This is a genomic window from Allorhizobium sp. Av2, assembly GCF_021462805.2.
In the GTDB taxonomy this organism is placed as follows: domain Bacteria; phylum Pseudomonadota; class Alphaproteobacteria; order Rhizobiales; family Rhizobiaceae; genus Allorhizobium; species Allorhizobium vitis_G.
Map to the genome: position 1 here is coordinate 922,745 of NZ_CP192697.1, position 57,325 is coordinate 980,069.

General features: G+C 57.4%; 55 protein-coding genes (2 of these 55 cut by a window edge). 24 read left to right on the forward strand and 31 right to left on the reverse strand.

The window, feature by feature from the left end:
• Together glcF and FS819_RS21875 are read left to right on the forward strand one after the other, a co-directional pair.
• A protein-coding gene (gene glcF, locus FS819_RS21870) for a glycolate oxidase subunit GlcF (RefSeq protein ID WP_156550336.1) crosses the window boundary here: on the forward strand, positions 1-570 show its 3' portion. Its footprint begins 744 nt before the window's first position; the window shows 570 of its 1,314 coding nt (coding positions 745-1,314); its start codon lies beyond the left edge, outside the window; it ends in the stop codon at positions 568-570.
• Positions 571-634: 64 nt separating this feature from the next.
• Positions 635-1,120 carry a hypothetical protein gene (locus tag FS819_RS21875; protein ID WP_156550335.1) on the forward strand — a complete coding sequence of 162 codons (486 nt, stop codon included), beginning with the start codon at positions 635-637 and terminating at the stop codon, positions 1,118-1,120.
• A gap of 26 nt (positions 1,121-1,146) precedes the next feature.
• Here the strand turns inward: FS819_RS21875 and FS819_RS21880 are convergent, their stop codons facing one another.
• Positions 1,147-1,857 carry a glutathione binding-like protein gene (locus tag FS819_RS21880; RefSeq protein ID WP_156550334.1) on the reverse strand — a complete coding sequence of 237 codons (711 nt, stop codon included), beginning with the start codon at positions 1,855-1,857 and terminating at the stop codon, positions 1,147-1,149.
• A 166-nt stretch (positions 1,858-2,023) separates the two neighbouring features.
• On the opposite strand from FS819_RS21880, the gene FS819_RS21885 reads away from it, so the two are divergent.
• A complete protein-coding gene (locus FS819_RS21885; protein WP_156550333.1) occupies positions 2,024-2,470 on the forward strand; it encodes a DoxX family protein in 447 nt (148 codons plus the stop codon).
• An 840-nt stretch (positions 2,471-3,310) separates the two neighbouring features.
• On the opposite strand, the gene hisG is transcribed toward FS819_RS21885, so the two are convergent.
• From hisG to hisS, 5 genes are all read right to left on the reverse strand, one after another.
• Positions 3,311-4,003 carry an ATP phosphoribosyltransferase gene (gene hisG, locus FS819_RS21890; RefSeq protein WP_156550332.1) on the reverse strand — a complete coding sequence of 231 codons (693 nt, stop codon included), beginning with the start codon at positions 4,001-4,003 and terminating at the stop codon, positions 3,311-3,313.
• The gene (locus FS819_RS21895; RefSeq protein ID WP_156550331.1) at positions 4,003-5,121 is read right to left on the reverse strand and encodes an ATP phosphoribosyltransferase regulatory subunit; all 1,119 of its coding nucleotides are present in this window, start codon (positions 5,119-5,121) and stop codon (positions 4,003-4,005) included. The genes hisG and FS819_RS21895 overlap by 1 nt, the downstream gene beginning before the upstream one ends.
• Positions 5,122-5,289: 168 nt before the next feature.
• Complete coding sequence (locus FS819_RS21900) at positions 5,290-5,532, reverse strand: hypothetical protein (protein WP_060717554.1); 243 nt, start codon at positions 5,530-5,532, stop codon at positions 5,290-5,292.
• 76 nt (positions 5,533-5,608) lie between these two features.
• A complete protein-coding gene (locus FS819_RS21905) occupies positions 5,609-6,073 on the reverse strand; it encodes a protein kinase (RefSeq protein ID WP_156550330.1) in 465 nt (154 codons plus the stop codon).
• Between the two features lie 369 nt (positions 6,074-6,442).
• Complete coding sequence (hisS, locus tag FS819_RS21910; protein ID WP_156550329.1) at positions 6,443-7,957, reverse strand: histidine--tRNA ligase; 1,515 nt, start codon at positions 7,955-7,957, stop codon at positions 6,443-6,445.
• 112 nt (positions 7,958-8,069) lie between these two features.
• On the opposite strand from hisS, the gene FS819_RS21915 reads away from it, so the two are divergent.
• From FS819_RS21915 to FS819_RS21935, 5 genes are all read left to right on the forward strand, one after another.
• Positions 8,070-8,834 (forward strand): hypothetical protein, encoded by a 765-nt coding sequence (locus FS819_RS21915; protein WP_156550328.1) that lies wholly within the window; start codon positions 8,070-8,072, stop codon positions 8,832-8,834.
• 36 nt (positions 8,835-8,870) lie between these two features.
• Complete coding sequence (locus FS819_RS21920) at positions 8,871-9,980, forward strand: glycosyltransferase family 4 protein (protein WP_156550327.1); 1,110 nt, start codon at positions 8,871-8,873, stop codon at positions 9,978-9,980.
• A 44-nt stretch (positions 9,981-10,024) separates the two neighbouring features.
• Entirely contained in the window at positions 10,025-10,408 is a 384-nt protein-coding gene (locus FS819_RS21925) for a hypothetical protein (protein ID WP_156550326.1), read from the forward strand.
• A gap of 73 nt (positions 10,409-10,481) precedes the next feature.
• A complete protein-coding gene (gene copM / locus FS819_RS21930) occupies positions 10,482-10,847 on the forward strand; it encodes a CopM family metallochaperone (protein WP_156550325.1) in 366 nt (121 codons plus the stop codon).
• Positions 10,848-10,918: 71 nt separating this feature from the next.
• Complete coding sequence (locus tag FS819_RS21935; RefSeq protein ID WP_156550324.1) at positions 10,919-11,620, forward strand: HAD family hydrolase; 702 nt, start codon at positions 10,919-10,921, stop codon at positions 11,618-11,620.
• A gap of 3 nt (positions 11,621-11,623) precedes the next feature.
• Here the strand turns inward: FS819_RS21935 and FS819_RS21940 are convergent, their stop codons facing one another.
• Positions 11,624-12,256, reverse strand: coding sequence for a DNA-3-methyladenine glycosylase I (locus FS819_RS21940; protein ID WP_156550323.1), 633 nt, complete (start codon positions 12,254-12,256; stop codon positions 11,624-11,626).
• A 193-nt stretch (positions 12,257-12,449) separates the two neighbouring features.
• Here FS819_RS21940 and FS819_RS21945 point away from each other — a divergent pair, with 193 nt between their 5' ends.
• Together FS819_RS21945 and FS819_RS21950 are read left to right on the forward strand one after the other, a co-directional pair.
• Positions 12,450-13,250 (forward strand): L,D-transpeptidase, encoded by an 801-nt coding sequence (locus tag FS819_RS21945; protein ID WP_156550322.1) that lies wholly within the window; start codon positions 12,450-12,452, stop codon positions 13,248-13,250.
• A gap of 127 nt (positions 13,251-13,377) precedes the next feature.
• Positions 13,378-14,076, forward strand: coding sequence for a L,D-transpeptidase (locus FS819_RS21950; RefSeq protein WP_156550321.1), 699 nt, complete (start codon positions 13,378-13,380; stop codon positions 14,074-14,076).
• Positions 14,077-14,190: 114 nt separating this feature from the next.
• Here the strand turns inward: FS819_RS21950 and FS819_RS21955 are convergent, their stop codons facing one another.
• The 3 genes from FS819_RS21955 to recX all read right to left on the reverse strand — a co-directional run bounded on the left by FS819_RS21955 (position 14,191) and on the right by recX (position 18,420).
• A complete protein-coding gene (locus FS819_RS21955) occupies positions 14,191-16,875 on the reverse strand; it encodes a winged helix-turn-helix domain-containing protein (RefSeq protein WP_156550320.1) in 2,685 nt (894 codons plus the stop codon).
• A 141-nt stretch (positions 16,876-17,016) separates the two neighbouring features.
• Positions 17,017-17,751 carry a 4'-phosphopantetheinyl transferase family protein gene (locus FS819_RS21960; protein ID WP_156550319.1) on the reverse strand — a complete coding sequence of 245 codons (735 nt, stop codon included), beginning with the start codon at positions 17,749-17,751 and terminating at the stop codon, positions 17,017-17,019.
• Positions 17,752-17,814: 63 nt separating this feature from the next.
• Entirely contained in the window at positions 17,815-18,420 is a 606-nt protein-coding gene (gene recX, locus FS819_RS21965) for a recombination regulator RecX (RefSeq protein WP_234624838.1), read from the reverse strand.
• 110 nt (positions 18,421-18,530) lie between these two features.
• Between recX and curA the strand changes: the two genes are divergently transcribed.
• Positions 18,531-19,556 carry an NADPH-dependent curcumin/dihydrocurcumin reductase gene (curA, locus tag FS819_RS21970; RefSeq protein ID WP_156550318.1) on the forward strand — a complete coding sequence of 342 codons (1,026 nt, stop codon included), beginning with the start codon at positions 18,531-18,533 and terminating at the stop codon, positions 19,554-19,556.
• 12 nt (positions 19,557-19,568) lie between these two features.
• Here curA and FS819_RS21975 read toward each other — a convergent pair whose 3' ends face one another.
• From FS819_RS21975 to chrA, 12 genes are all read right to left on the reverse strand, one after another.
• Positions 19,569-20,051, reverse strand: a complete 483-nt coding sequence (locus FS819_RS21975) for a GNAT family N-acetyltransferase (RefSeq protein WP_156550317.1) — start codon at positions 20,049-20,051, stop codon at positions 19,569-19,571.
• A gap of 84 nt (positions 20,052-20,135) precedes the next feature.
• Positions 20,136-20,744 (reverse strand): hypothetical protein, encoded by a 609-nt coding sequence (locus tag FS819_RS21980; protein WP_070164521.1) that lies wholly within the window; start codon positions 20,742-20,744, stop codon positions 20,136-20,138.
• 303 nt (positions 20,745-21,047) lie between these two features.
• The gene (gene ileS / locus FS819_RS21985; RefSeq protein ID WP_156550316.1) at positions 21,048-24,101 is read right to left on the reverse strand and encodes an isoleucine--tRNA ligase; all 3,054 of its coding nucleotides are present in this window, start codon (positions 24,099-24,101) and stop codon (positions 21,048-21,050) included.
• A 285-nt stretch (positions 24,102-24,386) separates the two neighbouring features.
• A complete protein-coding gene (gene mctP / locus FS819_RS21990) occupies positions 24,387-25,862 on the reverse strand; it encodes a monocarboxylate uptake permease MctP (RefSeq protein ID WP_156550315.1) in 1,476 nt (491 codons plus the stop codon).
• Entirely contained in the window at positions 25,852-26,049 is a 198-nt protein-coding gene (locus FS819_RS21995; protein WP_156550314.1) for a DUF3311 domain-containing protein, read from the reverse strand. The genes mctP and FS819_RS21995 overlap by 11 nt, the downstream gene beginning before the upstream one ends.
• 131 nt (positions 26,050-26,180) lie before the next feature.
• Positions 26,181-26,441, reverse strand: coding sequence for a hypothetical protein (locus FS819_RS22000; protein ID WP_409050097.1), 261 nt, complete (start codon positions 26,439-26,441; stop codon positions 26,181-26,183).
• A 61-nt stretch (positions 26,442-26,502) separates the two neighbouring features.
• A complete protein-coding gene (gene dapA, locus FS819_RS22005) occupies positions 26,503-27,420 on the reverse strand; it encodes a 4-hydroxy-tetrahydrodipicolinate synthase (RefSeq protein WP_197434166.1) in 918 nt (305 codons plus the stop codon).
• A gap of 29 nt (positions 27,421-27,449) precedes the next feature.
• Complete coding sequence (locus FS819_RS22010; RefSeq protein WP_197434167.1) at positions 27,450-27,728, reverse strand: hypothetical protein; 279 nt, start codon at positions 27,726-27,728, stop codon at positions 27,450-27,452.
• Between the two features lie 163 nt (positions 27,729-27,891).
• A complete protein-coding gene (locus FS819_RS22015) occupies positions 27,892-28,206 on the reverse strand; it encodes a hypothetical protein (RefSeq protein ID WP_156550311.1) in 315 nt (104 codons plus the stop codon).
• Positions 28,207-28,339: 133 nt separating this feature from the next.
• A complete protein-coding gene (locus FS819_RS22020) occupies positions 28,340-29,320 on the reverse strand; it encodes a bifunctional riboflavin kinase/FAD synthetase (protein ID WP_156550310.1) in 981 nt (326 codons plus the stop codon).
• 10 nt (positions 29,321-29,330) lie between these two features.
• Positions 29,331-30,182 carry a TIGR01459 family HAD-type hydrolase gene (locus FS819_RS22025; protein WP_156550309.1) on the reverse strand — a complete coding sequence of 284 codons (852 nt, stop codon included), beginning with the start codon at positions 30,180-30,182 and terminating at the stop codon, positions 29,331-29,333.
• 107 nt (positions 30,183-30,289) lie between these two features.
• Positions 30,290-31,639: a chromate efflux transporter gene (gene chrA, locus FS819_RS22030; protein WP_234624837.1), complete on the reverse strand. Its 1,350-nt coding sequence runs from the start codon at positions 31,637-31,639 to the stop codon at positions 30,290-30,292.
• A gap of 165 nt (positions 31,640-31,804) precedes the next feature.
• On the opposite strand from chrA, the gene groES reads away from it, so the two are divergent.
• The 9 genes from groES to FS819_RS22075 all read left to right on the forward strand — a co-directional run bounded on the left by groES (position 31,805) and on the right by FS819_RS22075 (position 43,345).
• The gene (groES, locus tag FS819_RS22035; protein WP_060717088.1) at positions 31,805-32,101 is read left to right on the forward strand and encodes a co-chaperone GroES; all 297 of its coding nucleotides are present in this window, start codon (positions 31,805-31,807) and stop codon (positions 32,099-32,101) included.
• Positions 32,102-32,170: 69 nt separating this feature from the next.
• Positions 32,171-33,814, forward strand: coding sequence for a chaperonin GroEL (groL, locus tag FS819_RS22040; RefSeq protein WP_012654128.1), 1,644 nt, complete (start codon positions 32,171-32,173; stop codon positions 33,812-33,814).
• 711 nt (positions 33,815-34,525) lie between these two features.
• Positions 34,526-34,930, forward strand: coding sequence for a hypothetical protein (locus FS819_RS22045; RefSeq protein WP_234624836.1), 405 nt, complete (start codon positions 34,526-34,528; stop codon positions 34,928-34,930).
• A 296-nt stretch (positions 34,931-35,226) separates the two neighbouring features.
• The gene (locus tag FS819_RS22050; RefSeq protein ID WP_156550308.1) at positions 35,227-36,918 is read left to right on the forward strand and encodes a hydantoinase B/oxoprolinase family protein; all 1,692 of its coding nucleotides are present in this window, start codon (positions 35,227-35,229) and stop codon (positions 36,916-36,918) included.
• Positions 36,915-38,978: a hydantoinase/oxoprolinase family protein gene (locus tag FS819_RS22055; protein WP_156550307.1), complete on the forward strand. Its 2,064-nt coding sequence runs from the start codon at positions 36,915-36,917 to the stop codon at positions 38,976-38,978. The genes FS819_RS22050 and FS819_RS22055 overlap by 4 nt, the downstream gene beginning before the upstream one ends.
• A gap of 1 nt (position 38,979) precedes the next feature.
• Positions 38,980-40,077 (forward strand): ABC transporter ATP-binding protein, encoded by a 1,098-nt coding sequence (locus FS819_RS22060; RefSeq protein ID WP_156550306.1) that lies wholly within the window; start codon positions 38,980-38,982, stop codon positions 40,075-40,077.
• A 66-nt stretch (positions 40,078-40,143) separates the two neighbouring features.
• Complete coding sequence (locus FS819_RS22065) at positions 40,144-41,322, forward strand: ABC transporter substrate-binding protein (protein ID WP_156550305.1); 1,179 nt, start codon at positions 40,144-40,146, stop codon at positions 41,320-41,322.
• Between the two features lie 362 nt (positions 41,323-41,684).
• Positions 41,685-42,551 carry an ABC transporter permease gene (locus FS819_RS22070; RefSeq protein ID WP_156550304.1) on the forward strand — a complete coding sequence of 289 codons (867 nt, stop codon included), beginning with the start codon at positions 41,685-41,687 and terminating at the stop codon, positions 42,549-42,551.
• A complete protein-coding gene (locus tag FS819_RS22075) occupies positions 42,548-43,345 on the forward strand; it encodes an ABC transporter permease (RefSeq protein WP_156550303.1) in 798 nt (265 codons plus the stop codon). The genes FS819_RS22070 and FS819_RS22075 overlap by 4 nt, the downstream gene beginning before the upstream one ends.
• Before the next feature lie 6 nt (positions 43,346-43,351).
• Here the strand turns inward: FS819_RS22075 and FS819_RS22080 are convergent, their stop codons facing one another.
• Positions 43,352-44,242, reverse strand: a complete 891-nt coding sequence (locus FS819_RS22080; RefSeq protein ID WP_156550302.1) for a methylenetetrahydrofolate reductase — start codon at positions 44,240-44,242, stop codon at positions 43,352-43,354.
• A 263-nt stretch (positions 44,243-44,505) separates the two neighbouring features.
• Between FS819_RS22080 and nspC the strand changes: the two genes are divergently transcribed.
• Positions 44,506-45,603 (forward strand): carboxynorspermidine decarboxylase, encoded by a 1,098-nt coding sequence (gene nspC, locus FS819_RS22085; protein WP_234624835.1) that lies wholly within the window; start codon positions 44,506-44,508, stop codon positions 45,601-45,603.
• A gap of 38 nt (positions 45,604-45,641) precedes the next feature.
• Complete coding sequence (locus FS819_RS22090) at positions 45,642-46,883, forward strand: saccharopine dehydrogenase family protein (protein ID WP_156550301.1); 1,242 nt, start codon at positions 45,642-45,644, stop codon at positions 46,881-46,883.
• A 67-nt stretch (positions 46,884-46,950) separates the two neighbouring features.
• Here the strand turns inward: FS819_RS22090 and FS819_RS22095 are convergent, their stop codons facing one another.
• From FS819_RS22095 to FS819_RS22115, 5 genes are read right to left on the reverse strand one after another with little or no spacing between them, the layout of a single operon-like run.
• The gene (locus tag FS819_RS22095) at positions 46,951-48,687 is read right to left on the reverse strand and encodes an acetyl/propionyl/methylcrotonyl-CoA carboxylase subunit alpha (RefSeq protein ID WP_156550300.1); all 1,737 of its coding nucleotides are present in this window, start codon (positions 48,685-48,687) and stop codon (positions 46,951-46,953) included.
• 20 nt (positions 48,688-48,707) lie between these two features.
• On the reverse strand, positions 48,708-50,345 hold the full coding sequence (locus FS819_RS22100) for a 5-oxoprolinase subunit B/C family protein (RefSeq protein ID WP_156550299.1): 1,638 nt from the start codon (positions 50,343-50,345) through the stop codon (positions 48,708-48,710).
• Between the two features lie 7 nt (positions 50,346-50,352).
• On the reverse strand, positions 50,353-51,159 hold the full coding sequence (locus FS819_RS22105; protein WP_156550298.1) for a putative hydro-lyase: 807 nt from the start codon (positions 51,157-51,159) through the stop codon (positions 50,353-50,355).
• Positions 51,160-51,170: 11 nt separating this feature from the next.
• The gene (locus FS819_RS22110) at positions 51,171-51,935 is read right to left on the reverse strand and encodes a LamB/YcsF family protein (RefSeq protein WP_156550297.1); all 765 of its coding nucleotides are present in this window, start codon (positions 51,933-51,935) and stop codon (positions 51,171-51,173) included.
• Positions 51,936-51,967: 32 nt separating this feature from the next.
• On the reverse strand, positions 51,968-53,131 hold the full coding sequence (locus FS819_RS22115) for an NRAMP family divalent metal transporter (protein ID WP_234624850.1): 1,164 nt from the start codon (positions 53,129-53,131) through the stop codon (positions 51,968-51,970).
• A 400-nt stretch (positions 53,132-53,531) separates the two neighbouring features.
• Between FS819_RS22115 and FS819_RS22120 the strand changes: the two genes are divergently transcribed.
• On the forward strand, positions 53,532-54,197 hold the full coding sequence (locus FS819_RS22120) for a GntR family transcriptional regulator (protein WP_060717109.1): 666 nt from the start codon (positions 53,532-53,534) through the stop codon (positions 54,195-54,197).
• Here the strand turns inward: FS819_RS22120 and FS819_RS22125 are convergent, their stop codons facing one another.
• On the reverse strand, positions 54,198-54,662 hold the full coding sequence (locus FS819_RS22125; RefSeq protein ID WP_156550295.1) for an Lrp/AsnC family transcriptional regulator: 465 nt from the start codon (positions 54,660-54,662) through the stop codon (positions 54,198-54,200).
• A gap of 162 nt (positions 54,663-54,824) precedes the next feature.
• On the opposite strand from FS819_RS22125, the gene FS819_RS22130 reads away from it, so the two are divergent.
• Positions 54,825-55,838 (forward strand): 1-aminocyclopropane-1-carboxylate deaminase, encoded by a 1,014-nt coding sequence (locus FS819_RS22130; protein WP_156550294.1) that lies wholly within the window; start codon positions 54,825-54,827, stop codon positions 55,836-55,838.
• A gap of 48 nt (positions 55,839-55,886) precedes the next feature.
• Here FS819_RS22130 and FS819_RS22135 read toward each other — a convergent pair whose 3' ends face one another.
• A complete protein-coding gene (locus FS819_RS22135; RefSeq protein WP_156550293.1) occupies positions 55,887-56,360 on the reverse strand; it encodes a hypothetical protein in 474 nt (157 codons plus the stop codon).
• A 272-nt stretch (positions 56,361-56,632) separates the two neighbouring features.
• Positions 56,633-57,325: the 3' portion of a GNAT family N-acetyltransferase gene (locus tag FS819_RS22140; protein WP_180641075.1), read on the reverse strand. Its footprint extends 231 nt past the window's final position; 693 of the gene's 924 nt are visible here — the last part of the coding sequence; its start codon lies off the right edge, out of view; its stop codon occupies positions 56,633-56,635.

Genomic DNA, 57,325 nt, shown 5'->3' on the forward strand with positions numbered 1-57,325 from the left:
ATTGATGCCTGGATGGCGGAGATCGGGTCGGGTGAGACAAGCGCTCTGGATGCCATCGTTATCACCACATCCGGCTGCGGCACCACCATCAAGGATTACGGCCATATGCTGCGCCACGACCCGGTCTATAGCGCCAAGGCTGCACGGGTTTCGGCGCTTGCGAAGGACGTGAGCGAGTATGTCGCTGGTCTGGATCTGCCGCAGCAGCCGGATAAGGGCGTGACTGTTGCCTATCATTCCGCCTGTTCGCTGCAACATGGCCAGAAGATAACGGCGCTGCCGAAATTACTGCTGAAAACGGCGGGCTTTACGGTCCGCGATCCGGCGGAAGGGCATTTGTGTTGTGGCTCGGCCGGAACCTATAATATTCTCCAGTCGGAGATTTCGCAGCAATTGAAGGCCCGCAAACTGCGCAATATCCATGCCGTTAACCCTGATGTTGTCGCTGCTGGTAATATTGGCTGTATGACCCAGATCGGTTCGGGAACTGACATCCCTGTCGTCCACACTATCGAATTGCTCAACTGGGCGTTTGGAGGAGAAAAACCCCAGAAATTAAAGGATTTATAATCGCGGCATGCAAGGATCGGTTTTTTAGCAACCCTGTTGCTGGGTCCTGTCTGGAGGGCGGGCGATGATAAACCGATTTGTATTGATCCTGAATGAAGCCGTGGTGATTTTGGCGTGCCTGACACCAGGGGTTGAGGCCATGGATCGCTATTATTGTGCGGTAGATGATGGCCAACTGAAATTGTCGATAGAGGCCGCTTTCAAGGAAGAGCCAGGCTGGCCGCTGGGAAATCTTCGCGGCGTCATGGTGTTTAAGCCGGGGCAGGGCGTGTCGGGCGAGGACAGGACAGTGACCGGCGCGGTTCGGCTTGCCATGGCTGACATGGTGCAATCCAGGCGTGACGATCGGAGCTTTCAGCTCCGCACCTCCTCCACCTCGGGCGACGGTGGGGAAATCATGAGTGTCGACATCGTGTTGAATGCCAGCATGCAGGGAGAGGATATCAACCGTTTTGCTGGCAGCTATGCCGTGACGGTGCGCCCGCAAGGCAACACCAATCCCGCTGCCGCAGTGGAGCGGGATGGTGCGTTGAATTGCAAACGTTTCTGATCAGGCCAGCTCGATCAAGATCAGCCTCAGACTGGGCGCGGAGGAATATTCAGGCCCTTTTGGCTGGCAGGACGGGCTTCGCCGCGAGCGGCCCAATCCATGACGGCGGGATAATTGGAGAGACCAATGACCTCGGCGGCGTCATAACCAGCGGTAATGCACCGCACCCACGGCCAGGTGGCGATATCGGCAATGCTGTACTCGTCACCGGCAAGCCAGGGACGGTGCGCAAGTTCTGCCTCGAGCACGGACAGCAAGCGGCGGGTTTCGTCGCGGTAGCGTTCCATCGGGTATGCATTGTTGGCGACCTTATCGGCGGCATATTTGTGGAAATGGCCGAACTGGCCAAACATCGGCCCGACACCGCCCATCTGGAAGAACAGCCATTGCAAGACGCTGTAGCGGCTGGGGCCGTCCTTCGGCAAAAGCCGTCCGGTCTTTTCGGCCAGATAGACCAGAATAGCACCCGATTCGAACACGCCAGCCGGTTTGCCATCCGGCCCATGCGGATCGAGGATGGCCGGGATGCGGCCGTTCGGATTAAGCGAGACGAATTCCGGCGATTTCTGCGAATTGTCGGAAAACGTCACCAGATGTGCCTCATAGGGCAGTTCCAGTTCTTCGAGCGCAATCGATACTTTGACGCCATTTGGGGTTGGCAGCGAATAAAGCTGAATGATCTCTGGATTCTGGGCTGGCCAGCGCTTTGTGATCGGGAAGGAAGAAAGGTCTGTCATGACAATATCCTAATTAATGCCAGGGTATCGAAGATATCAACTGTTCTCAAATTGTGAACGATACGTCAATTATTGTCCACCTATCTGGAACAGTAGAGATGTGGGAAAACGGCTTTACAGTTTTCTAACCAATTTGCGTCCCGCAGTCATCACACTGGAGCCTTCCATGTCAAATACCAATAACGCGATCCTTCTGCTCGCCAGAATTCTTCTCTCCTTCATCTTCATCCTGTCTGGCTTTGGCAAGCTGACCGATCCGGCTGCGACTGCCGGTATGATCACTGGCGCCGGACTGCCTGCTGCAACAGCTCTGGCCTATCTGGCCGGTGCGTTCGAACTGATCACCGGTCTTTCCGTCCTCGTCGGCTTCCAGACGAAAATCATTGGTTGGGCCTTGGCGCTGTTTTGCGTCTTCACCGGCGCTGTCTTCCATAGCGGCACGGTTGCCGTTCCCGGCTGGCCAGATGCAGCACTGGGCTGGATCAACACGCTGAACGGCATCATGATGATGAAGAACTTCACCCTCGCTGGCGCTTATATCCTGCTGGCAACGGTTGGAGCTGGCGCCTACTCGCTGGACGCCCGTCGCGGTGGTAAGCTGGCGCTTGCCTGATATGCAGGGGGCTATTCAATATAGCCTATAAAAATTTCCTGTATCGACCGGCTCTTTCAAGCCGGGATAAATACAAAGGCCCGTCGGAGCGATCCGACGGGCTTTTTGCTTTGAACGGCATGCTGTGATGGATCACGCACATCGTCTGGGAATTTGTCAGGGAAAGGAACCCCCGTTTTCCCTGGGAAACTCTAAACAGCCTTAGCCGCCGTGAGGGCCGGAGCAAACCTTGGTGATCGGATTGCAGACCCCTGCGTTTGCTATGGTGAGTGTTTCACCAGTGCCCAAGAACAGCGAGACAATAATAAGTGCTTTCATGTGGTATTTCATCATTACCCCCAGATATGATTAGAATAATAATCACGGAAACAATATAAAACCACCATATATAGAATGATAGATGGTTATATTTATTTATATTTTTTGATAAAATATAAATTTATTTTTTATAGAGTATCCGTGCCAATAAATTAGGCGTCTGTTTTGCCATAAGTCAATTATTTATTTTGATAAGAAAATCATTAAATGATATTTTCTATATAAATACCTATTCAAAATGTCGTATAAATGATATTTTAAATCAATTTAAGTGCCAATATACGCCATAAAGAAATTTTAAATAAAAATGATAATAAATTATAAAAAAATAAATAGTTACCAAAATTACATTGTCTATGCGCCTTTTTTTCAAAAAAAGACTTATGTATAGAATTCTATTTATTGAGATGGAATGTTTCAGAAGAAAAAGCCCAGCGTCTATTCAGACCCCGGGCTTTTACGTCATTATTGATTTTGTGAAATGCGCGAAGCGGTCGACTACATTGCGTCTGCTTGGATCATTCAGAGCGCGTTTCTGACGGCGTCGACGATTCTGGCAATCTGAGCATTGCCTTCATGCTCCGCCTTGCGGGCGCGGACCAGGCAGGCCTGCGAGCGCAGGATGATGCCATCACTCAATACTTTCAGGTGGTTTGCCCGCAGGGTTGAACCGGTCGAGGTGATATCAACGATTATGTCGGCCTGACCAGCGGCGGGTGCGCCTTCGGTGGCTCCCAGGCTTTCAACAATCCGGTAGAGTTGAATACCGTGCTGGCGGGAAAAGAACTGCTGGGTCAGGCGCCAGTATTTGGTGGCTATCGCCAATCTTCGGCCATGGCGGGCGCGAAATTCCTGCGCCACATCCCCCAGATCAGCCATGCTGTCCACGTCCAGCCAGATATCCGGCACGGCGACCACCACATCGGCATGGCCAAAACCAAGCCGTGCGGCGATTTCCACGCGCTTGTCGGCATCTGCCAGTTCTTCACGGATCAGGTCCTCGCCAGTGACCCCGAAATCAACCGTGCCATTGCCGATCTCGCGGGAAATTTCCGAGGCGGAGAGATAGGCAATCTCGATATCCTCGCCTTCGACCCGACCGCGATAGGAGCGGTCATTGCCGACAGCGGTAATGGTCAGCCCGGCACGGGCAAAAATCGCCGAGGCGTCTTCCTTCATCCGGCCCTTGGAGGGCAATCCGATGGTAATGGTCATCAGCGCGCCCTCGCCAGTTCGATGCGGTCCAGCCAGAGTGAGAAGCCAACGGCGGGAATGGTGTGCTTTGCACCGAGCAGCGTCAGCAGCCGGTCGAACCGCCCGCCACCGGCCAAAACGGCGGGTTCGCCAGAAAGTGCCACTTCAAACACCAGACCGGTGTAATAATCCAGTGGTCTGCCAAAGGCGGCGCGATAGGTGATCCGGGTGAGATCGACGCCAAGGTTGGCAAGTGCAGCGATCCGTGCCTCAAACCCGTCAAGAGCCGCACCCAACGACAGGCCCGCCGCATCGGCAAAGCCCGCCAGTGCAGCGGCGGCTTCACTCAGCGGCAATTCCAGCGACAGGAACTCGCGCAACAGTAATAGGGCGGCGCCATCCAGCCGGGTTTCGGCCAGCGCCAGCTTTTCCTTCAGCCTCGCGGCAATTTCGCGGGGGCTGCGGCTGGCATTGGTGGAATAGCCGGTGTCTTCCATGGTCCGATCGAGGTGGGCGATCAGCCCGGCTTCGTCGCCCGACGAGAGCAGCGCTTCCACAGCGGGATCGAGACCATGCGCCGTTTGTGGGCTGGCCAGGGTTTTTAACAATTGATCGAGATGGGTGCTGTCGCCAAAAGCCTGGATCAGCCGCCTTTGCCAGCCGGAGGGCAGGCCAAGTGTCTTGACCACGGCTTCAAACACCGCTTGATCGCCGAGCATGACGGTCAGAGGCCGTCCGGGCAGCAGCTTGTGCAGAATGCCGATGGCGTCATTAATGGCGCGGGCATCGGCCCGGGCCGTCGCGGGCTCGCCAAGATCTTCGATACCGGCCTGATAGAATTCATTGCCGCCTTCGCGACGCTGGCGAAACACTTCGCCCAGATAGGCGTAGCGTTTCGGCGTGCCGGTGGCGTTTTCGATATGGCTGAGACAGACGGGAATGGTGAATTCCGGCCGCAGACACAGGCTTTCGCCGGTCTCGCTTTCGGTGAGGAAAATTCGGCGGCGCAGATCCTCGCCCGCCATATCCAGAAACGGCTCGGCGGGTTGGATAACCGGTGTATCGACCCTTGCTGCGCCACGCGCGGCAAAATCATCAAGAAGAGCGCCGGCGAAATCTGGCATATTGATCAGAGGCATTGACTATCCCGGTCAGTTACGCATGCATTCGGGATAATCCGAACACCACCCTTTGACTACTATGTCAATGATGGGTCTGGCTATGCTGCCATTTTTTATAGGCCAGCAGGCCCCCGGCCAGAACCAGCAGGCCAAGCGGCATGACAGTGTAGATCTGCTCAAAACTTGTCACTGTTTCATCTCCAGAATAGAGAACCTTGCCAGTATATGTAGCACGATTGCCAGAAAAATCCAGAAGACGAAGCCAAGCAGCGGTAATTTATGATCACCATTGGGCGAGAGACTGCTGGCGGCTATCGGTGCAGCCACGCCAACCGTAAGGCAAACGGTGGACAGCCGGTCGAACCATGAGGCTTCGAGCTTTTTCATCTCGTTCCATTGGGTGACCGGAATGGGGGCGCTGTCTTGCAAAACTGTCTCCGTGGTTGCGATTCCAGTCTATCTCAGCTTGAATGGGCCGTCACCTCGGATGCACACTTGCTCACAGTCAATCCTCAGTTTGGCGTCCGTCTTTCTGCTGAGGCTGGTGTTGTCTCAGGAATTGCCGCACGCGCTCAAGGGCGTCAGCCGGATCGGACCGGCGGTGGTATTCTTCGAGAATGATCTGTTCGATCTGCTGACGGATGGTCCGGCGTCCCAGTGCTTCGCTATCGGGCAGGGTACGGTTCTGCGGCAGCAGGGTGCGGCGGGCTTCCTCTAATCGGGTTTGAAGGTTGGTTGCCGCGTCGAGAATGGTGACGTCTATAATCTCCGCCGAGTCTTCCGGGCGCTGTGGTGGTTGGTAAATTGCGCCTTGGGGTGGGTTTCCCGGTCTCTCCCGCCTGTGGCGCAGCAGCAGGGCCAACACGCTGATTGCAAAAACCGGCGGTGTCACGATGACCAGCGTCTTGATCCAGTCGGATGAGGATTGCCACGTATCGAAAAGATCGGCCCAGAGGTTGTAATCGGCCATTGTCCATTGCCTCCCACGCTTGAAAACCAAGCGATCGCCAGAGAACGTCTCTGGCGATCGGGGAGGTAGAAAAGCCGCACAGAAACGACCGCCCTGGCCTTTAAGCCGAAGCTCTGGACATACGCCAAGGCCTCCCCGACCATAGAAGGATGGAGAGTGGACCGTATAGAGATAGTCCACCGCCTCAGCCACAAACCTATGGCTGAGGGGTGTCTTTATAACGACCGACACGGGCCGTTCTGCGCGGAGTTTCTACGCTCCGGGATCGGTGCGTTACAACCGATCCTGAACTGCTTCTAGCGTATAAAGAGTGGAGGGGGAAGGGGGCGTTAGAGGGCGTAATATTCTCCTTTGCCGACTTCAAAAACCCTACTTCGCCCGCGCCCGATCGTCCGCCTGGGCGGCCAGAATTTCCTTCACCTTGGCCACAAGCTCCGCTTCCGGCACGACAATCTGCGCCACGCGGGCTTCACGCCATTCGGTATTGTCGGTGATCTCGCCTGACAGACGCTTGCCTTCGATCAGGTCCTTGATCTGCACCACGCCCTGTTCGCGCTCATCGCCGCCCTGGATGATGGCGATGGGGGAGCCGCGACGGTCGGCATATTTCAGCTGATTGCCGAATTTCTTCCAATTGCCCTGATACATTTCAGCGCGAATGCCCTCATTGCGAAGCGCCTGGGTAAAACGCTGATAGCGCCCCATGCTCTCGACATCGCCGTCCATGACTGTGATCAGAACCGGCGCGATCACCTCGTCAGCGCCCAGCTTGCCCAGGTTCTTCAGCGCCGTCATCAGGCGCGAGACGCCAATGGAAAAGCCGGTGGCCGGAACGGGCTGGCCCATGAAGCGCGAGACGAGGCCATCGTAGCGGCCACCACCGCCAACTGAGCCGAACACGACCTTTTCGCCTTTTTCATTGGTGACGTCGAAGGTCAGTTCGGCTTCGTAGACGGGGCCTGTGTAGTATTCGAGGCCTCGGACGACGGAGGGGTCGATTTTGATGCGGGATGCATCGTAACCGGCGCTCGTCACAAGTGAGCCGATGGTGTTCAGTTCTTCCACGCCCTCAGCACCTTTGCTGGTGCCTGTCACAAGTTCGGCCAATTCGGCAGCGCTTTCAGCGTAGTCTTTGATGCTGACGAAAAAGAGAACTTTTTCGATCTGGTCTGCATTCAAGCCTGCACCCTTGGTGAAGTCGCCGCTTTCATCCTTGCGGCCTTCACCCAACAGCAGCTTCACGCCTTCTGGTCCAAACTTATCTAGCTTATCAATGGCGCGCAAAACATTGAGACGGCGACCACTATTCTCGTCACCACCCAGCCCGATGGCTTCCATCACGCCATCCAGAACCTTGCGGTTGTTCACTCGGATCACGTAATCGCCGCGCTTGATGCCAAGCGCTTCCAGCGTATCGGCCATCATCATGCACATTTCGGCATCGGCCTGCACGCCCGGCGCGCCGACGCTGTCGGCATCGAATTGCATGAACTGGCGGAATCGGCCTGGACCCGGCTTTTCATTGCGGAACACATAGCCGGCGCGGTAGGTGCGGTAGGGCAGCTGGATCTCGTTGAAATTTTCTGCGACATGCCGGGCGAGCGGTGCGGTCAGGTCGTAGCGCAGGCTCATCCATTGCTCATCGTCGTCCTGAAGCGAGAACACGCCTTCGTTGGGGCGGTCGCTGTCGGGCAGGAATTTGCCGAGCGCATCGGTATATTCAAACAGTGGCGTCTCAATGGGATCGAAGCCGTAGCGCTCATAGACTTCGCGGATTTTCGCGGTCATCTCGTTGACGGCGCGGATATCATGGGCTTCCCGATCCACAAAACCACGCGGCAGGCGGGCTCTCAGTTTCTGGGGCTTTTTGGTCTTTTCGCTCATGTTCGGCACCGAATGCTAGGGGAGTGTGTGTTGCGGCTGTCTTAGTGGATGACGCCTTGAGCGGCAAGGCCGAAGGCTGGTTTCGGCCCGACGCCGATGCTATAGGCCGGGAATGATCCTTGAAGCGCTGAATTACGCGGCAACATGGTGGGTGACGTCGAAAGCGCATCGGCCTTATATCCGCTATTCCATCAATCTCTGGTCGCGCGCCCGCCGCTGCGCCAGCGATTGGGCCGAGCATGAGCTCAATTGCAAGCGGGCGGTTCTGCATGCGGCACAGCCGATCGTGCCGCGCCGTACTGTTGTCGTGCTTGGCTCCGGCCTGCTGCGCGACGTGCCTATTTTGGAATTATCGAGGGCCTTCGATACGGTCGTGCTGGTGGATCTGGTGCATGTCGCCAGCGTCCGGGCCTGGGTGGCGATGAAGGGGCTGAAGAACGTCCGTTTCATTGAGCGTGATCTCTCCGGTTGCGACGCGCTGAAACAGGGAGAGGTGCCGGAGCCGCTGGATTTCCTGCGCCGCGTTCCCTGGCTCGATCTGGTGGTCTCGGCCAATCTTCTTTCCCAGATCGGCATGGGCGCAAAAAAGCGTTTGGCCGGGGAGGCGGTGGGGGCGATGCCTGGGGATAGCGTCGCCCGGCTGATCCGCGCTCATCTCGACGGGCTGGCGCACTTGCCTGCCCGCACCTGTCTGCTGACGGATATTTCCTTCTCCGTCATCGACCGAAATGGGGTTTTGCGTGAGGAAACCGATCTTCTGGCGGGTATCGCACCGCCTGAAGCTGAGCAGGGCTGGGATTGGCCAGTTGTGCCGCTGGGTGAAGAGAGCAAGGACTACCGGATTCTCCATAAGGTCATATATGCTTGCTCAGGTTGATTCGAATTGTGACTGACAGGGTCATCGGGGGGTGGCATGAATTTTCTGTTTCTGGATACGAGTGGCATCGATTACGATCCAGAAACGCCTATGCAAAAGCCACTCGGTGGCACGCAATCGGCCATTGCCTATCTTTCCGAGGAATTGGTCAAGGCTGGTGCCACGGTGACCTTGATGAACAATCCTAGCCGCGAGCGGGTGGTAAAGGGCGTTCGGCTGGTTGAAAGCAGCACTATCGGGCGTGAGGGCTTCGACCAGTTCGATATTGTCGTCGTGGTTTCGGTGGCGTTGGGCGTTAAATTTCGTCAGGTCGTTCCCAAGCATATTCCCATGGTGCTTTATTGCCATCACGCTGCCGATCAGGTGTCGGTTTCGACCCTGCGCAATGCGGAGGAGCGGGCCGTATGGGATGCCTTTGTCATGGTGAGCGATTGGCAGCTCAACGATTATGCCAAGGTCTTTGGCGTCGAGCCAACGCGGGCCGCGGTGATCGGCAATGCAGTGTCTCCAGCTTTTCTGGAACGTCCTTTGCAGCCTGCATGGTTTGAGATCGGTGCTCCGCCAGTCCTGACCTATACCAGTACAGCCTTTCGCGGATTGGAGATTCTGCTGTTAGCTTTTCCGTCCATTCGCGCCCGATTGTCGGGAGCAGAGCTTAAAATTTTCTCGGGCATAAATATTAATACAGCGGATGGTCTAAATGACCCCAATGCCTATCTCTATGAAGTTGCCCGCAGCCTAGCGGGTGTGACCCACCATGGTTCCGTTTCTCAGAAAAAACTGGCTGATGTCATGGGGAATGCTGCTGCTTTGACTTATCCATCGATATTCGCAGAAACCTTTTGCATAGCCGCTGTCGAAGCCTTGGCCAGCGGGGCGGAGGTGCTGACGACGCGACTTGGTGCGCTACCGGACGTTCTGAATGGACTCGGCCAATTCATGAATATGGCACCATCGCAACGGCAACTCGCGCAGAACTATATCGAATTTGCCAGTGAGGCCTTGGCAGCAATGAAGCGAGATCCGGCGGCAGCCGCAGCACGGCGACAAGAGCGGACGCAATATGTCCGTACTCACTTCACCTGGGCGCGGCGGGCGCAGCAATGGCTGGATCTGGCAGATCAGATCAAACGTAGGAAAGGGTGATCGAAAGCGCTTGCCTCGTGAGGCGATTGGCATACACTCTTTTTATGGCTCTCGTTCTTCGTCTTATGCTGGTTATTGCCGGTCTGGCCTATGGCGCCATGCCGGTCAGCGGCTTGGCTGCGACTGGCGGTATGGTTTCGCCGATGACGATGCAGGTTGCCGAAACACACCAAGGCCATGATGCGATGCCGACTGCATCGACATTTGACGCTGCAATTCCACTTGAGCATGTCCATAAGACCGACCGGAACTGTGCTGATCGGCATCAGGCGATGGGGTGTGGGCATTGCGCCGCCTGCGTGAGCCTGCTTGCGGAGTTTTCCGTTGTTTTGGGCAAGCCGATTGTAGGGGATGCGCCGTTGCCGGGATCGACGACCCGGTTGCTATCGCTGGCGCCTTTGCCCTTGGTGCCGCCGCCCCGTTTTTGATGAATGAAAGAGCCTATGGAAACCGGGAAAGGCCGGATTTCGACTGTCTTGTCATCATCAGAAAGGGACCATCATGGTCAAAACCATACTTCTTGCTGCAAGCCTGTTGCTTGCCACCACTGCCGCTTATGCCGACAACACCATGAAGGGCATGGATCATTCCATGCCCTCGACCACGTTGAACTCGCCATCCAGCAAGGCTTTTACCGCCGCCAATGCCAGGATGCACAAGGCCATGGTCATGCCAATGACCGGCAATGCCGATGTGGATTTCGTGCGCGGCATGATTGCTCACCACCAGGGCGCTATCGACATGGCGAAGGTAGAGTTGCAATATGGCAAGGACGAAAAGATCCGCACGCTGGCCGAAGAGATCATCAAGGCGCAGCAGGGGGAAATTGCCATGATGCAGCAATGGCTTGATATGCACGGCAAGTAAGCTATTCGCGGCTGTCTCAAGTATTGGATGCGCTTGAGGCAGCCGTGCATCTGCCTTGTTTGGAGGAGAACATGACACGGGCGCTGACCACCATTGGCCTCGATGCCGACGATACACTCTGGCAGAACGAGCAATTCTACCGGCTGACGGAGGAGCATTTTCGCTCGTTGCTGGCAGATTATGCTGAACCCTCCATGATTTCGGAGCGGCTTCTGGAGGCGGAAAAGCGCAATCTGGCCCATTACGGTTTCGGCATCAAAGGCTTCACACTGTCGATGATCGAGACGGCGCTGGATATTACCGAGGGACGGGCGCCCGGCACTGTGATCGGCGAGATCCTGGCGATTGGCCGCGATCTGCTCAGCCATCCGGTGGAAACATTGCCCGGTGTGCGCGAAGTGCTGGAAGCCTTGGCGGGACGATATTTTCTGGTGATGATTACCAAGGGTGACCTGTTCGACCAGGAGCGCAAACTGGCGCAATCCGGGCTTGGCGATTTTTTCGACGCGGTGGAAATTGTCTCCGACAAAAATGCCACCAGCTATCGTCGGCTTTTTTCAAAGCATGGTGATGAGCCGGAACGCGCGATGATGGTCGGCAATTCACTGAAATCCGACATCGTGCCAGCGCTGGCCGTTGGGGCATGGGGTGTGTTCGTACCGCATGAGCTGACCTGGGTTTTCGAACATGTAGAAAAACCGGTCGATGCGCCGCGTTTCCGCGAATTACCTGAGATCAGCGCCTTGCCGGAGCTGGTTGCTTCGATTGGCTGAGAATTAGGTGGGGCGAATAAACGTAGCCTTCAACTGCTCCACAGTCTCCCGGCAAATGCAGCCTTCCAGGTGGTCGTTCACCAGTCCCATCGCCTGCATGAAGGCATAGACGGTGGTGGGGCCGACAAAACTCCAGCCGCGCTTTTTCAATTCCTTCGACAACCGTATGGAGGTGGGGGACGTCGGGTTGGCGCGTAGCGTTGCATAATCCATCTTTGCCGGGCGCTCTTCGGGATCAGGCTCAAAACGCCAGAAATAAGCGGCGAGGGAGCCGAACTCTGCCTGCAATTCCAAGGCTCGCCGGGCATTGTTGATGGTGGAAACGATCTTGCCGCGATGGCGGACGATGCCGGTATCGGCAAGGCAACGGGCTATGTCCGCATCATCAAATAGCGCCACTTTTGCAAAGTCGAAACCGGCAAAGGCGGCACGAAAATTCTCCCGCTTACGCAGAATGGTCAGCCAGGACAGGCCGGATTGAAAGCCTTCAAGGCAGATTTTCTCAAACAGGCGGTGGTCGTCGGTAACAGGCCGTCCCCATTCCTCGTCATGATAGCGGCGGTAATCGACAAGTCCCCCATGCCAGAAACAGCGCAACGCGCCTTCTTCGTCGGCAATCAATCCTGCACTATCCATTCCCGCTCCCTCGTTTGATTTTTTGTTTACTCTTTGTTCACCGTTTTTTCAAACGAAATACTAACCCTGACAAAAGCTTTCCCGCATTGTGGCAAATCGAATGAATGCGCGTTTACCTTTTCCACAAGTGGCGGTGGCAGGTTGATCCCAACGGACTATGGGTCCTGATCGTTTCAAAAAATGGGTTTAGCCGATGCTGTCACCGCGTTTTCTCCTGAAAGCCTGTTTTGCCTTGTCAGTGACACTCACCTTGCCCGCTATAGTCGGGCAGGCTGCGGCGCAGGATCGCTATCAAACCCGGCCACCGGTTGTCGTCAGCCCGGACCTTGCAGCGCCATGGCTGTTGCAATTGGGCGTGCGGGTTGAGCCAACAACTGGTAATCCCGGCAGGCCCTCAGCCGCCCAGCCGGTTTACTATCGGCCAGTGAGCAAACCGGTACCCCAGCAATATCGCCAGCCTGCTGCTTCCGCCGCCCCGCTGCGGCCTGCGCTTCAACAAGCTTCGGCCATGCCCGCGCCCAGACAGATGTCGTCGACGCCCGCCCAATTCCTGCCGCAGGTTGTCGCTTACCAGACCAGGGAAAAGCCAGGCACGTTGGTGATCGATACCAATAATCGCTTTCTCTATCTGGTGATGGACGGAGGAATGGCCCGCCGCTATGGCGTTGGCGTCGGCAAGCCTGGTTTTGAATGGGCGGGCGAGCACAAGGTGACCCGCAAGACAGAATGGCCAGAATGGATTCCGCCGCAGGAAATGATCGCGCGCGAAGCTGCCAAGGGCCATTATCTGCCGGCCCGCATGCAGGGTGGGCCGGAAAATCCACTGGGAGCGCGGGCGCTTTATCTTGGCTCGACCCTCTACCGTATTCACGGGACCAATGCGCCATGGACGATCGGCTATGGCGTGTCTTCCGGCTGCATCCGCATGCGCAATCAGGATGTAACCGATCTGTATGGCCGCGTACCCGTGGGTACGAAAGTCATCGTGATGTGACCAGAGGCAGGCTGCTGATTTCAAGTCACACTATTGTCACTTTTTTGACAAAATCGACTGGAGACGGCTTGCAACATTGCTAAGCTTGGATAGTTTTGTTCGAACTGCTTGGAGAGGGAAATTGCCTATGCGGATGAGGGGAACGGGTGTGGCGATGGCCGCATTGATGATGGCAGCGCTGGTCTTGCCAACTTCAGGCTTGGCAGCTGCACCGAGAGCGGACGATCCGGCCAGTTCTACGGCCAGCAGCGTTGTAACACCGCAGATGATGAAGCGGGAAGTTCCCGACAAGTTCAAGCGGCGGCTGGTGCGGCTCAGAACCGATGAGGCTCCGGGTACTGTTATCATCGATACCAATAACAAGTTCCTCTATTTCGTCGAAGGCAATAACCGGGCGATCCGCTACGGCGTCGGTGTCGGGCGCGAAGGTTTCGGTTGGTCGGGTGTCGTCAATATCGGCCGCAAGGTGGAATGGCCAAGCTGGCGTCCGCCGGAAGAAATGCGTGTGCGTGAAGCGCGGCGCGGTCATGTCCTGCCGGTCGTGCAGGAAGGTGGGCCAGATAATCCGCTCGGTGCGCGCGCCATGTATCTCTACAAGGGTAATCGCGATACGATTTTCCGCATTCATGGCACCAATCAGCCCTGGTCGATCGGCCTGAACCTGTCCTCGGGTTGCATCCGTATGAACAACAAGGATGTCGAGGATCTCTACGCCCGCGCCGAAATCGGCAGCAAGGTTATCGTGGTCGGTCCCGGCAATAAGCAGGGCGAAGTGAGTTTCGATGACCGTGGTATCGACCTGCTGCGGACGATCTTCGGCGGCTGATGCCGGATTCTCACCCTCGAGAAATTTCGAATATCTCAAATGCATCAAAGGCTTGAGATATTCGAAAGCGAAATAAGAAGAGTCGTGTTCAATGACTCTTCTTATAATATGCAATTACAGTGAAATACCGGCGCGGCGAGCGGCACCGACTGCGGCGGTGCGGGTAGTGACCTTGAGCTTTGCGAAAATATTGCGCAGATGAAATTTGATCGTGTTGTCGCTCAAGGCCAGTTTACGACCGATTTCCTTATTGCTGAAGCCTTGGCTGAGCAGCGCCATCACAGCAAGTTCCCTGTCTGTCAGCGCGGATGACGAGAGACCGTGAAGCGGCACGTCTTCGCTGGTCTCCGGCGCCACCTTTCCTTCCGGCAACAGGGCTTGCAGCCTTTGACGCAGAACTGCCGACATCGGGCTTTCCTCGGCAATTGCCCTGAGATCGCCCAGGAAATCGTCGCCTTCAATCCAGATCATGGCTCGGAAATCTTCCATCGGAAAGGTCAACAGCAGATCTTCCAGGCGGGCCGCAACGATCTCGCGTTTTTCTTCGGCGATCAACAGACGCATGTCGAGAAGCGCCAGTTCCACGCTGCGGAGATCGTGGATTTTCGTTGGTTGCTGGCTGATCAGGATGGAAAGCGCTTGTCTGGCGCGCTCGAGATCGCCGCGAACCAGATGGATGCGTGCCCAAAGCAGAGCCGGCGTCAATCCACGCAAATGGATCGCCAGATTATTATCCGGCACCGAGGTGATATCCTCCATGCCGAAGCCATGGGCCTTTGCGTAGCGAATCGCCTGCTCGACATCACCGCTTTCCAACAGGAGCAACACCCTGGCGCCGTCGATCAGCCGGATCAACCGATGAAAGCCGCGCCGCTTGGCCGCCGACCGTGTCCGGTCCGCCAGCGCATGGGCTGCAGTCATGTCGCCTTCTAGGCGGAAGATCATCTGCTGGGCTGTAAACCCAGCAGCCAGAAGATCGAACCAGGCATCATGGCGCTCCAGATGCGGCAAGGCCCAGCGCAGACAAGGCCCGGCGGCCTCCAGATCGCCACGCATGACCAGCAATTCTGCCTTCAGCACCTGCCCCAAGGCATCGAGATCGGTTCCCTTGCCAATGCAGGCCTGCACTTCATCGATCAACTGCTGATAATACTCCTCAGCGCCGGAGCAATCGCCACTGAAAAAAGCGGCTTGGCCGATATGGGTGTAAAGATGCACCGCGCCGAAATCGGCACCGCCGTCACGGAAGGTCTGAACCGCGAGATGGCCGTAATGCAAGGCCCGATCCATGTCGCTGCGGTCGAGAAAATTATAAGACAGCATATTCAACACCATGGCGCGGTGGACGAGTTCGGTGCTGGCAATGTCTGTCAGATCGGTTTCCAATGCGGCCAAGTCTTCGGCGCAGGCAGGGCGGTCGAAATAAAGCCCCAGCAGGACACGGACCACCCGCAGATCACTGGTAAACGTATCCGGAGCAGCAGTGTCGGCCCTCTCGGCAATGCCAAGATAATGATTGGCGGCATCAAGATGTCCGGCTTTGGCACTGACCACCGACAGGCCAAGCGTGGTCAGCGGAAAACAGGTGAGATCAATGGCCGAGACATTGGCCATGATGGAGTTGAACACGCTGGCACCACCTCGGCTGGTGGTATAGACCCGCCGCCAGCCGCCGCTGGTCTCGACGATTTCCGCGGCCAGATTGGCATTGCCGCTCATCAGCGCGTGGCGCACCGCAGCATCGAAATCACCGGTCGATTGGAACCAGCGCGCCGCCCGTTCGAGAACATCCTGAACTTGATAGCCACGTCGAGCGGCCTCTTCCTTCAGGAAGGCATTGAAAACGGGGTGATAGCGGATCCAGCCTCCACCGCCAGCCAGGAGGGCAACCGGCAGGGCGTGGTCTCCAAGCTTGCCAAGCAAGTCGGCGCTATGGGCATCGCCGAAGACGGCCTCGACGAGATCGCGGTTGACGGTGGGGAAAGGCGCAGTCTTTAACAGCAGTTCCTGAACATCTTCAGGCAGATTGGCAAACACCTGCTCCGACAAATAGCTACCCATTTCGGCATTGCCGCCGTCGAAGGTGGTGAACAGCGCGCCGCCATCGACATTTTCGGCAATCAGCAACCGGATCATCTGCAGGGCAACTGCCCAGCCTTCCGTCCTTTTGTTGAGCCCAGCCACTTGCTCCCGGCTCAAGCTGGCAGTCTGTCCGGCAAAAAACTCTTCGGCCTCCTGGTCGGAAAAGCCCAGTTCGGCAATATTGACCTGGCGAAATTCGCCTTTCAACCGCAGGGCCGACACCGGAAAGCGGGGTGGCGTGCGCGAAATCAGCACCAGTTTCAGGTGATTCAACGTCTGGTCGCCCAACAGACGTGCGACGATTGCTTCGGTCGCATCGGTCTGGGCGAAGTGATAGTCATCCAGAAACAGGATGACCGGCTCGGTGATCTTGCGCAACCGGGTGGATAACAAGGCGAGAAGCGAGGCGACGGTCATGCTGGAATCAACACCGGTGCCTTCTTCCAGACGCAGGGCATTGACGGCTTCCAGCAGCAGCAGCAGGAACTGTGTCTGGTCGCTATATTCCTGATCCAGCGCAAGCCAGGACAGGCTGTACCCTTCGGCGCGCAGGGTATCGAACCATTGCGCGGCCAGGGATGTCTTGCCATAGCCCGCCGGCGCAATGATGGTCGTCACCCGTTTCAATCCGCCAGCGGAAAGATGCGACAGGATTGCCCTGCGCTTGATCGCGCTCTGGGTACTGATCGGGGGCTGAAATCGCAGAGTGAAGTTCATGAAGAAAACGTGCTATGTCGCATCCGCTTTGGCAAGCCTGTTCTGATGTAATCGAAAGATTACAAACATATCAACTGGTAAAAAATTATATTAACCAAGCAAAACCCATGTAATTTTTAGGGTATTATTGCAAGAGCTAAATTATAACGCAGCCTCATCTTTCGCAAGGCTGATGCCGGTATGAACCAGACCCGGCGTCAGGCAGAAGCGTCCTTCGATCACTGTTCCCGCCGGAAATTCCATATGGAGGCGTGACAGCAATTCGGCGGTAAACAGACCACCCCGATCCGGATCGATCCGGATCAGCGCGTCTTCGAACCAGAACATTTTTTCAACCAATGGATAAAGACATTTGAACAAGCTCTCCTTGGCAGAGAACACCAGGGTGGTATGAAGTTCCGGCAAAAAAGAGCTACCGGCCCCAAACCTGTCTTCCGGTCCGCAGATCCGCTCTCGGACATTGCCCATGACCTGCGCTGTCATGACCTGTTCTGTATCCATGCCAAGGCTGCGAAATCGGGCCGCATCGGCAACGGCTGCCGCAGCAAACCCATTTGTATGGGTGATCGATCCGACCAGCCCAGGCGGCCAAACCGGTTCGCCACGTGGTCCTGCTGTAACGGGTGCCGCAGGCTGGCCGGTCTGCGCCGCAATCGCCTGCATGGCGCAGAACCGTCCGCCCACATATTCCGCCTTTCGCTTGGCGACCGCCTTTCCCATGCTGTCAGGCAAAGGCACGCCTAGATCGGCGGCCACTTCCGGCGTAAAATCATCATGGCGGAAGCGAACGGCGCGATGAGAGATGAAAGCCTCGAAAAGCGGAGGCACAGGGCATGAGGAGTATATTTCCACCTGATTATTGGCCCGCTGGCTCATGAAAAACCCTTGAATACGTCTTGAATTGAAAGAAATGCAGATCAACCCACCGGCAAGCCTCGCTTACAGCGGTTGTTGCAACAAATACTCTTCGGCCTCTTCGCGTGACATGGCAAGCACGCGTTGCACCAGATCGAAGCCAAAGCCATTGCGTGCCATGCCCGCCATTTCCTTCATTCTCTGCCGTTCATCGCCGTCGCTGCGGCGAAAGGGGCCATAGCCGCGCTTTCTGGCAAATCGAATGGCGGCGGGCAGGTCGTCCATATCCTCTAGCGCTGCCCTCACCACGTCCTTCTCGATACCCTTGCGCGCCAGGGTCTGGGCGATAGCACGTCTGGATTTGCCGCTGCGCGCCGCCGATTGCGACTTGATCTGCGCATAGGCATCATCGTCCAGCGCCAGCATCTGGTGGCCAAAGCGCACGGCTTCTGCCGCCAGCGCATCCACCGTCTCCGGCTCAATGCCTTCATATTTCTGTCGTGCCTTGCGGGCAACGGCATCCCGCAATTCCCGCTCACTCATCATTCGTCGGCCAAGGCGATAGGCGGCAGAATTGCGCGCCCAGGCCAGCATCCGCGGTTTCGGCTGCAAAGGGTCCGGTTGCGTCTCGCTGTCGAACAGGATTTGTGCCTCGCCTGTCATGTCGCTCGTCGTTCCAATGCCGGCCATGCCTCTATTGTTGGTTTCATCATGGACGCTATATCACTTTGTCATGGAAGACGACAGGACCGCCGAGAGCGTGTCCTCAAGCCAATGTGAATTCTGAAATGAAAGACATCATGACACCTCAAAAGAACCTTCAAATTCAGCTTGCATCCCGTCCAACTGGCGCTCCCGCCACCGATAATTTTCGGCTGGAAACGGGCACGGTGAGTGAGCCTGGGGACGGCGAGGTCCTGCTGCAAATCCTTTATCTGTCTCTCGATCCCTATATGCGCGGACGCATGAGCGCTGCAAAATCCTATGCCAAGCCGGTTGAGATTGGCGCGGTGATGGAGGGCGGCACAGTCGCGCGCGTGCTTCGGTCAAGACACAGTAATTTTCAAGAGGGGGATGTTGTTCTCTCCCATTCCGGCTGGCAAAGCTATGCGCTTGCCAAGGGTGAAACGCTGCGCAAGATCGATCCGTCGGCAGCCCCGATCAGCACTGCGCTCGGCGTGCTGGGCATGCCCGGCTTTACCGCCTATGCGGGATTGCTGACCATTGGCAAGCCAAAGCCCGACCAAACGGTGGTGGTGGCCGCCGCCAGCGGCGCGGTCGGCTCTGCCGTCGGCCAGATCGCCCGTCTCAAAGGTGCGCGCGCGGTCGGCATTGCCGGTGGTGCAGACAAATGCGCTTTTATCAAAAACGAACTCGGGTTCGACGCGGTTGTCGATCACCGCTCGCCTGATTTTGCTCGGGAACTCGCACAGGCCTGCCCTGATGGCATCGACGTTTACTTCGAAAATGTCGGTGGTGATGTCTGGAAAGCGGTGTTTCCGCTACTCAATAGCTTTGCGCGTGTGCCGGTCTGCGGGCTGATCGCCCAGTATAACCAGTCCGTGGAGGATGCGCCTGGCCCAGACCGTCTGCCGATGACCATGCGCGATATTCTGACCAAGAGCCTGACCGTGCGTGGCTTTATCCAACGCGAATTTGCCGATCAATTTCCGCAATTCCAGCGCGAGGCGGCAGGCTGGATTGCCGATGGATCGCTACGCTACCGGGAAGACATCGTTGACGGGCTGGAAAACGCCCCTCAAGCCTTTATCGGTCTGTTGGAAGGTAAGAATTTCGGCAAGTTGGTGGTGCGCGTTTCACAGTAAAGTATCACACGATCATCGTCCGGCGGCAAACTCCGCAAGCTTGTTGCCGGAAAGTCGGTAGCGTATCCATTCGGTCTGCGGCTCTGCACCTACAGCATCATAGACCCGGATGGCTGGCGCGTTCCAATCCAACACACTCCATTCGAACCGGCCGCAGCCGGTATCGACAGCAAGTTTTGCCAGATAGCGCAGCATGGTACGCCCGGCACCGCCGCCGCGATGGGCCGGATCGATGTAGAGATCTTCGAGATAAAGCCCCTTGCGGGCCTGCCAGGTGGAGTAATTATAGAACCAGATCGCATGGCCAACAGGGTTCCCCTGCTTTTCCAAGACTACGGCAAACGCAATGGCTCCGTCACCAAACAACGATTGATGCAAGCTTTCGACGGTGGCCTTCACCTCATGCTCGGCTTTTTCGAAAATCGCCAGATCGGTGATGAAGCGAAGGATAACCGGCACGTCCTCTGGACGCGCCTCGCGGATGGAGAAATCCATGCAGAAACCTCAAAAGAAAAGCAGGCCATTTCGGGCCTGCCTGATATTTTTGCTGAAAACACCAATTTTTGGAGACACCAGACCTTATTGGAAAGGCATCCACCAGGATTTGTTGGAATTGGACATTTCCGCTTCCTTCTGGCGACGTTTTTCCTTCTTGGCTTCTGGTTCGCCCAGATCGTCCAGCTTGGCCTGATCTACTTCACGGTAGGAAGCCGGTGGATCGGACAGAACCCGGCGCTGGTCGATATAGGCGCCCTTCTGGATCTTGCGGGCGTCGCGGAAGGCCTGCCATTTCTGGGTTTCGGTCATCGTGCCATTGGTGCCGTTGCCATCAAGAAGCGGCGAACGATAGCTTTGGTTGCCACGGTTGGCATCGGCTTCGGCCACGAGCCTTGTGCGGGTATCCTCAGGGCTTTCGACCCAATCGGGATTATCCTTGCTGGCCAGGGACTGCTGCGGCTGTACCAGCTGCGCGGTCTCACCCTTGGGCGGCAGGACAAGGTCCGGGCGCGGGTTATATGCCGTGTCTGTCGTCTTCTTCTTGCTGCCGATGGAGGCGGCCGAGCCAACATCGTCCACCAATTGTTCCATAGACGTCTTATCAGTGCCATAGGTCGGGCCGCTGGTGCAGCTGCTCAAGGCAGAGCAGGCAGCAAACATGCCAACAAGAACCATCCGTGCCTTAACCATCAATACCTTCCAGCCTTTTTCATGTCCCGGATCCAAAGCTCCGTCAGTCGTAGCAAACATCTTTCCATCCAGCCTCATGCTGAACCGACGGATATCCGCACCGCTGTCGCGTATGGTTTCAGATCGGAACCTCCCGGGCGCCTTATACAGCAAGCTCAGGAGAACATCAAATCGACCATACCGGCACCATCCCGAATAGTTATCGGCGGTATCTTTCCGCCTGATAGAAAATTCCGGCCAATTTCAGGCAGCTTCTACCGGATGATCCTAAAAAGCGCAAATCATCCGGTAAATATTCATCTGTCAGTCAAGTGTCAGTTCGCGCAGGGCCGCCGCATCCCGTGCGGAAACATCGGGATAGTCAGGGTCGGAGCCGACATCGTAGGTGATCCGCCAGGAGCGGGCGCATTTGCGGCCTTCCGCCAGTTTCGGCTCAACTGAGACCGCACCCACATCTGACAACCGGAAGGACTCGGACGGACCTTCACCCTTAACCACCGAAATGGCCGAGGTGATGCAGATTTCGGCAAAATCCTGACCCTCAAGGGCGGCCATGAGATCCGCATCAGCAATATGCACGACGGGAGCCGCTTCCAGCGAGGAGCCGATGCGCTTGTCCTTGCGCTCCACTTCCAGCGCGCCGGTGACGACGCTGCGCACCTTGCGGATCTTTGCCCATTTGCCATCCAGCGGCTGGTTCAGCCACTGCGCCGGGATCATCGGGAACTGTTCCAGATGGACAGAGACCGCGTCCGGGCTGCGCGATAGCCAGGCTTCTTCGGTCGTGAAGGGCAGCATTGGCGCCAGCCACAGCACCATGCAATCAAACAGCTTGCGGATCACGAACAGCGACGCATGGCGGCGCGGCGAAGACGGCGCGTCGCAATAGAGCGCATCCTTGCGGATATCAAAGTAGAAGGCCGACAGCTCGACATTGGCGAAATCGGTCAGCGCCCGGGTGATCTTCTTGAACTCGAAAGCATCATAGCTATCGCGCACCAGCTGATCCAACTCGGCCAGCCGATGCAGCATCAGCTTTTCCAGCTCTGGCAGCGCGTCATAGGCAATGTCTTCGCCATGGTCATGGGCAAGCGTACCGAGCATCCAGCGAACCGTATTGCGGATCTTGCGATAGGCATCGACATTGGTCTGGATGATGGTTTTACCCAGACGCTGATCTTCCCAGTAATCGGTGTTCATCACCCACAGACGCAGGATATCGGCACCGGACTGGGCCATAACATCCTGAGGCGAAATGGTATTGCCGATCGATTTCGACATCTTGCGGCCATCTTCCGCCATGGTGAAGCCATGGGTGATGACAGCGTTGTAAGGCGCACGGCCACGGGTGGCGCAGGATTCCAGCAAGGATGAGTGGAACCAGCCGCGATGCTGATCCGAGCCTTCGAGATAGACATCGGCAGGCCATTTCAGGTCCGGGCGGTCTTCCAGCGTGAAGGTGTGGGTGCAGCCCGAATCGAACCACACATCGAGAATGTCACGCACCTGCGTCCAACGCTCTTGGTTTGGCACACCTTCGAGGAAGCGTTCCTTGGCACCGTCAGCAAACCATGCATCAGCGCCTTCAACCTCAAAAGCTTCCAGAATGCGGGCATTGACAGTCTCGTCTTGCAAGACCTCACCAGCCTCATCGGCAAACACGCAGATCGGAACGCCCCATGCGCGCTGGCGCGACAGTACCCAATCGGGACGGCCTTCGATCATGGCGCGCAGACGGTTCTGACCAGCAGCGGGCACGAAACGGGTGTCATCAATGGCGCCAAGGGCGCGTGAGCGCAGCGTGGTGCCATCACCCAATTCCTTGTCCATGTAGACAAACCATTGCGGCGTATTGCGGAAAATTACCGGCTTCTTGGAACGCCATGAATGCGGATAATCATGCTTGATCCGGCCACGGGCAAACAGGTTGTTGGCGGAGATCAAGGCCTTGATGACACGCTCGTTGGCATCACCCTTCTTGCCGTTGTCGTCCATCACGCGGGCCGCGCCGCCTTCAGCCGAGGGGCCAAAGCCGGGAGCGTCTTCCGTGTAGAAGCCCGCGTCATCGACGGTGAAGGGGATTTTGGACGAGATGCCACGGGCTTCCAAGGAGCGGGCAGCCGACATCCATGCGTCAAAGTCTTCGCGACCATGGCTGGGAGCGGTGTGGACGAAGCCGGTACCGGCGTCATCGGTGACGTGATCGCCGTCGATGAGGGGAACGGGGAAAGAATATGGCGGACGCAGATCATACTCTATGCTTTCGCCAGAACCTCCGGCTCTATCGTAGCGGATGTGGTTCGCCAAATTCGCGTAGAGTGGCTTCAACTCTTCTTTAAAGCTTTCGAAACCGCCGCCAAAGCCGCTCCCCTCTTCAATGATTATTCCATCAAGTGGACTTAGCGGATGGGCGCAGGAGATGGCACAAAGTTCTTCCGCCGTAACCTGACGAACGCGTTTGAACTCCAGCTTGGCCTTGGCAAACGCATCTGCCGCCAGCTTATCGGCAAAGATCAGCTTTTCGCCGGACTGCGGGCCGAAATCATTGGCAGCCTCGGTGACTTCATAAAGACCGTATTCGATCTTGGACGAGAACGAGATCGCACGGTTCCCGGGTATAGTCCAAGGCGTGGTGGTCCAGATTACGACGAAAGAACCATCTAGATCACCTGAAGCATTAACCACCGGAAACTTCACCCAGATCGTATCACTTTCAACCTCGTGATATTCCACCTCGGCCTCGGCCAAGGCGGTGCGTTCCACCACCGACCACATGATCGGCTTGGAGCCACGATAGAGCTGGCCGGATTTGGCGATTTTCAGCAACTCGCCAGCGATGCGGGCTTCCGCGTGGAAATTCATCGTGGTGTAGGGGTTTTCAAAATCACCTTCGATGCCGAGGCGTTTGAACTCTTCCGACTGTTTCTCAATCCAACCAGCCGCAAAATCACGGCATTCCTGACGGAATTCGTTGATCGGAACCTCGTTCTTGTCCTTGCCCTTTTCGCGGTATTTTTCCTCGATCTTCCACTCGATCGGAAGGCCGTGGCAATCCCAGCCGGGAACATAGTTCGAGTCAAAGCCGCGCATCTGGAACGAGCGGGTGATGACATCCTTCAGGATCTTGTTCAGCGCATGGCCGATGTGGATATTGCCGTTGGCGTATGGAGGGCCATCGTGCAGCACGAATTTTTCGCGGCCAGCGGCAGAGGCGCGGAGCTTTTTATAAAGACCCATCTGCTGCCAGCGGGCAACGATTTCCGGCTCTTTTTGCGGCAGGCCTGCGCGCATGGGAAACTCCGTCTGCGGCAGGGCCAGCGTGGCGGAATAGTCTTTTTTATCGGTGGTATCAGTCATGATCTAGCCATAGATGAGAGGCGGCAATGTTTGCGCCTGAAAGAAGAGAAAGTCGGTGACGGGGCGTGGCAGAGCACACGCCGAAAACCCGGACCCTCCGGCTGCTCCTAGAGCGCGCGGAAGGCCGGGCCAATAATTCGCCCGATACTACGGAAAGCTATGGTCAACCCGACTGTTCTCATGATGGCGTTTGTTTAAGCGGTTTCACACCGAAAGAGAAGAGGGAAAGAGAAGCGGCAAAACAACAAGGCGGCCAAGACCGCCTTGCCGAAATTCAATACCTGATCACGCCCGCGCCGGTACCTTGGCAGGGGTGATCAGGTTGACCACAACCGCCACGACAATATTGGCCACGAGCGCCAGAATGCCGGTATAGACGGTGAAATGCGTGTCACCGAAGCTCAGCGTATGCAGCGGCTTTAAGCCATTCAGCCAGACCAGCCATGTGCCGCCGACAAAGCCGACCACCCAGCCCGCCAGCAGGCCCGGAACCCGGAACCAGTTGGAAAACAGCCCGAAAATCAGCGCTGGCAAGGTCTGCAAGATCCAGACACCGCCAAGAAGCTGAAGATCCAGCGCAAATTGAGTCGGTAGGAAGACGATGACCAGCAGCGCCCCGACCTTGACCACCAGCGAGGTGATCTTTGCCACCTGCGCTTCACCGGCATGGGAAACATCCGGGTTGACATAGGCCTTCCAGAAATTGCGGGTGAACAGATTGGCCGCACCAATGCTCATCACCGCCGCTGGCACCAGTGCGCCAATGGCGATGGCGGCAAAGGCAAAGCCCGCAAACCAGCTTGGGAATAGCGACTGGAACAGCATCGGTACGATGTCATTGGGCGTTGCTGGCTTCAGGCCTGCCGCATGGCCCATATAGCCCAGCAGCGCCAAAAGCCCCAATAGCAGCGTATAGGCGGGCAACAGCATGGCATTCTTGCGGATGGTATTGGCACCGTTCGAGGCGAAAATACCCGTCAGCGTGTGCGGATACATGAAGGCCGCGAGCGCCGAACCGAAGGCCAGCGTCGCATAGGCCACGTATTGATTGCCGCCTAGCAACAGACCGCCGGAGCCTTTGGCCTGGAAAGCCGCATCAGCGCTGGCAAACACATTGGCATAGCCGCCAAGCTTCATCGGGATGGCGGCGACGGCAACAATCACCACGATGTAAATCATGATGTCCTTGACGAAGGCGATCAGCGCCGGAGCGCGCAAGCCTGCCGAATAGGTGTAAAGCGCCAGAATGATGAAGGACACCATCAACGGCACTTCGCCATGCAGGCCAAGCGCTTTCAGCACGGCGGCCATGCCAACCAGCTGAAGGGCGATATAGGGCATGGTGGCAATCACCCCTGTTAGCGCCACCACCAGCTCCAAGGCGCGAGAGCCGTATTGGCCATGCACCACATCGCCCGCCGTCACATAGCCATGTTCCTTGGCGCGCCGCCATAAGATTGGCATGACCAGAAACACGAAGGGATAGACAATAATCGTGTAGGGCAGCGCGAAAAACCCATAGGCGCCAACCGCATAGACCAATGCCGGAACGGCAATGACCGTATAGGCGGTATAGAAATCACCACCGACCAGAAACCAGGTGATCCATGTGCCGAATTTGCGCCCGCCAAGCCCCCATTCATCGATATGGGCCATGGTCTCCGGCCTGCGCCAGCGTGAAGCGACAAAACCCATGACGGTGACAAGTGCAAAGAAGAAGATGAAGACGGCCAGCGCCGTCGGATCGATCTCAGTCGTCATTGGGCATGCTCCTGTAGGCGATGTAAATCAGGAGCGATGTCAGGGGCACCCACATCAACTGGTACCAGTAGAAGAATGGAAAGCCGAACAATGAAGGCTCGCGAATATTATAAAATGGAACCCATAATAGGCCGATATACGGAATAACCAGCAGCCAGCAGGCCGCTGTCCAAATACGTTTTTGCATGAAACCCTCTCCCGCAAAAGCAGAGGCGCAACTGCATTGTGCGCCTCAAAGCCCGGCAATCATTTCCGATTCACAGCCGGGCTGCAACCTGAAACCGAAAGCCTTGCGGTCGAAAGAGAAGGAGCGGCCCGTCAGGCCGCAGGCGCGCGGATGTGGTCGCTGGTGAAGCGCCCCAGTTCCACAATCACCGAGGCGGGCGCACGGCAAATTTCATTCATGTGATGATCGCATTCGCTGGCGGCAAACCGCAGGGCGGCCTCTTCCGTTGCAAAAAGACCGCCAACCTGGCCTGCCCGGTCATGGACGACCCACCAACCATGATGATCCCGGCCAATGGTAAAGCGCGGCTCGGTCTTTTTGAAACGTGAAACTTTATCGAGCACATTGCTCATGACGATCATCTCCTGTGAAAAATCGGTTCCTACGAAGAGTCATTGAAAATGGCAGTTCATATTAAGAGGCCTTGGCAGAGGTTTTTGCAGAAACAGTGCCAAGAAGCGTGAGAGCTGCGCGCATCTGGAGCTCCGTCTCGATGCCGACAGGCGTCAAGGGCAAGCGCAATTCCGGACTTAAGCCCAGAATGACACTGAGCCCGAGTTTCGCGGCAGCGATCGGATGTTCGAGTTCCAAAGCTGCGAAAAGCGGCAAAAGCCTGTCCTGAAGCATCCTTGCCGCAGCGCTATTTCCGTAACGAAAGGCATTATGCATGGCGGCCACTTGCCGGGGGGCGATATTGGCGGCAAGCGAAAATGCCCCATGCCCCCCGGCCAGCGCGAAGGCAAGAGCCGTGCGTTCATGACCTGAATAGCAATGCATGCGGACACGGCAGGCAGCAGACAGTTGCGCCGGGCGCGCAATATCGCCAGTGCAATCCACCAGCCCAATGACCGAGGACAGGCGCGCCAGTTTTTCTGCCAGATCGGGCGTGATATCGACAGCGCTTCGTGCGGGGGCGTTGACGATGACCATCGGAAAATCCACGGCTTCCGCGACGGTTTGAAAATGCGCAAACAAGCCCTTCTGTGTCGGCTTGCTATAATAGGGCGTGACCAGAAGAGCTGCGTCGGCACCCAGCGCCTTTGCTTTGAGCGTCAGATCCAGCGTGCTGCGGGTGCAGTTGCTCCCCGTGCCGACGAGAACCGGAACAATGCCATTTGCCGCTTCGACAGCCGTGCGAATGACCGCGATCCGTTCGTCATCGTTCAGGTTGTAAGCTTCACTATTCTCTCCGCAGACCACGAGACCGGACATGCCGGATTGGATCTGCCAGTCAATCAGGCTGACAAGACCGGCATGATCGACTTCGCCATTTCGAAACGGAGTAACGAGATCAGCATAGGCGCCATCGGGCAAACGACGAGGCATAAACATAAAGGGCTCCAAGTGTTCAATAGAACTGGTCAGGCGGGCAGATTGGACCGGGCGACAGCGATCAGCGCCGAAAGAATGGCCGCCGCCCGGTCGCAATGCGTGGCAGAAAACAGCCGATCGGGCTCGCCGTCGCGCACAACGGCAACGCGGCATGACCAGCATCCTGCAGCGGCTTGCAAATTGCGAATTTCGATTTCTGGATTGGCCTTGGCTGCCAGCATCAGCACGGCATCGAGTAGCGCACCGGCGGCGGTCAGCGCGCAGAGCCTCGAATAAAGGCGCGGATCGCTCCGACAGGCCGCGAGCATCGAAAGCTCCCGCACAGCATCCCAGATGTGGTTTTCACGCAAATGAGACGCTTCGGATATGCGCTGAGAAAACGCTTCCAACGAATGTCGGGATTTGTGACAGTGACCCTCAGCGACTTTGTTGCCCAGCATCATCTTAACCTTTCAGTCCAAGCTGCTGCGTTCAGGCAATAATACCAAGGCTCGAAGATGCTGACGCATCCTCGCCTTGAAGGCATTGCAAATATCTCAAATGCATCAGTCGCTTGAGATATTTGCAAACGGAATACGAAGAGTCATCTTCAATGACTCTTCGTATAAGCGCCGCGAATACGGTCACGATGCTGACGATCAGGAATGCCAAAACCATGCTGTTTATCTGCGCCTGGTTTTTCCGAGTCCGCCTCTTGGCCTTGCGATGGGAGCGACGATGGGGAATGCAATAGGCATCCGGCTCGATCGAGGACACGCTAAAAAAGGAAGGGTCGTTGACGATCATGTTCATGCACTCTGTTGGTGACACAAACGATATAGGCGCAGGCGTATAAGTTCTCGATTGGGAATCCGGGAGCGCCATATAAATAAATCATAAAGACAGAGCCGGTCGCCTCCCGGCACGTCAGGCAATGGCATCAAAAGGCGATTTTTCGATCCAGTTCGCCAAGGGGCTTTACACCCGACAGCAATGCCTTTGCCTCTTCCGCATCCTGCCTTATCTGGGCGACCAGCGGATCGAGGCCCTCGAATTTCCACTCATCGCGCAGATGTCCGAAGAAGGAGACACCACAAACCTCGCCGTAGAGATCGCCGGAAAAGTCGAAGACAAAGGTTTCAAGCAGGGCCGCACCATTGTCCGTTACCGTTGGACGATAACCAAAACTGGCGACACCATCATGCAGCGAACCATCGGCCCGGCGCAGGCGCACGGCATAAATGCCGGGACGCAAAGTGGTTTTGGGTGAGAGCGCCATGTTGGCAGTGGGAAAGCCCAGCGTGCGGCCAAGCTGCTGGCCCTTGATAACCTCGGCTTCGACCGTGAAGCGATAGCCGAGCAGGCCAGCCACGTCGCTGATCGCACCCTCGGCCAACAGACCACGAATACGGGTGGAAGAAACCACCTCGGCATTTTCATCGCGGAAGGCATCGAGAAGTGTAACGCCAAAACCGTATTGCGCGCCCATCTCCATCAGGAAGGCCGGGCCGCCTTCGCGCCCCTTGCCGAAATGAAAATCGAAACCCGTCACCACTTGGGCAGCCCCCAGCCAGTCCACCAGCACGGTCTTGACGAAATCCTCGGCGGAACGCTGCGAAAATTCCCGGTCGAATGGATATTCGATCACCGACTGAAACCCCATCGCCTCCAGAAGGCGGGCCTTGAGCGGCGCCGGGGTCAGGCGAAACACCGGGTCCTGTGGGTTGAACACCGCACGGGGATGCGGCTCAAAGGTCAGGACCAAGGCGGGAACGCCGCGTTGCTGTGCCAGCTCCAGCGCGCGGTCGAGTACGCTTTGGTGGCCGCGATGCACGCCATCGAAATTGCCAATGGCAACAACCCCGCCCTTCAGGCTGTCGGGCAGCGGTGTCTTCTTCTCATTGCGGTGAAAAACAGTCATTGTTGTTGTCTCAAGCCAACCGGGGCATCCACCACTTTGGTGTTGCCGCCTCTCGCTCCAGGTAAGCGTTCAGCATAGTCTCGTCTGTCTTGCCGCCCTTGGTGTATTCCGCCGCATGTATGCCGCCGCTAATATAGAGAAGATCAAGGCCGAAGCTAAGCGCGCCCTTCACGTCGGTCGGCATGCCGTCGCCGATGGCGATGATACGGCTGCGGTCAATCGCATTGCCCCGTATTTCCTGCGCTTTCGCCAGGGCCGCCTCATAAATCGGGCTGTGCGGCTTACCAGCATAACGGGTTTCACCACCCATTTCAGCGTATATCGCGGCCAATGCGCCAGCACAGGGGACGAGCCGATGGCCACGCTCCACGATCAGATCGGGGTTGGCAACAATCATCGGAAGTCCGCGTTGGTTCAAGCCGTCAAGCATTCCGCGATAGTCTTCCGGCTGCTCCTCTTCGTCATTGAACAGTCCCGTGCAAATAATGGCGTCGGCCTCGTCTGCCGGAACCAGTTCAACATCGAGCCCCTGAAACAGCGACAGATCCTGGCTCTGCCCGATCAGAAAAGCGCGGCGTGGGGCTTTTTCAATCAATTTTCTCGTCACATCACCGGAAGAAACGATAGCGTCATAGGCCGTTTCCGGGACGCCGATTTGATCAAGCATTATCTTCACACGGTCTGACGGCCGTGAGGCATTGGTAATGAGCACGACGGAAACGCCATCGGCACGGGCCTGCGACAGGGCCTCTCCTGCCGCCGGAAAAGCATCGATTCCATTATGCAAAACGCCCCAGACATCCGACAGGATGACATCGTAACCCTGGGTGATTTCATTGAGCGTATCGATAGGTTTTGCCATGGAATCCGTTGCCTGCTGAAAGAACTGGGGCTGACATGGCAAAGCTGCGCTGCAATTGCAAGAGATTTGCCGGAATGGCCGGGTTTTCAGCGACGTTCCGACGCTGATCACACGGCTTCAAGATTCCACAGCACTCCAGCCACAGCCGTCAGCCCCAACACGGTTACCATGCCGATCTTCAACCGTATCAAGAGAAGCGCCGAGCCTGCGAACAAAAGCAGAGACGGGATGTCGAGCGAAGCAAGGTGCGGCCACCAGAGGCCTGGAGCCCGCTCGCCCGGCCATAAGGTGCTGAACGGAATGCGGCCCACTTTCGCAAACAGCACATGCAGCCCGAACCAGACCGCGAGATTGCCGATCACCCCGACCACAGCGGCGGTAATGGCCGAAAGCGCTCCATCCGCCAGCCTGTTACCGCGCAAACGCTCAATCAACGGCGCCCCGGCGAAGATGAAGACAAAGCTTGGCACGAAGGTCGCCCAAGCCGTCAGCAGCGCCCCGGCCACGCCCGAGATCAGTGGCATTACACTATCCGCATCACGAAACGCCGCGAGGAAGCCGACAAAGGATAGGACTAGGACCAGCGGTCCCGGCGTGGTTTCGGCTAGCGCCAGGCCATCGACCATCTCACCGGGGCGCAGCCATTGATAATGCTCCACGGCCACCTGCGCCACATAAGCCAAAACGGCATAGGCCCCGCCGAAGGTAACAAGCGCCATGCGGGCGAAAAACAGGAAGATCTCGGTGAGCCGCGCGCTGCCATCAAACAGCGCCAGCACGGCCAGCGGCGCCAGCCACAGGCCTACCCATCCGAGGAAAGACAGCGCCATATGCCACCAGTTCAGCGGTATTTTCACTGTGGCAGGCTCTGATATTGGGACGGGCTGCCCATAGGCGCGGATCAGCCCGGCCAGGGCCGCGAGCAGGACGACGACAGGAAAGGGTAGCGCCAGACAAAACAGCGCGAGAAAGGCGAATACTGCGACAAGCCGGTGAAAGGTTGATTTCAGCGCCCGACCGCCAATGCGGAGCAGCGCTTGCAGGACGATCGCCAGCACCGCAGCCTTCAACCCGAAAAACAGACCCGAAACCCAGGCAATGTCGTGGTAGAGCGCATAGGCCGCAGAAAGACCGATCATCACCGCCAGGCCAGGCAAGACGAAAAGCAACCCGGCAATCAGCCCACCACGAATTCCGCCGTTCAACCAGCCGATATAGGTGGCGAGCTGTTGAGCCTCAGGCCCCGGCAAAAGCATGCAGTAATTCAACGCATGCAGGAAACGCGCTTCGGTAAGCCAGCGTTTTTCATCGACGACGATACGATGCATCAGGGCGATCTGTGCGGCAGGACCACCAAAGCTCAACAGGCCGACCGACCAGAATGCGGCACAGATCGTCCCCAATGGCACAACCGGAACATGCTCTTGCCCTTTTGCCATGTCAGAGAGTTCCGTCATGCGCCCGTCGTCCCTTTAAGGCATATATTTTTTGAACGGCGTCCTTGACTCAGTCAGAGGCCGTGCTTATCTCAGGCTCGCTAGCACTCAAACAGACAGAGTGCTAACAATATCCATGCGGGGCCGTTTCGGCCCGCGAATGTCATTTGATCGAGGGATTAGACAATGGCAAGCACCAATTTCCGCCCGCTGCACGACCGCGTTGTTGTTAAGCGCGTTGAGTCCGAAGAAAAGACAAAGGGCGGCATTATCATTCCTGACACCGCCAAGGAAAAGCCAGCTGAAGGCGAAATCATCGCTGTCGGCCCAGGCGTTCGCGACGACAAGGGTGCGCTCGTTGCCCTGGACGTCAAGGTTGGCGACCGCGTTCTGTTCGGCAAGTGGTCCGGCACCGAAGTCAAGCTCGATGGCGTTGACCTGCTGATCATGAAGGAAGCCGACATCATGGGCGTAATCGGCTGATTTAGCCTGATCACCCCTTCTTCCTTTTAGACAATTCACCAATGGGTTAGACACCCGGGAGTTTGAAAAATGGCTGCTAAAGAAATCAAGTTTGGCCGCACTGCGCGCGAAAAGATGCTGCACGGCGTTGATATCCTCGCTGACGCTGTCAAGGTCACGCTCGGCCCCAAGGGTCGTAACGTTATCATCGACAAGTCGTTCGGCGCTCCGCGCATCACCAAGGACGGTGTATCGGTTGCCAAGGAAATCGAACTGGAAGACAAGTTCGAAAACATGGGCGCCCAGATGGTTCGGGAAGTTGCTTCCAAGACCAACGACATCGCAGGCGACGGCACCACCACGGCTACCGTTCTGGCCCAGGCTATCGTGCGCGAAGGCAACAAGGCTGTTGCTGCCGGCATGAACCCAATGGACCTGAAGCGCGGCATCGATCTGGCTGTTGCTGAAGTTGTGAAGGACCTTCAGGCCAAGGCCAAGAAGATCTCCACTTCTGAAGAAGTTGCTCAGGTTGGCACGATCTCTGCAAACGGCGACACGCAGGTCGGTAAAGACATTGCTGAAGCCATGCAAAAGGTTGGCAACGAAGGTGTTATCACCGTCGAAGAAGCCAAGACCGCTGAAACCGAACTTGAAGTCGTTGAAGGCATGCAGTTCGACCGCGGTTACCTGTCGCCTTACTTCGTCACCAACCCTGAAAAGATGGTTGCTGACCTGGAAGACGCATACGTTCTGCTGCACGAAAAGAAGCTCTCCAACTTGCAGGCTATGCTGCCAGTTCTGGAAGCTGTTGTGCAGACCGGTAAGCCACTCGTCATCATCGCTGAAGACGTTGAAGGCGAAGCTCTTGCAACGCTGGTTGTTAACAAGCTGCGTGGCGGCCTGAAGATTGCTGCTGTCAAGGCTCCTGGCTTCGGCGATCGCCGCAAGGCTATGCTGGAAGACATCGCTATCCTGACCGGTGGTACTGTTATTTCCGAAGACCTCGGCATCAAGCTCGAAACTGTCACCCTCGACATGCTCGGCCGCGCCAAGAAGATCTCCATCACCAAGGAAAACACCACCATCGTTGATGGCGCTGGTCAGAAGTCCGACATCGAAGGCCGCGTTGCCCAGATCAAGGCTCAGATCGAAGAAACCTCTTCTGATTACGACCGCGAAAAGCTTCAGGAACGTCTGGCCAAGCTGGCTGGCGGCGTTGCCGTAATCCGCGTTGGCGGCTCTACGGAAATCGAAGTCAAGGAACGCAAGGACCGCATCGACGACGCTCTGAACGCAACACGCGCTGCTGTTCAGGAAGGCATCGTTCCTGGCGGCGGTACAGCTCTGCTGCGCTCCTCCACCAAGATCACCGTTAAGGGTGTAAACGACGACCAGGAAGCTGGCATCAACATCGTTCGCCGCGCTTTGCAGTCCCTGGTTCGCCAGATTGCAACAAACGCTGGTGACGAAGCTTCGATCATCGTTGGCAAGATCCTCGACAAGGACAACGACAACTACGGCTACAATGCCCAGACCGGCGAGTTTGGTGACATGATTGCCATGGGTATCGTTGACCCGGTTAAGGTTGTTCGCACAGCTCTGCAGAACGCAGCTTCGGTTGCTTCCCTGCTGATCACCACGGAAGCCATGATTGCTGAACTGCCGAAGAAGGATTCGGCTGGCGGCGGCATGCCTGACATGGGCGGCATGGGTGGCATGGGTGGCATGATGTAATAAGGCGCAAGCCTTATTACTGAAGACCCCTTGCAGCCTGGCCTATGCTCTTTAAGTCGTTCAGCGCGTCAAGCGCGCTGAACTGGCGGCATGGGCGGTATGATGTAATAACGCGGAAGCCTTATTGCTCAAACGCTTGATACAGTTCAGACTCTCTACAAGGGCGGCTTTTAAAGTCGCCCTTTTGCTGTTTAAAAGGACTTACGCCCGCGTGTCCGAAAAAGATTTTTTTGAATATTGCTTCACCTGTTGTTGAGGGCGCGAGCAATCCACAGCGCAACTTGAATGCCATCATCGGATGGAGCCAAGAGTAGCTTTCTGGCCATTTCGACTGAGGATACTGCCAGGGATGCTGGATTTATTATTTTTCTTCGGCTTCCTCATGAAATAGAAAATCCATTTCATTTAAAAGAACGCTTAAATTTAACTTTTTTTTACCAATTTTCCTCAGTATATGAATCACATTCATTATTTATAACGCATGGCACGCTGAAGCCCGCTGCAATGTTTTGAAGGTGGGGCATTGTCGCACGGAAAAAACGCGAGCTTCAGAAGAAAAGAATAAGCGTGAGATCCGTGAAAGTTTGACGTAGCCGTTCGTCCTTGGCTGCAAAAACGCATCCTGCTTTTGCGGCATTGGTCTCGAAAAGAAGAAGCCCAGATCAATATTTGGATCGTGCCGGTTGAACAATACGTCTGATGGGGAATGTCTTGTTTAAAATTGCGGGATTGACGCAAACGGCAGACGCCGAAGAGATTGCCGATAACAACGGCATCGGCAGTTGGACCTTGCCTTACGGCCTTATCGAGAAATGGTCGGGCGACCTTAACAATGGCGTGGTCAAAATTGGCGCAAAAACCGCGAAATTTCATGGCTTGAGTAGCCAGGAATGTGGCCTTCTGACGATCACCCGCTGCTATGACTATAAGGATAGGGTGTCTATTCTCGAAATATTCGAAAAGGCAGCCAGCACAGTGTCCTCTTTTTACTATTCCACCGTAATCGTCAAAAGCCTTTCGACCAAACAACCGGTCTTTTGCATGGGAAAGTCCTGTGCGCTCGGCAGCCATAATGGCTCGATTGCTGGCGTGTTCATTTTCCCGGCTCTGTCGTGAAGCAGGCTTGTAAGAGCGGTCATTGAAGATGACGCGTCCCATTTCACCTTCAAACATCTCAAGCCTCTGATGTATTTGAGTATCTAATTCATTCAAGGCGAAGGTACGTGATCATTATCGATGCTTGTCGCGTCAGCATGGCGCCGGCGAATGTTGGTCATGTGTGGCCTGAATGCGCACCCTACCCGAACGGGTGGGGTTGGGTCTCGCAATCCTACTCTTCTGGCAGGCTGGTCGCGCCTGAGTTGTGAGCCTAAACTCTCCTTCATGAGTTTCAGCAGGGAGACGTTAGAGGCATGATGGCGGGCAGGCACCCATTCGATCCGGTGACCCAGGAAATCATCGAGGGCAAGTTGATTGCCACCGTTGATGAAATGGGCATCGTTATGGCCCGCACAAGCATGAGCCCGGTGATCTACGAAGTGCTGGATTTTGCCTGCGGTGTCTTGACGGCAAAGGGTGAGTTGATCGCCCAGATGAACGGCATCACGCTGTTTACCGGCACATTCGGCCGTCAGGTTAAAGCGTTGATCGACCGTTTCGGGACGGATATGGCCGATGGCGATATTCTGCTGACCAACGATCCCTATGCCGGGGGAACGCATGCTTGCGATTTCGCGATCGTCAAACCGATTTTCGTCGATGACGTGCTGCTCGCCTTTGCCATCAATGTCGCGCATTATCTCGATGTTGGCGGATCGGTTCCGGGCAGTCTTTCGCCTGCTGCGACTTCGGTTTACCAGGAAGGTCTGCGGTTGCCGGGCGTCAAGATCGTTCGCAACGACATGCTATCTTCTGATATTCTACACATCATCTCGGAAAATGTCCGGATGCCTGAGATCGCGCTTGGCGATCTGACGGCGCAGATCGCCACGGTGCGGGTCGCGGCCCGGCGGATGAACGAATTCACGGCCAAATACGGCGCTCCTACCTTGATCGCCGCTTTCGACCATATCCTCAATGTCAGCGAACGACAGAGCCGTCAGGCGATTGCCGCACTTCCGGATGGCGTTTACCGGGCCAGCGACATTATCGATGGCGATGGCGTCACAACCGATCCAATTGCCGTGCAAGTCGCGGTGACCATTGCCGGCGATCAAATCACCGCCGATTTCACCGGTTGTCCACCGGCCGTGGCGGGACCGATCAATTGTGCGCGTGGCGCGCTGGAATCAGCCGTCAGGACGATCCTGAAGGCACTTGTGGCACCGCAGTCGCCGTCCAATGAAGGCTGGTTCCGGCCTTTGAATGTGATCGCACCGTCGGGAACCGTGTTTACCGCCGAAAAACCCTCGCCGACCGGATGGTATTACGAAGGGTCTGTCCATGCATCGGAACTGGTCTGGAAGGCGCTGGCGGCGCTGGTGCCGGAGCGGTTTTCGGCTGGCTCCTATTCCAGCCTTTGTGTCGCCTATATCTCCGGAAACGACCGCAGTGGCCGACCCTTCATTCACATTGAGCCACAGCATGGCGGCTGGGGTGCCGGCGTCAATCGGGATGGTGCCAATGCGCTGATTTCCCTGACGGATGGCGATACCTACAATTATTCCGTCGAAGTGATCGAGGCGCGGTTTCCGTTGCTAGTGCGGCGCTATGGCCTGAATATCGAGGGCGGCTCCGGGGCCGGACGGATGCGTGGCGGTTTCGGGATCATCAGGGAATATGAAATCCTTGGCGACAAGGCGTCCGCCTATTGCAGCTTTGGCCGCACCCGCACCCTGCCATGGGGCATGGACGGCGGCCATGATGGTACGCCCAATAGCCTCCAGGTGCTTGCTGCATCAGGCGAAAACGCCTGCTATGGCCGCTCTGCCGATATTGCGCTGAAGACGGGCGATGTCGTGCGCATCGTCACCGGCGGCGGCGGCGGATGGGGCGATCCCGGCGATCGCGATCCGGCTTTGGTTGAAACAGATTTGAAGAATGGTTTTGTCAGCGCGGAGGCAGCGACCAGCCTCTATGGTTACCGTGGGAGGATTGAAGAATGATCCGATTGGCAACAGATGTAGGTGGAACCTTTACCGATCTTGTCGGCTATGATGAGGGCAGCGGCGAAATTTTCACCGCGAAAAGCCTGACGACGTCAGATAACCAGTCTGGCGGCGTACTCGATGCGATCGATGTCAGCGAGCGCAAGGATGGTTTGCGGGTCCGCGACATTACCTTCTTTGCCCATGGCGGCACCACGGTGATCAACGCGATTACCGAGCGCAAGGGCGCAAAGACCGCACTCATCACCACCGCCGGGTTCCGCGATGTGCTGGAAATCGGCCGTGGCAACCGGCCTGACCTTTACAATCTGCATTTCCATAGTCCCGAGCCTTTCGTGCCCCGCCATCTTCGCTTCGAGGTGCGGGAACGGGTCGATGCGTCCGGCAATGTGCTCCTGCCGATCGAATTGAACGACTTGCGCGAAATCATCCGCGTCTGCACAGCGGAGGATGTGGATGCGGTCGCCATCCTGTTCCTGCACAGCTACGCCAATCCCGAGCATGAGAAGGTCTGTGCCGATATTCTGGCCGATGCCTTGCCATTTGCCTCGATCTGCGCCAGCCACGAGGTTTCGCGGCAATGGCGGGAATATGAGCGCACCAATACGACCGTGCTGAATGCCTATGTGCAGCCGGCCATCCAGCAATATTTCGAAATGATGGAATTCGCGCTCGCCAAGCGCAACCTGACTTGTCCTTACTATGCCATGCAATCCAATGGTGGCATTTCCTCTTTCGATCAGGCTGTGCAACAGCCGCTGACATTGGTGGAATCTGGCCCAGCGGGCGGGGTCGCCGGGGCAGCTCGCATCGGCGTGGAGCTTGGAGAGAGCGAAATCCTGTCGCTGGATGTTGGCGGCACAACAGCCAAATGCTCGCTGATCCATGATGGGCGTCCGACGCTGAATACCGAATACCGGTTGGAACACACCCGCATCCAGCCTGGCTATCCCGTGCAGGTCCCGGTCGTCGATATCGTCGAAATCGGTTCTGGCGGCGGCTCTATCGCCTGGATCGATGCGCGCGGCAGCTTGCGAGTTGGCCCCGAAAGTGCCGGTTCTGCCCCTGGACCGGCCTGTTACGGGCGCGGCGGCACAAAGCCGACGCTGACTGATGCATTGCTGACGCTCGGCATTTTCGATCCCGCTACCTTTGCCGATGGCACGCTGCATCTGGATAAGGAAAAGGCGGCAAGCGCCATTGCAACCGTGGCCGGGCCGATGAATATGTCGATTGAGGATGCTGCCGGTGCGATCATGGACATTGCCCATGCCAGCATGATCAATGCCCTGAAACTGGTGACGGTTCAGCGCGGCCATGATCCTCGCGATGCTAATCTGGTGATCAGTGGTGGCGCCGGTCCGGCGCTGGCGAGCCATCTCGGGCGCGAATTGCGTGTGAAGGCAACGGTCGTGCCGCCGCATCCCGGGATTTTTTCCGCATGGGGCATGCTGGCTGCCGAACCCCGTGCCGACTTCCGCGAAACCTGGTTTCACCTGTTGGCCGACCGGGCATTGGAGGAGGCCGCTACCCGGTTCACATTGCTGGAGCGTCAGGCCATCGCCTATTTTTCGGCAGGCGCCGAGGCGCAGGTGGCATTCAATCACCAGATCGAAGCGCGCTATAAAGGTCAGGAACATGGTGTTTTTGCGCGGTTTGAGGCTGGCGACACCATTGAAACTTTCAGCCAAAGGTTTCATGATGTTCATGAACGCGCCTATGCTTTTCGCCTGCCCGCAGCCGAGATTGAACTGACGACGCTGCATCTCGAAGCCGTTTTGAAAGGGCAGGTCATTTCCCTGCCAAAACTGAAAAGGCAAGACATGACGATTGACGCGGCCAGGGTCGGCGACAGGAAGGTTTATTTCGGTCGATCCATGGGTTGGCAGACCTGTGCCGTTTACGAGCGAGCCCGGCTTCCTGTCGGTCAGCCTGTATTCGGTCCACTGCTGATCGAAGAGGCGACGGCAACGACGCTGGTGCTTGAGGGCCAGTCAGCCAGCCTGACCGAAACTGGTATTCTTGTCATTCACGAAACGGACATGCAGGCCGCATAGGATGGCCATATCCATCAGCATAGACGCTGTGACGCGCAGTCATGGTCCGGTGCGGGCGGTCGATGACCTGTCTCTGGAGATCAAGGCAGGGGAGTTCTTCACCCTGCTTGGGTCTTCCGGCAGTGGCAAAAGCTCGCTGTTGAAGCTGATTGGCGGATTTGACCAGCCGAATGCGGGCAGGATCCTGTTTGACGGTCAGGATATGGCAGCCGTGCCGGCTAATCGCCGCCCGGTTAATACCGTGTTTCAGGGGCTCGGTCTGTTTCCGCATATGTCGGTGGCGCGCAATATTGGTTATGGATTGAAGCTGCGCGGTCTTTCCGGCGCGGCCCTTGATGCAAAGGTCGGGGAGGCACTGGATCTGGTGGAACTGTCCGGATTTGGCGAGCGTGATGTCAATCTTCTGTCCGGCGGTCAGCGGCAGCGTGTGGCTCTGGCGCGTGCGCTGGTGATGGAGCCTGGCATATTGTTGCTGGACGAGCCTTTGACCGGTCTGGATGAGCGGCTTCGCCAGCAGATGCGTAATGAATTCGGCCGCTTGCACAAGCGCACCGGCGCCACGTTCATTCTCGTTACCCATAATCAGGACGAAGCGCTCAGCCTGTCCGACCGGATGGCAATCATGCATCAGGGCCGGATCGAACAGCTTGGTCGGCCCGACCAGTTTTTTCATGCGCCCGCCAATGCCTTCGTCGCCCGGTTCATCGGCATGGATAATCTGCTGCGGCCTGAGCGGCTGGAAGGATCTGGCGCGGACACTGTGGCAATCATTGCTGGACAATCCGTGCCGGTCACGGTCCCGGATGGCAATGTTAGCGCCAACCTGGTGGTGATCCGCTCCGACCGGCTGGTCATCGAGCCCGAGGTCCTGACTGCATCTGGCGATGGGGCATTGCGTCAATTGGTGCTGCGCGTGGTTGCGACCACTTTTCGCGGCTTGCATCGGGATGTCACGCTGGCGTTTGGCGACGGGCAGACTTTGACGGCGATCTGCGACGCGGATGCGCCGTCTTTGAGTGTCGGGCAGGATGTGGGCCTGTCGATAAAGCCGGGTGCCGCTCTTTTGACATCCGACAAGGAATTGCCGCTTGCGGTGTAAAGCCGCCGCCTGTGGCATGAGACGTGCATAAAATGGGGTCTCATCAGTGAGAACAAGGGAACAACAATGGCGACGAGTTTGAAAAATGGATTTTCGGTCAACCGAAGCAATATGCAGCGGCGCGACCTCTTGAAATTTGCCGGTGCCGGCGGGTTGGCGCTGGCTGCCGGTCATCTGGGCCTTGGCCGTTCGGCCTTTGCCGCAGAGGCGAAATCTGTGGCTTTCTGGGGCACGGCGACGCTGGATATCGGTGAAAAATGGGCGGAATTTGCCACCCAAAATGGTGTGAAGCCGGAATTTACCGACAATGGAAACGACCTTGGTCCTGTCATTGCCCGTCTGGCCGCGGGCAATGCCAATGATCTCTTCGACATCGGCGGTTTTCAGGGCGGCGCTGAAAAGGAACTGGCTCGTCAGGGCGCGATTATCCCTTGGGATGTCAGCAAGATCGCCAATTACGACAGTATCTGGCAGTGGGCGCGCGACATTCCCTACCTCAAGCACGAGGGCAAGCAATACGGCATTCCGACCGTGGTCAATGCCGACTCGATCATCTATCGCTCCGACAAGCTCGGCAAGGTCGATAGCTATGGCGTAATCTTCGACCCGAAGATGAAGGGCAAGGTCGCCATGGAGGATGCCTGGATCAACAGCGCGATCTTCGCTGCGATCTACCTCAAGGAAGGCGAGAACAAGCCGATCAAGGACCCGGGCAATCTGAGCGAATCCGAACTTGGTCTGGTGATGGAATTCCTGATCAAGCACAAGAAGGACGGACAGTTCCGCACCTTCTGGAATGGCTGGGAACAAGGCGTCCAGCTGGTTGCCAATGAAGAAGTCGATGCGATGACCGGCTGGGAGCCGATTGTCTATGAAGGCCGCAAGCGCGGACTTAAAGTCGATTATGCCGCCCCCGTCGAGGGTTATGAAGGCTGGGCCAATAATACGGTTCTGCTCAAGGGCGCTAGCGAACGTGGTGTGAGCGATGCCGCGCATCAATTCGTCAATGGCCTTTTGGGCGGTCTCTATGGCTGCGAGCTTGGCAAGGCGCGGGGCTATCTCGTCCCGACCGACAACAATGTTGTCTATGCCAAGGCACATCCTGACGAATACAAGCCGGAAGAGGTGCAGGCACGGGCCGACCACGTCAAAGCCAAGTTTGCCGGCAAAGTGTTCTGGCAGAACACCCGCCCGGACAATTTCCAGCTCTATGAAGAATGGTGGCAGAAACTCCGCAATGCTTAACAGTCTATCCAATAATCGCCGCTGGCCGTCTGCAAATAGCAATTTCTCCGCTTGAATGATGCACGCATTTCCTAACGAAAAACTGCTTCGCACTTTTCCTGGAATGCTTGTACTCACGTACCTTAAGTACGCTCCGTTCCGGTTCTCGAAATCACCATTTTCGCCAGGCCAGCAGCAATTCTTGAACAGACTGTAAGACCGTATCTGTGGTTTCCATGGGGCATAAACCCTAAAGTCAGCCTGTCGCCGTGTTTCGCCCGGCGACAGGCCTCTGATGATTTGACTGCGCCATGCGTTTTGTGAAATTCATGAAAAATGCCGCAATGCTTTAAATTTGCTGCATAATTACCCATGGAGCGTGCATGAAATCGACCGGACGACTGCCTGTCTTGCTGATGGCGCCGCCTGTTCTGGCGCTGGGGACGCTTGGACTTGCGCCGTTGCTGGTGGTGCTGGTGTGGAGCTTCTGGTCCTGGGACCCATTGACCTACTGGATCAAGCCGGATCTCAGCCTGGCGGGCTACGCCGCCATTCTCCAGGCCGGACGCTGGACGGTGATTGTTTCCACGCTTGCCAAGGCCTTTCTGACGGCGGGTATCTGTCTGGTGTTCGCTTATCCCGCCGCCTATGCGGTGCATTTCCTGGCGGGCCGCAGGCTGTCGGTGGTGCTCCTGGCTTTGATGACGATTCCGTTCTTCACCTCCTACCTGATCCGCTCGTTTTCCTGGCGGCTGGTGCTGGGGCGAACCGGCGTGATCAATGGTTGGCTGCAACATTTCGGCCTGACCAGCGCGCCGGTCGATTGGCTGCTGTTCAGCGATTTCGCTGTCATTGTCGGGCTGGTTGCTTCCTATCTGCCATTTGCCACCTTTCCTTTGCTGCTCGCCATGCGTCGGGTGGATGCGACCGTCCTTGCCGCCGCGCAGGATCTCGGTGCTGGTTTCTGGCGCATACTCGTCACCATTCTCCTGCCGCTCACCCGGTCCGGTCTGTTTGCTGGCTTCCTGTTCGTGTTCGTGATGGTTGCGGGCTCATCGACCGAAGTGCAGATGCTCGGCGGGGCAGGGGCCTCCATCGTCACTGTGATGATCAACGATGTGATGCGGGTGGCGAATTATCCGCTGGCCTTCGCCATTTCCACCATCGTCCTGATCGTGGTGTTCGGCATGGTGCTAATTGGAAACCGGCTGTTTGGGCTGGCGGCACTGTTTGGAGATCGCTCGGCATGATGAGGGCAGAGGGACGGGCAAACCAGATATTGATTTGGGCCATGACGATTTTCGGCCTGGTGGCAATCTATGCGCCGCCGCTTTATCTGCTGGGGGTCTCCTTCAATCCGTCGCTCCAGCCCGGGCTGCCAAACCTGTCGGACCTGACGGTGAAATGGTATGCCGCCCTTCCAGCGGAAACGGCGCTGATGGCGGCTCTTTGGCAATCGGCCAGCGTCGCCCTGTTGACGGCAACGGGCGCCACGCTGCTGTCGCTTATGGCGGCACTGGCCTATTTCGAATTGCGCAGGATCCGCGATCTATGGTTTCTTGCCGTGATCCTGCCGATGTTCGTGCCGGGTGTTATCCAAGGGCTGGCGCTGTCCACTGTGTTCAGCCGCAGCGGCATCAAGCCCTCGACCTGGACAATTACCGCCGGACACTTGCTTTGGGCCATGCCTTTTGCGTTTATCGTCATTCTCACCGGTTTTTCCGCCGTGCGGCCCGTGTTTCTGATGGCGGCAGCGGATCTGGGGGCCAGCCGCTGGCGGCAGTTTCGTGACATTACCCTGCCGCTGATCCGTCCGGGCCTGATCAGCGCCTTCATCTTTTCATTCCTGTTGTCGCTAAACGAGTTTACCCGCGCCTTCTATCTGGCCGGGCGGCAGAATACCCTTCCGGTCGTGTTGTTCGGCAAGATGAATGGTGGCGCGTCGCCGACGATCTATGCGATGTCCGGGGCGATTTTCATTGTCTCGGTGTTTTGCGTGGCTGTCATTGCCGCTTTTGCAGGTTCCAAAACCAAAGCCGGGTAATCCTCATCAAGGAGCGTATTGGCCGATCCAACGGGCCGCAGGCTCGATGCCGCCGAGTGGAAACAGATGCAGCTTACTGATATTGCTCTGCGGATTTTCAGCCTTGTAGGCGATCAATTGCCCAACCATATCCGTCGGCTCATAAGGCATCAGCAGTTTACGCAGGTCGAGCGCGCGTTTTTGCAGCACTTTCAAGGAGGGGCCGACGCCGCAGGAGATTGCATATTTGATCAGTGTCTGAAGCTTGGCGGGACCGGCAATGCCGACATGGATCGGCAATGCAATTCCGAGTGCGTCGATTCGCTCGGCCCAGTCGATGATCACTTTGGCGTCGAAGGCAAATTGGGTGACAATGGCCATTTGCGCATCCGTCCGGCTGGAGAAGTCCAGCTTCCAGCGCAGCGCCGCATCGATTTGCGTGGTGGAGCCATCGGCATCGATATCGCGATTGCCTTCCGGGTGGCCGGCAATATGCAGGCGGGTAAAGCCGAGCCTGTCAAACAACCCGGTTTCAATCAGCTCTATCGAACTGGAAAGCGTGCCGCGTGGCTTTGCAATGCCGCCAGCCAGCAGAAGTGCCTGGCGTACATCGGCTTCATCCCGGTATTGCTTCAACAGGTCTTCCAGTTGCGTGGCATCGGCTAGGCTTCGGGCCGGAATATGTGGCATGACCGGAAAGCCTTCTTCGTGAAGGCGCCTGGCGGTCGCAACCATGTCCTCGAAAGGCGTACCATCGACATGGGCGATGTAGATTCGGGTACCCGCTGGCAGCAGAGCCTGGAAACTGTCGATTTTCGCCGCTGTTCGCGGAGTGACCTCAATGGACCATGTGTCCAGAAGATTGCCCTGATCGGCAGAATATTCGCGATGATCCGTCAGAACCGCTTTGTCCATCATGGTCTTTCTCCGCAATGCTTCCGCCAGTCTTTAGCATCTCCATGGCGAAAATCCGCTCGAATTTGCGACAAGCTCAAGTCACTGATGCATTTGAGATATTCGTAATATCTTCATCCGGGAGGATATAAGCCCTTTTCGGCATGAAAAAGTAATGTCGTGTCATCAGGTTGAAGCATTTTTCCGGGAAAAGGCCGGAGCGACTTGCCTTCAAGGGCCAGATTTCTTAAACGACCCCTTCGAATTCATGGAAAGGCGTGGCCATCGTGCTTCAGACCCCGTTTTATCTCATCGACAAGAGCAAGCTTCTTTCCAATATGGAAAAGATTGCGCTTCTGCGCGAGACCTCCGGTGCCAAGGCTTTGCTGGCGTTGAAATGTTTTGCCACCTGGTCGGTCTTCGACCTGATGCGCGAGTATATGGATGGCACCACCTCGTCCTCGCTTTACGAGGTCCGACTTGGCCGCGAAAAATTCGGCGGTGAGACTCATGCCTATAGCGTTGCCTATGGCGATAATGAAATCGACGAGGTGATTTCCCACGCCGACAAGATCATCTTCAATTCGGTAGGCCAGTTGGAACGCTATGGTGACAAGGCCTCCGGCATTACCTGTGGCTTGAGGCTGAACCCGCAGGTCAGCTCCTCCAGCTTTGATCTGGCCGATCCGGCCCGGCCGTTTTCGCGGCTTGGGGAATGGGATGCCGCCAAGGTGGAAAAGGTCATGGACCGCATCAGCGGCTTCATGATCCATAACAATTGCGAAAACAAGGATTTCGCCCTGTTCGACAGCATGCTTGCTGACATCGAGGCGAAATTCGGCGCGCTTTTGCATCGTGCCGAATGGGTCAGCCTTGGCGGCGGCATTCACTTTACCGGCGAAGATTACCCGCTGGCGCAGTTTGCCGAGCGGCTGAAGCGGTTTTCGGGACATTATGGCGTCCAGGTCTATCTGGAGCCGGGTGAGGCCTCGATCACCAAATCGACGACGCTGGAAGTTTCGGTTCTGGACACGCTGTATAATGGCAAGAACCTCGCTATCGTCGATAGCTCAATTGAGGCTCATATGCTCGACCTGCTGATCTACCGCGAAACCGCCAAGCTGGAGCCGAATGCAGGCGACCACAGCTATATGATCTGCGGCAAATCGTGCCTGGCTGGCGATGTATTTGGCGAGTTTCGTTTCCCTGAAGCCTTGAAGGTCGGCGACCGGATTTCCATCCAGGATGCCGCAGGCTATACGATGGTCAAGAAGAACTGGTTTAACGGCGTGAAAATGCCGTCCATCGCCATCCGTGAACTGGATGGCAGCATCAGGACTGTCCGCGAGTTTTCCTATGCGGACTTTGAACAAAGCCTCTCCTGAGGCTTCTGACGATTGGACAAAAGGAGTTAGTCCGCATCATGAAGAAGAACGTGCTCATTATCGGCGCTGGCGGCGTCGCCCAGGTCGTTGCGCATAAATGCGCCCAGAACAACGACGTGCTGGGTGATATCCATATCGCCTCGCGCACCAAGGGCAAATGTGACGCCATCATCGCCTCCGTGCATGAGAAAAAGGCGATGAAACAGCCGGGCGTGCTGGAAGGCCATGCGCTTGACGCGCTGGATATCGACGCCACCAAGGCGCTGATCGAAAAGACCGGCTCGCAGATCGTTATCAATGTCGGCACCGCCTTCCTCAATATGTCGGTGCTGCGCGCCTGCATGGATACCGGCGTTGCCTATATCGACACGGCGATCCACGAAGAGCCGAACAAGATCTGTGAAACGCCGCCATGGTACGGAAACTACGAATGGAAGCGGGCCGCTGAGTGTGAAGAGAAGGGCATTACCGCCATTCTCGGCGCTGGGTTCGATCCCGGCGTGGTCAATGCCTATGCCCGCCTTGCCAAGGATGAATATCTCGACAAGGTCACGGATGTCGATATCGTCGATATCAATGCTGGCAGCCATGGCAAATATTTCGCCACCAATTTTGATCCAGAAATCAATTTCCGTGAGTTTACCGGCGTCGTCTATTCCTGGCAGAAGGGCGAATGGCAGGTCAACAAGATGTTCGAGATCGGCAAGGACTACGACCTGCCGGTGGTTGGCACGCGCCGCGCCTATCTCTGCGGTCATGACGAAGTGCATTCATTGGCCAAGAACATGGACGGCGCCGATGTGCGCTTCTGGATGGGCTTCGGCGATCACTATATCAATGTGTTTACCGTGCTGAAGAGCATTGGTCTCCTGTCCGAGCAGCCGGTCAAGCTGGCCGATGGCTCGGACGTCGTGCCGCTGAAAGTGGTCAAGGCTTGCCTGCCCGACCCGTCATCGCTGGCGCCCGACTATGAAGGCAAGACCTGCATTGGTGACTATATGAAGGGGCTGAAGGACGGCAAGGAAAAGACCGTCTTCATCTACAATGTCGCCGATCATAAGGAAGCCTATAACGAAGTCGGCTCCCAGGGCATTTCCTACACGGCTGGCGTTCCGCCCGTCGCGGCTGCCATGCTGGTGGCAACCGGCGAATGGGACGTGAAGAAAATGGCCAATGTCGAAGAATTGCCGCCACGGCCTTTCCTCAACATCCTCAACCATATCGGCCTGCCAACCCGCATCAAGGATGAAGACGGCGACCGCGCGCTGGATTTCGCCTGATTTTTTGAAACGGCATTGCCCGTCTCCACCCTTGGGTTGTTCCAAGGGTGGAGAAAATTAAACGTCGTTACGCGATAATCTTCAAGAGCAGGCTTCCCGCCGCCAGATAATCGCCTTCGCTGGCAACGAGACTGACGGTTCCGGCTGTTGTCGCCATGATCTGCGTTTCCATCTTCATCGCCTCCATGACAGCGAGAAGATCACCTGCCGCAACCCGATCTCCATCCTTCACCTTGAAAGACTGAACCGTGCCGGACACCGGGGCGGTGATCGCGCCTTTTTCCGGCGAGTTCCCGGCATCGCCTGTAGCTGCCTGTCCGGCATTGACCGACAAACTGCCAAGCCCGGCGAGAAGCTGGACCGGAATGCCGAGGGCATGGCGCTTGCCATCGATTTCTACATGGGTGCGGATCAGCGACGTGTCGGCGACCGGCTCCGGCCGTATGGCCGCTTCAGGCATGGCGGCGAAGTCGGTTTCGATCCAGCGGGTATGGACCTTGAAACCATCAGTGCCGATGAAATCGGCGGTTTCCATGGCTGCACGGTGGAAGGGCAGCACTGTCGCCACGCCTTCGATCTGAAATTCCTTCAGGGCGCGTCTTGCCCTTTGCAAGGCTTGCTCGCGGGTGGCACCGGTGACGATCAGCTTGGCCATCAGCGAATCATAGACGCCGGGAATGGTGGAGCCGGTATCGACGCCACTGTCGAGCCGCACGCCGGGGCCGGACGGGGCCGCAAACCGGGTGATCGTGCCCGGTGTCGGTAGAAACCCACGGCCCGGATCTTCGGCATTGATGCGAAACTCAATGGAATGGCCGCGTGGGACCGGTGTTTGCGTGATCGCCAACGGCAGGCCTTCTGCAATTCGGAACTGTTCGATGACGAGATCAATGCCAGTGGTTTCTTCCGTCACCGTATGCTCGACCTGTAGCCGGGTATTCACCTCGAGGAAGGAAATCGTGCCGTCAACGCCCAGCAGGAATTCCACCGTTCCTGCACCACTATAGCCCGCTGCCGCGCAGATCGCCTTGGCGGCATCGTGGATGGATTGGCGTTGAGCATCGGTGAGGAAGGGGGCAGGAGCCTCTTCCACCAGTTTCTGGTTTCGCCGCTGCAAAGAGCAATCGCGGGTGCCGAGCACCAGCACGGTGCCGTGCTTATCGGCAATCACCTGCGCTTCGATATGGCGGGGCCGGTCGAGGAAGCGTTCCAGAAAGCATTCGCCCCGGCCAAAAGCCACGGTCGCTTCGCGCACAGCCGATGCGTAAAGCTCCGGGATTTCTTCCATTTTCCAGGCGACTTTCAATCCACGTCCACCGCCGCCATGGGCCGCCTTGATGGCGACCGGCAGGCCGTGGCGCATGGCAAAGGCAATGACCTCCTCGGCGGTGTCCACCGGCCCGTCGCTGCCTGCCACCAGTGGCGCGCCGACGCTGGTGGCAATCCGCCGTGCCTCGACCTTGTCGCCCAGCGCTTCGATAACCTGCGGATCGGGGCCGATCCAGGTCAGACCGGCATCAATCACCGCGCGCGCAAATTCGGCGCGCTCCGACAGAAAACCATAGCCGGGATGGACGGCGTCTGCCCCGGATCGTTTGGCAATATCGATCAGCTTGGCGATATCGAGATAGGTCTCTGACGGCTTGGCGCCGGACAGCCCATAGGCCTCATCGGCAAGCTGCACGAACAATGCGTCAATATCCGGATCGGCATAGACCGCGACCGATTGCAGCCCGTAATCGCGACAGGCGCGGATGATGCGAACGGCGATTTCGCCCCGGTTGGCGATCAGTACTTTCTTCATCGGTGTCTCCTCTTTTATCGTTATGCGTTCGCGGCAGGGCCAAGGACAGGGGTGGGGGCAGGGGCGATGTCTGCGAAAGGGGCAATGGGCCGAAAGCGGATGCGGGCGTTGATCGGGATCTGTCCCGCAAGATCCAGATGATATTCGGCAACCGTGCCGATGACAGGATAGCCGCCGGTCAGCGGATGGTCGGCGAGAAACAGCACCGGCTGGCCGCTATGGGGAACCTGAATGGCACCGGTGGCGGTGCCTTCGCTCGGCAGTTCGGCGCTATCGATCCGTTCCAGCGGCATGTCGCCCGCTAGCCGGATGCCGACGCGGCTGGATTGCGGCGTCACCTGCCAAAGCTGGTCCGTCAGCGTCGCCAGACCCCTTTCGGTAAACCAGTCGGTGCGCGGGCCAAGCACGACGTCCAGCGTGACGATATCGCCTGCGCTCGGCAGGTTCTGCGGTGGAGATTCATGCAGGGAAACGGAGGTGAGACCCTCGCTGCTGCCCTTCAGCGTCAAAACAGTGCCTGCCGTCACCGCTTCAGGGCCGACGACGGCCAGCGTATCCGTGGCATAGCTGCCCAGCACTGGCTGGACCGCAAAGCCACCCCGCACGGCAAGATAGCTGCGCATGCCCTGTGGAGGTTGGCCAAGGCTGACGGTGTCGCCGGGTTCCAGCGCAATCGGCTGATAGGTTTCAGCCTGAGTGACTCGGCCAGAGGCATCCCGAATGGTGACCGGGCAGGGCGCACCGGTCAGCGCAATGACCGCGCGTCTATCGCTTTCAAAAGAAAAGCCACCAAGCGTGATTTCCAGACACGGAACGCCTGCCGGATTGCCCACCACGCGATTGGCAGCCTTCAAGGCCCCCTGGTCCAGAGCGCCCGAGGCGGAAACGCCCTGGCCTGTCTGGCCAAGACGGCCAAGGTCCTGGAATACCGCAGGCATGGGGGCGGCAAGCACGGTAAAATGCGCCGCGCCATTCGTCTCGGAAAACCCATCAGCCGGATTGCTAGGGGCTGCATCGCTTGCAGGAATAACAACCGGATAGACCGCTTTCGCCATATCGGTGAAGCGCACCTGATAGCCGGGCTGAAACAGTGCTGGCGGATCGCGGCTGAGATCCCACATTTTCACCGGTGTGACGCCGATGATTTGCCAGCCTCCGGGGCTGGCCTGCGGATAGACCCCGCTGAAGGCGCCTGCCAGCGCCACAGCGCCAGCGGGAATGCGGGTGCGCGGGCTTTTGCGGCGCGGCACGTGCAAGGCAGGGTCGCCACCGACGAGATAGCCGAAGCCCGGCGCAAAGCCACAAAATGCAACGGTAAACGTGCTTTCCGTATGGCGTCGAATAACCTCTTCCACGGCAAGTCCGGTCAGTTCCGCCACGTCGGCCAGATCTTCGCCGTCATAGTCTACGGGTATTTCGACCAGATGATCGGATGGTGCCAGTTTGGCCGACAGGTCGTGGGTGCTGACCTCAGCCGCCAGGGCTTCCGCACAGATGGTCTGTGGGCGAAACCGGATCATCAAGGTGCGGGCGGCGGGCACCATTTCATCGATGCCGGCGACGGGGTTTGCCTGAAGCGAGGCAAACAGAGCCAGGGTTTCATCGAGATCGGCAAGCTCGACCAGCATCGTCGTCAGGCTGACGGGGAGAAAGCGCATCGGAACCTCAGGCGTGATAGGCGGCATCGGGAATATCGGTGATGAACATATGGCCGGGCGCATGGGTGATGGCAAAGGGGACGCCCGACGCCATCACAGCGGCTTGCGGGGTGACGCCACAGGCCCAGAACACCGGCACTTCGCCCGGCTCGATGCGGACGGGATCACCGAATTGCGGTTTGGCCAGATCGGCAATGCCGATCTGTTCCGGTGCACCAACATGAACCGGCGCACCATGCACCGCCGGGAACCGACCGGAAATCGTCGCGGCATCGGCAACCCGCGAGGCTGGGATTGGTCGCATCGACACCACCATATTGCCATGCAAACGGCCTGCCGGGCGGCAGGGTTGATTGGTCAGATACATCGGCACATTGCTTTTATCTGTCATGTGGCGGATCTCGATACCCGCTTCCACCATCGGCGTCTCGAAGGTGAAGCTGCATCCGATCAGGAAGCTGACGAGATCGGGATGCTCGGCCCAGGCGGCGGTGGCGTCGGGTGTTTCCTCCGCCAGCTTGCCATCGCGCCAGATCCGGTAGAGCGGCAGATCGGTGCGCAGATCGGCGCCCTTGGCGAGTTCGGTCAGATGCGAACCGGGATCGGAGACATCAAGGACCGGGCAGGCCTTGGGATTGCGTTGCGCATAGAGCAGGAAGTCAAAGGCCCAGTCGCGCGGCAGGACGATCATATTGGCCTGGGTAAAGCCGGGGGCGACGCCGGATGTCGGTTCCACAGCGCCACTGCGATAACGGGTACGGGCGGCGCGCGCCGGTTCGACATCCCAATGTGCCAGATGCTTCAAGGCAATCATCGCCTCTCTCCCTATGCAGTTACAAACGGCTGGACGGCAATGCCCTCAGCCTCGAATCGCCTGCGGATTTCCTGGGCAATAGAAACGGCACCAGGGCTATCGCCATGCACGCAGATCGATTGCGCCTCGACCTTGATCACGCTGCCATCGATGGCTTCCAACGTGCCTTGGCGGGCAAGCTGCACCATGCGGCTGGCGATCTTTTCCGCGTCATGCAGAACAGCCCCCGCTTCCCGGCGCGAGACGAGCTGGCCTTCCGGCGTATAGGCGCGGTCGGCAAAGGCTTCCGCCACGGTGCTCAGGCCGGACGTGCGGGCGAGATTAAGGATGGGTGCTCCGGCCAGTCCCATCAGCACCAGCGAGGGATCGATGGCTTTGACGGCATCGATCACCGCCTGGCCCTGACGGGCATCATTGGCGATCCGGTTATAGAGCGCCCCATGCGGCTTGACGTAGGTGACGCGGGTGTTGGCCGCCGCCGCCATGCCTTTCAGGGCGCCGATCTGGTAGATCACGTCGGCGATCAGCTCTTCACTGGTCACGTCCATGTCGCGCCGGCCAAAGCCGACGCGATCAGGATAGGACACATGGGCGCCGATCGATACGCCATTTTCAGCGGCGGCCTTAACGGTTTTCCAGATGCCGGACGGGTCGCCCGCATGAAAACCGCAGGCAATATTGGCGCTGGAAACCACGGCCAGCATGGCCGCATCGTCGCCCATGCTCCATGCGCCGTAGCTTTCCCCAAGGTCGCTGTTGAGATCGATGGCAGCCATGTGCTTTCCTTCCTTGTTTAAAGCTTCAGCTGTTACAAGCCAAGCAGGGCGAAGATTGGCCCGACCGATTTGTAAGCCATGTACCATGTCAGCGCGCAGGTGAGGACACCGAGGATCAATAGCCAGCGCGGATAACGATAGCCGCCCATCAGGTCGGCGCGCGCCCAGGCCGCATAGATGAAAATTGATAGACCGATGGGCAGGATCAGCCCGTTCAGGCCACCAACGAAGACCAGCATTTGCGCGGGCGGGGTGGTCATGATGATGTAGAAGAACAGCGAAATGGCGATGAATGCCACGGTGGCGAGATTGCGCGCCCGCTCGCTCATATCCTGCTTGAAGGCGGTCAGGAACGAGACCGATGTATACGCTGCGCCGATGACGCTGGTGATGGCGGCGGCCCAGAAGATCACGCCGAACAGGCGAAGTCCGATATTACCGGCTGCACTCTGGAAGGCTTGCGCGGCCGGATTGGCGCTTTTGCCGGAAATGTCGATGACCACGCCGCTGGCGACGACGCCCAGCACAGCCAAAAACAGCACATAACGCATGACGCCAGTCACGGCGATGCCGGTCAGGGCGGCGCGGTTGACGGCACCGAGATTTTCAATGCCGACGGTGCCCTTGTCCAGCAGGCGATGCGCACCGGAATAGGTGATGTAACCGCCAACCGTGCCGCCGACAATGGTGGTGATGGTGGCAAAATTGATGGTGTCGGGCAGGATCGTCTGGCGTAGCGCCTCTAACAGTGGCGGGCCGGATACATAGGCGACAAACAGCGTCAGGGCGATCATCAGCACGCCTGCGACGATGATGAAGCGGTCGATTGCCAGCCCTGCGCGCTTTGATAGGAAAATGCCAATGGAGAGCAGGGCGCTGATGGCGCCGCCCCATTTAGGGTCAAGGCCGAGCATGGCGTTGAGGCCAAGGCCTGTGCCGCCGATATTGCCGATATTGAAGAACAGCCCGCCGATAATGACCAGAACGGCAAGCAGATAGCCGGAGCCGGGAATGGCGGCATTGGCAATATCTGAGGCGCGCATCCGGGTGAGTGTGACGATCCGCCAGATATTCAACTGGACGACGAAGTCGATGATGATCGAGGCCAGGATGCCGAACGCAAAGGCTGCCCCCATGGTCGCGGTAAAGGTGGCGGTCTGGGTAATGAAGCCCGGCCCGATCGCCGATGTTGCCATCAGGAAAACCGCCGCTGTCAGCGCGCCGCGACGGGTTTTGGGGGATTGCGGACCTGAATTATTTGTCACGGCGATCTTCTGCGTATCGCGCGCTGGGACGTGGTTCTGCGCCATTGGGAGGCTCCATGGTCATCGTCATCCGCCCCTCTGCGGATGATCCATGCAGCTAGTCTGCCACGTTTCACAATTCCGTCAATATTGTTGAACAATTTTATTTTATCGTTCTATCATTCTGTTTATTTCATGGGCGACTTGCCTGCGATATCGGCAGGACATGCCAATGGTGTGGGCAAGTCTGCCCCGTTTTCCGCGCTGCCTTGCTCTGCCGGCGGGCATCGGCAATAGTCCCGGCGAAAGATGGCAGCCGCTGAACATGTTCGCGGTTGGGCAAGAGGGACCTATGGCAGACGAGGATGAAAGCCTTTCGCTGGCGGAGCGGCTGGTGACAAAAATCCGTGATCAGCTGATCGCCGGGGAGTTGAAGCCGGGCCAGCGGTTGTCGGAGGCAGCACTCAGCACCCGGCTCGACGTGTCACGCAATTCCCTGCGGGAAGCCTTTCGGCTGCTCACCAAGGACGGCTTGCTGCGCCACGAGGCCAATCGCGGTGTGTTTGTCGCCACGCCCAGCATGGCCTCGATCATCGATATCTACAGGGTGCGGCGGCTGGTAGAATGCAAGGCGCTGGAACAGGCGTTTTCCGGTCATCCCGCCGTCCGGCGGATGCGGTCGGCGGTGGAAACCGCGCGGGCCTGTCGCAATAGCCGTGACTGGCTGGGGGTCGGTAGCGCCAATATGCAGTTTCACGCCGCCATCGTCGATCTCGCCGACAGCAGCCGCCTCAGTGACTTTTATACGCGAATCGCTGCGGAACTAAGATTGAGTTTTGGCCTGCTGGACGACCCGGAATTGCTGCACGCGCCCTTTGTGGAGCTGAATGGCGAAATCCTTGGCCTGTTGGAAGCCGACAAGGCGAAAGAGGCGGCTGCCGCTCTCGATTCTTATCTGGTCCGCTCGGAGCGCACGGTGTTGGCAGCATTTGCCCGCGCCACGGCGGATGCTGGCTAATCAGAATTCCAGCGCCCGGTTATCGACCACTTCCTTCATCACGAAGAAGGTTCGGGTTTGCCGCACGCCGGGCAGGGCGATCAACTGACTGCCGTGAATGCGGTTGAAATCGGCCATGTCGCCGACCCGGATTTTCAGAAAATAATCGAAATCACCGGCCACCAGATGGCAATCGAGCACGAAATTCAGCTTGGCGACCGCCGCTTCAAACTCGGCAAAACTGTCCGGTGTTGACCGGTCCAGCACCACACCAACCATGACCAGCGCCGCCCTGTTGACCTTGGCGGGTGCCACCATGGCCCGCACACCGGTGAGATAGCCTTGCGCAAACAGCTTCTGGGTACGCCTGTGGCAAGTCGCCGGGCTGATTGAGACCTGCTCCGCCAGTTCGGCATTGGTCAGGCGACCGTTTTTCTGCAACAGACGGATCATTTTCAGATCGATGCGATCCAGGGATTCACTCATGAAAGAATCTTCCATTTCCAGGGATTAATCATCAGCCTATGCATCATAATTTTTGGAAAAATTGAAATATAACCTTCTTTAGATTGCAATTTAGAAAGCACCTTTCACACTGAAAAGTCTAGCATCCGGCCATTATCAACCCCCATTTTCAATGAGGATGCCATGCTCGACGCTTTTGAACGTTACCCGCTGACCTTCGGCCCCACACCGATCGAGAAGCTGGAGCGGCTGACCGATCATCTCGGCGGTAAGGTTCAGCTTTACGCCAAGCGGGACGATTGCAATTCGGGTCTGGCCTTTGGCGGCAACAAGCTGCGCAAGCTGGAATATATCATCCCCGACGCCATTGCCTCCGGTGCCGATACGCTGGTGTCGATTGGCGGCGTCCAGTCCAACCACACCCGTATGGTGGCGGCTGTCGCTGCCAAGATTGGCTTCAAATGCCGTCTGGTACAGGAAGCCTGGGTGCCGCATGAAGACGCGGTTTACGACCGGGTCGGCAATATCATGCTGTCACGCATCATGGGTGCGGATGTGCGGCTGGTCGATGACGGGTTCGATATCGGCATCCGCCGGAGTTGGGAGGAGGCAATAGAAGAGGTGAAGGCGGCGGGCGGCAAGCCCTATGCTATCCCGGCTGGTGCCTCCGTGCATAAATATGGCGGGCTGGGCTATGTCGGCTTTGCAGAGGAAGTCCGGGCGCAGGAAGCGGCACTGGGATTTGCGTTCGATTATATCGTCGTCTGCACCGTCACCGGCTCAACTCATGCCGGCATGGCGGTTGGCTTTGCCAAGGATGGCCGCGCCGACCATGTTATTGGCATCGATGCCTCCTTCACCCCGGAGCAAACCCGCGCCCAAGTGCTGGAGATTGCCCAGTGCACGGCGGATCTGGTTAAGCTTGGCCGTGAGATGCGCCCGGAGGATATCGTTCTGGTCGAGGATTACGCCTATCCGGTTTACGGCGTCCCTTCGGAAGAAACAAAGGATGCCATTCGTCTTGTGGGGCGTCTGGAAGGAATGATCACCGACCCTGTATATGAGGGGAAATCCATGCAGGGCATGATCGATCTGGTGAAGAAGGGATATTTCCCGGAAGGTTCTAAAGTGCTCTACGCCCATCTTGGCGGTGCACCGGCCCTGAACGGCTATGGGTATGCGTTCCGCAACGGCTGAAACCATCAGCTAGACGACCGGCCCGAAAAGGGCCGGTTCGTAAACATTTCAGCCGCGAACGCCAGCCTTCTTGGGGGCAAATGCGACGCGAGTCGTGGTGGTTGCAGCGGGCATCCGCTCTACCGGGCGGCGGTTGCTGTTGGCCGAGACAGTGCGCATGCCAACCGGGCGGATCATGGTCTTGGCAGCGGCGGGACGGGCGACCGGGGTGGGGGCCGGTGCGGGCGCAGCCTTGGCCTTCTGGGCCAGCGTAACCCAGCGCATGATGGCTTCGAAAGCATGGCGGCCTTCGCGGCGCGCAGTGGCCAAGCCTTCTTCGCTGAGCAGACAGGTGGCACCAATTTCTTTCCAGTTCGGACGGCCGCCATGCAAAGGCGGCGTGGCCTGACGAACGATCAGCCCGAGCATATAGCTGCGCAAATTCTGGTAATCGGATTTGGCAAGCGCTGGCGCAAGCCGCACTTCGCAAAAGGTTTCGATTTTCCGATGAAATACCGGAGCGGAAGGGGTCAATCTTGGCATAATACTCGCAACTCATGAATGGCCCGGCTGTGAGATGCCGGGGTGGCGCTGCTACAGCATAATCGGCCCGACCGCAACCGGTCGGGTTGAAAATTATGCAGTATATTGAATATGTTACAGCGTGACGCTGATGTCGTCACCGACGCATCGCGCTGTAAGACATGGATGTTAAAAAAGTCTTGCATCAGCCCAAGGGAGAGACCGCGAAGCAGCGGTCAATCACCTGCGAACCGATAGGGGAGCGCCGCTTTACGACTGTCGGGGTGTGTTAGTCAACCCAGTGCCTGGCTCGCCAATCCATAAGTGATGGCATCGGGCTCTGGGTGGCCCTTGTCATCGGCGCCGGGTTCCCCTTTTGGTCCGACCGGCCACGGCGCTCGCAGCGACATGGTGGTGACGGTATCAAACAGGGAAAGCCCGGATTCCAGCAGAAATTCCGCAAAGGCACCGGAGCCATGCCGCGTATCCAGCCGCAGGAAGCGCCCTTGATGACGTGCGACATGAGGTCGCGTCACAGCAATGGCATCTTCATCGCTGGCGGCAACCACCGGACCGACCACATGGCCACGCCCGAAGGGCCGGGAGAGAGCAAAAGCCACGATTTTACCAGCACGCAGCAGTACCACGCCTTCGGACAGAGGCAGAAGGTTGCCAAGCCATCGCTGGCGATTTGCACCGAAGGCTATTTCATCCAGCGTGGCGATCTCTGGCAAATCCTCGGGTTTTATCGCGCGCAGCTGTGAGCTGTCAGCGGGCTTTACGGTTTCCGGCAGCAGCCTTGCCTCGCCCTGGCACTGAAAGACCGGCGCTTCGACGGCAAAGCCGATGCTGCGATAGAGGCGTCGTGCCGCACGGGTGGAGTTCAGCCCCAGCCGTGCGACGGAAATATTGCCCAGGATATGATCCATCAGCCAACGGCCTGTGCCCTGCGTTTGCAGGCGTGGGGAGGTGATCACCATGCCGAT

Bases quoted from the DNA above. Each gene is read 5' to 3' on its own strand.
- FS819_RS21950 (WP_156550321.1), top strand. From the start codon at position 13,378: ATGCGGATGAGGGGAACGGGTGTGGCGATGGCCGCATTGATGATGGCA.
- FS819_RS22055 (WP_156550307.1), top strand. From the start codon at position 36,915: ATGATCCGATTGGCAACAGATGTAGGTGGAACCTTTACCGATCTTGTC.
- FS819_RS22130 (WP_156550294.1), top strand. From the start codon at position 54,825: ATGCTCGACGCTTTTGAACGTTACCCGCTGACCTTCGGCCCCACACCG.
- FS819_RS22080 (WP_156550302.1), bottom strand. From the start codon at position 44,242: ATGATGGACAAAGCGGTTCTGACGGATCATCGCGAATATTCTGCCGAT.
- copM (WP_156550325.1), top strand. From the start codon at position 10,482: ATGGTCAAAACCATACTTCTTGCTGCAAGCCTGTTGCTTGCCACCACT.
- FS819_RS22000 (WP_409050097.1), bottom strand. From the start codon at position 26,441: ATGAGCAATGTGCTCGATAAAGTTTCACGTTTCAAAAAGACCGAGCCG.
- hisG (WP_156550332.1), bottom strand. From the start codon at position 4,003: ATGACCATTACCATCGGATTGCCCTCCAAGGGCCGGATGAAGGAAGAC.
- FS819_RS22070 (WP_156550304.1), top strand. From the start codon at position 41,685: ATGAAATCGACCGGACGACTGCCTGTCTTGCTGATGGCGCCGCCTGTT.
- FS819_RS22105 (WP_156550298.1), bottom strand. From the start codon at position 51,159: ATGATTGCCTTGAAGCATCTGGCACATTGGGATGTCGAACCGGCGCGC.
- FS819_RS22015 (WP_156550311.1), bottom strand. From the start codon at position 28,206: ATGATCGTCAACGACCCTTCCTTTTTTAGCGTGTCCTCGATCGAGCCG.
- FS819_RS21975 (WP_156550317.1), bottom strand. From the start codon at position 20,051: ATGGATTTCTCCATCCGCGAGGCGCGTCCAGAGGACGTGCCGGTTATC.
- FS819_RS21945 (WP_156550322.1), top strand. From the start codon at position 12,450: ATGCTGTCACCGCGTTTTCTCCTGAAAGCCTGTTTTGCCTTGTCAGTG.
- recX (WP_234624838.1), bottom strand. From the start codon at position 18,420: ATGGCCGGCATTGGAACGACGAGCGACATGACAGGCGAGGCACAAATC.
- FS819_RS21905 (WP_156550330.1), bottom strand. From the start codon at position 6,073: ATGGCCGATTACAACCTCTGGGCCGATCTTTTCGATACGTGGCAATCC.
- FS819_RS21885 (WP_156550333.1), top strand. From the start codon at position 2,024: ATGTCAAATACCAATAACGCGATCCTTCTGCTCGCCAGAATTCTTCTC.
- FS819_RS22050 (WP_156550308.1), top strand. From the start codon at position 35,227: ATGATGGCGGGCAGGCACCCATTCGATCCGGTGACCCAGGAAATCATC.
- FS819_RS21980 (WP_070164521.1), bottom strand. From the start codon at position 20,744: ATGGTTAAGGCACGGATGGTTCTTGTTGGCATGTTTGCTGCCTGCTCT.
- groL (WP_012654128.1), top strand. From the start codon at position 32,171: ATGGCTGCTAAAGAAATCAAGTTTGGCCGCACTGCGCGCGAAAAGATG.
- FS819_RS22020 (WP_156550310.1), bottom strand. From the start codon at position 29,320: ATGACTGTTTTTCACCGCAATGAGAAGAAGACACCGCTGCCCGACAGC.
- FS819_RS21940 (WP_156550323.1), bottom strand. From the start codon at position 12,256: ATGGATAGTGCAGGATTGATTGCCGACGAAGAAGGCGCGTTGCGCTGT.
- FS819_RS22025 (WP_156550309.1), bottom strand. From the start codon at position 30,182: ATGGCAAAACCTATCGATACGCTCAATGAAATCACCCAGGGTTACGAT.
- FS819_RS22075 (WP_156550303.1), top strand. From the start codon at position 42,548: ATGATGAGGGCAGAGGGACGGGCAAACCAGATATTGATTTGGGCCATG.
- FS819_RS22115 (WP_234624850.1), bottom strand. From the start codon at position 53,131: ATGGCAACATCGGCGATCGGGCCGGGCTTCATTACCCAGACCGCCACC.
- FS819_RS22060 (WP_156550306.1), top strand. From the start codon at position 38,980: ATGGCCATATCCATCAGCATAGACGCTGTGACGCGCAGTCATGGTCCG.
- groES (WP_060717088.1), top strand. From the start codon at position 31,805: ATGGCAAGCACCAATTTCCGCCCGCTGCACGACCGCGTTGTTGTTAAG.
- FS819_RS22120 (WP_060717109.1), top strand. From the start codon at position 53,532: ATGGCAGACGAGGATGAAAGCCTTTCGCTGGCGGAGCGGCTGGTGACA.
- FS819_RS21895 (WP_156550331.1), bottom strand. From the start codon at position 5,121: ATGCCTCTGATCAATATGCCAGATTTCGCCGGCGCTCTTCTTGATGAT.
- ileS (WP_156550316.1), bottom strand. From the start codon at position 24,101: ATGACTGATACCACCGATAAAAAAGACTATTCCGCCACGCTGGCCCTG.
- FS819_RS21960 (WP_156550319.1), bottom strand. From the start codon at position 17,751: ATGAGCCAGCGGGCCAATAATCAGGTGGAAATATACTCCTCATGCCCT.
- FS819_RS21925 (WP_156550326.1), top strand. From the start codon at position 10,025: ATGGCTCTCGTTCTTCGTCTTATGCTGGTTATTGCCGGTCTGGCCTAT.
- FS819_RS21935 (WP_156550324.1), top strand. From the start codon at position 10,919: ATGACACGGGCGCTGACCACCATTGGCCTCGATGCCGACGATACACTC.
- FS819_RS22135 (WP_156550293.1), bottom strand. From the start codon at position 56,360: ATGCCAAGATTGACCCCTTCCGCTCCGGTATTTCATCGGAAAATCGAA.
- FS819_RS22125 (WP_156550295.1), bottom strand. From the start codon at position 54,662: ATGAGTGAATCCCTGGATCGCATCGATCTGAAAATGATCCGTCTGTTG.
- FS819_RS21995 (WP_156550314.1), bottom strand. From the start codon at position 26,049: ATGCAAAAACGTATTTGGACAGCGGCCTGCTGGCTGCTGGTTATTCCG.
- FS819_RS21875 (WP_156550335.1), top strand. From the start codon at position 635: ATGATAAACCGATTTGTATTGATCCTGAATGAAGCCGTGGTGATTTTG.
- FS819_RS22065 (WP_156550305.1), top strand. From the start codon at position 40,144: ATGGCGACGAGTTTGAAAAATGGATTTTCGGTCAACCGAAGCAATATG.
- dapA (WP_197434166.1), bottom strand. From the start codon at position 27,420: ATGTTTATGCCTCGTCGTTTGCCCGATGGCGCCTATGCTGATCTCGTT.
- FS819_RS21955 (WP_156550320.1), bottom strand. From the start codon at position 16,875: ATGAACTTCACTCTGCGATTTCAGCCCCCGATCAGTACCCAGAGCGCG.
- FS819_RS21920 (WP_156550327.1), top strand. From the start codon at position 8,871: ATGAATTTTCTGTTTCTGGATACGAGTGGCATCGATTACGATCCAGAA.
- hisS (WP_156550329.1), bottom strand. From the start codon at position 7,957: ATGAGCGAAAAGACCAAAAAGCCCCAGAAACTGAGAGCCCGCCTGCCG.
- chrA (WP_234624837.1), bottom strand. From the start codon at position 31,639: ATGACGGAACTCTCTGACATGGCAAAAGGGCAAGAGCATGTTCCGGTT.
- FS819_RS21880 (WP_156550334.1), bottom strand. From the start codon at position 1,857: ATGACAGACCTTTCTTCCTTCCCGATCACAAAGCGCTGGCCAGCCCAG.
- FS819_RS22090 (WP_156550301.1), top strand. From the start codon at position 45,642: ATGAAGAAGAACGTGCTCATTATCGGCGCTGGCGGCGTCGCCCAGGTC.
- FS819_RS22110 (WP_156550297.1), bottom strand. From the start codon at position 51,935: ATGGCTGCCATCGATCTCAACAGCGACCTTGGGGAAAGCTACGGCGCA.
- FS819_RS22100 (WP_156550299.1), bottom strand. From the start codon at position 50,345: ATGCGCTTTCTCCCCGTCAGCCTGACGACGATGCTGGTCGAGCTTGCC.
- mctP (WP_156550315.1), bottom strand. From the start codon at position 25,862: ATGACGACTGAGATCGATCCGACGGCGCTGGCCGTCTTCATCTTCTTC.
- FS819_RS21915 (WP_156550328.1), top strand. From the start codon at position 8,070: ATGATCCTTGAAGCGCTGAATTACGCGGCAACATGGTGGGTGACGTCG.
- curA (WP_156550318.1), top strand. From the start codon at position 18,531: ATGACACCTCAAAAGAACCTTCAAATTCAGCTTGCATCCCGTCCAACT.
- FS819_RS22095 (WP_156550300.1), bottom strand. From the start codon at position 48,687: ATGAAGAAAGTACTGATCGCCAACCGGGGCGAAATCGCCGTTCGCATC.
- FS819_RS22010 (WP_197434167.1), bottom strand. From the start codon at position 27,728: ATGCTCGCGGCCTGTCGGAGCGATCCGCGCCTTTATTCGAGGCTCTGC.